We start from the raw sequence: 57,671 nt of genomic DNA, 5'->3' as shown, positions 1-57,671 counted from the left end.
CATTAAGATTATTTCATCCGGTAAGGTAGCTTCTGGGTTTGATTTGGTAAAGAATATAGCATTGGGTGCAGATTTGTGTAATTCTGCAAGGGGAATGATGTTTGCACTGGGATGCATACAGGCGTTAGAGTGTAACAGCAATACTTGTCCGACCGGCGTAGCTACTCAGGATCCTAGCTTAATGAAAGGTTTGGTGGTCGAAGACAAAACTGTCAGGGTATTTAACTTTCACAGGCTAACTGTTGCGAGTGCAGTTGAATTGCTAGGGGCTGCAGGCTTACATCATACACACCAGTTAACGAGAGCCTACGTGAATAGGAGAGTGGCTCCAAACATTATGCAGTCTTACATGGAAACCTACCCATATATTCCGGAGGGCAGTTTGTTACAGACGCCGTATCCTTTAAGATTTGAACTTGGAATGGCATTGAGTACTTCGGCAAGCTTTGTGCCTACAGACTATAACGTTTCATTTGTAGATTATGCCCATGCAAACTCTTTTAGTGACTCAATTGATGTGGTAGGTAAGTCTTCAGACAATTAATCTGAAGACTTAAATATATCTGTTAAAATTCAGCATTTTTTGGGAAACGAGGGAAGGCGATCACGTCTCTGATATTCGTCATTCCAGTCACAAACAAGACCAGGCGCTCAAAGCCGAGTCCAAAGCCGGCATGTGGTGCAGAACCGAATTTCCTGGTATCCAGGTACCACCAGAGTTCATCTTGAGGTATATCCAGTTGCTCCATACGATTCGTTAACCTGTCGAGGCGTTCTTCACGTTGTGAGCCACCAATAATCTCTCCAATTCCCGGGAAAAGAATATCCATTGCGGCAACGGTATTCCTGCCTTGCGCATCCGGCTCATTCTGACGCATATAGAACGATTTGATGTCGGCAGGGTAATCCGTCAGTATCACTGGTTTTTTAAAGTGTTTCTCTACCAGAAAGCGCTCATGTTCAGACTGGAGATCAGCTCCCCATTCATCAATAATATATTTAAATTGTTTCTTTTGGTTAGGCTTTGAAGACTTTAGAATCGCGATAGCTTTCGTGTAGGTCAAACGCTCAAAATCATTATTTAAACAAAAGTTTAACTTATCCAAAAGAGAAAGCTCAGAACGTTCAATCTGAGGTTTAGACTTTTCTTCTTCTAATAACCGGCCATTTAAAAATTCCAATTCATCTATACAGTTTTCTAAGGCATAATGAATAACATATTTCAACATGTCCTCTGCTAGTTGCATGTTGTCTTCCAGATCTGCGAAGGCGACCTCTGGTTCAATCATCCAGAACTCTGCAAGGTGACGTGTAGTATTAGAATTTTCGGCCCTAAAAGTAGGTCCAAATGTGTAAATCTGCCCAAAAGCCATAGCTGCCAGTTCACCTTCAAGTTGCCCTGATACGGTCAGGTTACTGGAGCGCGCGAAGAAGTCCTCTGAATAATCAACCTTTCCTTCTGGAGTACGAGGAACGTTGTCAAAGTCTAGTGTAGTTACCTTGAACATTTCTCCGGCGCCTTCCGCATCCGAGGCTGTAATGATAGGGGTATGCATGTATACAAAGCCTCTTTCATTATAAAACTGATGAATGGCGAAAGCGAGTGCGTGACGAACTTTGAATACTGCATTAAAAGTATTGGTACGGAAACGCAGGTGAGCAATCTCCCTAAGGAATTCCAAACTGTGCTTCTTGGGTTGCAAGGGAAATTTCTCAGGATCACTGTCGCCAAGAATTTTTATTGTCGCCGCTTTAATATCTACTCGCTGACCTTTTCCAAGAGATTCTACAATTGTACCTGTTACGGAAATAGCAGCGCCTGTAGTAATCCTTTTAAGAAGATTTTCGTCAGTATTATTGAAGTCTACCACTATTTGAATGTTTCCCATGCAGGAGCCATCGTTCAATGCGATGAACTGATTGTTTCTGAAAGTTCTTACCCAACCCATTACGGTTACTTCTTTGTCGAATTCTGTGGTCTCTAAAAGACGCTGTATTTTTTCTCTTTTAATCATGTTATTTTCTGGAGCGGGGCAAAAATAATGAAATCCTTCAAGAATCAGGCGCAAATATTTAGATAGGTTTATTGAGCATTTTTTTGAATATAATAGCAAAAATTCACTTATTTTAATGTGTATTTTTGTTTAATCAATAAAAAATGAATAATAAAATGTTTTTTTATAAGAATTATGGCTGTTATAATGGTATTTATCGGTTTATTTGGTATAATTATTATTATATAAATCTATTTAATTTGATTTATATAAGTTTACATAAAGAATTTTAAAGTATAAATGTGTTTTAAATCGAAAAATTAGAATTATTTAAGTATTTTAATTAAAATGTATAAAAATATTTTAGAAATGTAGTGTTTTTAAATAAAAGTTCCTATGTTTGTATTGCTCGTTTAATTTATATTTGGTTAGAGAGGCCTACAATTGGATAATTGTAGGCCTTTTCTTTTTTAGAGAAAATTAATCGGTGTAATAGTTTAAATTTATCATCTATGACAAACCTCTGAGCTTTCTAAGAGCTTACATATATATGCCTCGAATTAACCAGCTAATGTCCTTTGATTGAGCTTGTCTTGAAGTCGGCCTTAGCTCATGCTTAGCTTACTATCTCCAAGGTTTCCAAACGCTTTCTCTACGCTTGCTACTCGTGTTCCAGTCGGTTCGAACCGACCAGGGAAGGACGAGATACCGAAGAGGGGCCGGTGAGGTGCAAAGCTCAATTCGAGCTAAGGCTGAGTACATGGCTTCGTCAGTAGGAACGCTATGACACTTAAATAGTTACCCAACTTCTTTATAAACAAAAAAAGAGCTACGAATGCAGCTCTTTAAATGAAAAAAACTGCTAATTCACGAGCAGCGCAATAAATTATGCTAAGACTTGAGTAACTAAAGCCGCTGCGTCTTTCAATGCGATAGCTGAGTACACTTTTAGTCCGGATTCATCAATTAATTTCTTTGCTTCCACAGCATTTGTGCCTTGCAGGCGACAAATGATTGGTACTGGAACATCACCAATCTCTTTGTAAGCATCGATAACACCTTGAGCAACTCTATCGCAACGTACTATACCGCCAAAGATGTTAATTAAAATAGCCTTGACGTTAGGATCTTTAAGGATGATGTTAAAACCAGCTTTCACGGTTTGTGCGTTTGCAGTTCCACCTACGTCAAGGAAGTTAGCAGGCTCACCACCAGCGATTTTAATAATATCCATAGTAGCCATTGCCAAGCCAGCACCATTAACCATACAACCAACGTTTCCGTCTAATTTTACATAGTTAAGGTTAGATTCACTTGCTTCAACGTCAGTTGGATCTTCTTCTAGCTTATCACGCATTGCTGCATAATCAGGATGACGGAACAAAGCGTTTTCATCCAGGTCAACCTTCGCATCCACAGCAATAATTTTATCATCAGAAGTTTTAAGAACAGGGTTGATCTCAAACATAGCCGAATCAGTATTGTCATATGCTTTGTAAAGAGCCGTAACGAATTTCACCATTTCTTTATGAGCTCCACCACTCAAACCTAAGTTAAAAGCAATCTTGCGGGCTTGAAATGCTTGAAGACCAACTTTAGGGTCGATCTCTTCTTTGAATATTAAATGTGGAGTGTGTTCTGCAACTTCTTCGATATCCATACCGCCTTCAGTAGAATACATAATAATGTTTCTGCCACTTGCGCGGTTAAGAAGTACACTTACGTAGAATTCTTTAGTTTCAGAAGCTCCAGGATAGTAAACATCCTGTGCAACCAATATCTTGTTTACTTTCTTTCCTTCCGGACCGGTTTGAGGAGTTACCAATTGCATACCCAAAATTGCAGTAGCTCTTTCTTTGACCTCATCAAGGTTTTTAGCAAGTTTAACACCTCCGCCTTTACCTCTTCCTCCTGCGTGGATTTGTGCTTTGATTACAACCCAATCAGAATTATAATCAGTTTTCATTTTTTTAGCAGCGTCTATGGCTTGTTCAACCGTGACTGCAACTACGCCTTCCTGTACGGCGACACCAAAACTTTTGAGGATTTCTTTACCTTGATATTCGTGGATATTCATTTGCTGAAAAATTTGCTCAAATCTACAATTTCAGATTGGTTTTAAAAACACTAAGTTTGCATTTATGCTAAAAGCAACGGGTATTAGGAAAGCTTATGGGAACTTACCCATATTGAAAGGAGTAGACTTTAATGTCGGAACAGGGGAGATAGTTAGCATAATCGGTGCCTCAGGAGCGGGCAAAAGTACGCTTCTTCATATCCTTGGAACTTTGGATAAACCTGATGAAGGAGAAGTGGAATTAAATGGAACAAAAATCAATAAGCTGAGCGGGGAATTACTGAGTATTTTTCGAAATAAGAATATCGGTTTCGTTTTTCAGTTTCATCATCTCTTGCCGGAGTTCTCTGCCTTAGAAAATATTTGCATTCCTGCCTTCATAGCGAAGGTTTCGAAAAAAGAGGCAGAGCAACAAGCTTTTGAATTGCTGGAATTGCTTGGTCTTAAAGATAGAGCCCATCACAAGCCAAACCAATTGTCTGGTGGTGAGCAACAACGGGTAGCTGTTGCACGTGCATTAGTTAATCGTCCTTCAATCGTGTTGGCCGACGAGCCATCAGGAAACCTGGACTCCGCAAACGCAAATGCTTTGCATCAGTTTTTTATAACGCTTAGGGACAATTTTAAGCAAACATTTGTTATTGTAACTCACAATGAAGACCTCGCCAAAATTAGCGACCGGGTGGTTACAATGAAGGACGGACTAATCATATAGATCTTGAAAATATTAATTACCGGAGGCAAATCAATACAGGCTCTGAAGCTTGTCAAAGCGTATTATGATGACAAGGTGATTCTTGCCGATTACGGCGAAATGCCTTCATTCCCCTCAACTACTTACAGTTTCATATCCCTTGGTATTCAAAACAATGAGGTGGTTGCACATAACCTATTAACAATATGTTTAGATGAAGCAGTTGACGCAATAATCCCGCTATACAAATTTGAAGTCGATGAGGTTTTGAAAACAAGTGTGCTGTTCGATGAGTTTAAAATTACCGTTATCCTACCATTGCCTGATTACGTAATCATCTAGGCAGTATGGAAGCGGAGTATTATCTTCAAAAATATAAGTCTTTCTTATTTGAATTCGACGATGTTTTATACCCTCAAAAGGATTACTTGCTTCAGGTGTATTACCTGTTTTCACAGTTCATTGAATATGCTGAACAAAAAGATTCTTTAAAGATTCTAGAATTTATGAAGGTAAGTTTTGCCAGTGATGGCCATGTTGGAATTTTTGACCGGACAATGGAGCATTTTAGCCTTGACGAAAAGTATAAGGTAAATTTTGAGTTATTGATGCAGAATGTTAAGTTACCGCTTAAACTCCTGCTGTTTAATGAACTTCTACGCTTTCTGCAGTCGATCGTTGATTCAGGCAAGGAAATTTTTCTTATGCTGAGCGGGGATCCGGTTATACAGTTAAATAAAATCAGACAAACGGAATGGAATGGCATTGAAACCAGCTTAACTGTGTATTTTACCGAGGAGTTTGGGGAGCAATCTATCGAGGCCAATATTTTAACGGTCCTTGAGAAGCATGGAATCATACCACAAAAGACATTGTTTATCGGACATTCGAGCCATGCAAATCTCATAAGTCCATCTAGCCGAATAAATTATATGGATGCTACTAAACTATTGGATTGATATTTACGTTTATACGTGTTTAAAGTTGTAAATTGCATATTATACTTATATAAAAAAACTAAATAAATCATCCCATCTAACTACAATTTAAAGAAAACTTTTAATACGAATGAAAAACAAAAACTTTAAACAATGGGCGCTTTTTTCAGCTGTGTTAATAAGCTTAACAATTTCAGCTTGTAAAAAGAACAAAAATGAACCGGCCCCCGTTACTCCCCCTGTAGCAACAAATTCAAATGTTAAGCAAACGATAACTACCAACAGATTAGAGTTGAGTAATGACTCGTTGTTTTTGTACGCAAAAGAAATTTACTTCTGGAATGAGTCATTGCCTAGCTATGATACTTACGAACCTAGAAAGTATAATATATTGAGTGCAGCACCTACAAAGTCTATAACCCAAGTTAATTTGGAAAACAATCTTTTTAATCTGGTTAAATCCTCTGGTAGTGCTGATTTCGTTAGCGGTTCTTCATTTCCTAAGTATTCTTATATTCAGGATATCAATAACGCAAATCCAACTCCAACATCCGCATCACCAAATGATCAGGCTTCTGTGGATCTGGAAGGAAACGGAAATGATATTGGCATTTACAGGATATCTGCCGTTGGGCAAAGTGCGACTGAGTATAGATTGTATATCTCCGCTGTATTTGAAAACGGACCTGCAGCTAAGCAAGGATTGACACGGGGTGCCTATATTACGCATATTAATGGAACCCCTATTGGTACAGTGGATAATGGATCTATCGCAGCGTCTGAGGTTACTTTGATCAATTCGACCATCTATGGTAATCCGGCTTCAATTCAGCTATTGGGAGTTAAAACGGACGGTAATTCTTTCGATGTTACTTTGAATAAAACATCTTACAAAAGTAGTCCGATATACAAAAGCAATGTTTTAACTGCTGGAAGCAAGAAAATAGGATATTTGGCCTATGCCCGTTTTTCAAACAGCAGTAATTCAATAGCTGCATTGAATGCGATTTTTGAGGATTTTGCTTCAAAAGGTGTTACAGATCTTATTGTGGACTTAAGATACAATGGTGGCGGATACGTTAGTACTGCTGAACATTTAGTTAACTTAATTGCTCCATCGACCGCGTCTGGTGTAATGTACATCGAACACTACAATAACAATCTGAAGAATAGAAAGACTACCGATGCGAGTATCCTGAAAAATCAACCCTTATTGGACGCAAATGATAAAGTTCAGTTGAAAGCGAATGGAACCTTGATTACCTATGCGGATATTGACTATTCCATAGCTAATAACACCAATAACTTCGCCAAAAAAGGTGGTCTTGGTAATGTTAAAAATATTGTTTTCCTAGTTTCTGGTGGAACTGCTTCTGCAAGCGAATTGGTAATCAATAGCTTAAGGCCTCAAATGACGGTGACTTTGGTAGGTAAGACCACCTACGGCAAACCAGTAGGATTTTTCCCAATCAAGTTGGAAAATAGGTATGATGTTTACCTCTCTTTATTTGAAACTAAAAACGCTCTGGGAGTAGGCGGTTATTATAATGGTATGCCTGCTGACATTGATGGTGGTAGTGACTTAGGTAATTATGACTTTGGCAACCCTCTAGATGGTTATTTAGCAAAAGCCCTAACGGTTCTAGCTCCCGGCGTAAATGTAACTGCTATAGCTTCTACAAACCGATTATCGAGTTCAAGTGGCTTGAAAACCAATCAAGTTAAACTTAACGGCAACTTTGATGACGAAGACAAAGACTTCGTAGGTATGATAGAAACAAGACATAGTATAAAAAAATAATACCCTAAACTTTCAAAAGCCTGCTTCGTCTGAAGCAGGCTTTTGAATGAAATAGCTTTTTTATTACACCCTAAATCATTTTTTTGTCATGCTTAATTTATGTATTGATATTTAAATGAATTAAATGGATATTTAGTTAAAAGAAAAGCCAATTATAATTTATGTTAGGGGAAGTAATAGCCAAAGAATCTATCGAAATCAGCCAAATAATACCTGCTGAAGAAAATCATACAGAAGAACTTAGAATTAAATTAAATTCAGCTCAAAGATTAGGGAACGAATTCAAAGCAAAAGCAGATATTACCTTTAATACAAAACAAGGTTTTAAGACAGTGAGTGCTACCGTATGGTCAGTAACTGAAAAATACATTCAATTGAAAAGCGGAGTGCATATTCCATTGAGTAGTGTAATTGATATCGACTACTGATCTACTGCTTCTTCATTTGTAGTTTCTCTTTGAAAATTTGCTGAATGTCGCGTTCCTTATCGATGTTATTAGCTACCTCTAATATTGTTGCTACTGCGTTTGTATAAAATTCTTTGTTGATGTTTTGGAATTCATCAGTGGCTTTATGATAATCCTTGTGGTCTTCTACGCCGAAGTATAAAAATGGAATATTTTTAGCATTAAAAGCACCTTGATCACTTTGATCGGTCCAGTCATCATTGCGACCAAGCTTAGGATCGTCATGTCCGAACAATATCTTTATATCGCTACTCTTAATCGTAAAATACTTTTTAAGTTCGGGGTATTTAAAGGTGCCACAGGCATATAATTCACCTTTGTCATTATGAGCAATCATATCCATATTGATGTTGAGCTTAATTTTTTCTACTGCAACAGTTGGATTGGCAACAAATGCTTTTGCTCCCTGTAGGCCCATTTCTTCTGCGTCGAATGCAGCAAAAATGATCGTGTTATTAGGTTTGTTTTTAGCAAAATAGGTTGCAATTTTCAACAGGCCTCCTACGCCCGATGCGTTATCGTCTGCACCATTAAACACTTCATCCTTTACTATTCCCAAGTGATCATAGTGTGCTGAAATCACGATGACATTGGCAGTCTTACCCTGTAAATAGCCAATCATGTTTATTCCTTTGACATCTGCAGCAGTTCCTCTTTTAAAACTGAAGGGTTGCTCGAAACCTGGAGTGGAGCTAAATGCCTTTAATCCTATTTCTTTAAACCTTTCTGAAATATATACCCTTGACATTTCAGCACCTTTAGTTCCTGTTTTGCGTCCTTGGTATAAGTCTGAAGATAATACTTCGATATCTTTTAAAAGCTGAGTGTCGCTATGTTGGGCATCTATCTTTTTGACCGTGCTACAGCTTAATAATATTGCAAGAGATAGTAATAGGAGTGATTTCATGATAAAGATTTTGATTAAAGATAGTTATATAAACAAAAAAGATCGAGCGGTAGGCTCAATCTTTTTTATAATGTTCCTTTTGAGGATGAACTTAATATTATCCCAAATAAGATTTAAGAATCTTGCTCCTAGAGGTGTGGCGCAAACGTTGTAAAGCTTTGTCCTTAATTTGACGAACACGTTCACGAGTAAGGTTGAACTTTTCACCGATCTCTTCAAGAGAAAGTGGGTGGTTGGTACTTAATCCGAAAAAAAGCACGATGATTTCACGTTCTCTCTCTGTAAGAGTAGATAATGATCTTTTAATTTCTTCAGACAAAGATTCGTTGATTAGGCTGCTATCTGTGTTAGGTTCATGGTTTTCCAATACATCAAGTAAGGTGTTTTCTTCACCCTGTACAAATGGAGCATCCATCGATACGTGTCTTCCTGAATTACTTAGTGTATCAGAAATCTTATCAACTGTAGTTTCAAGCATCTCAGCAAGTTCCTCAGGAGAAGGCTCGCGTTCGAATTCCTGTTCTAATTTAGAGAAAGCTTTACTTATTTTACTTAATGATCCAACCTGGTTCAAAGGTAAACGAACAATACGACTTTGCTCAGCGATAGCCTGCAAGATTGACTGACGAATCCACCAAACTGCATAAGAGATAAATTTGAAACCTTTTGTTTCATCAAAACGCTTTGCTGCTTTAATTAGTCCCAGATTTCCTTCGTTGATCAAATCACCAAGAGTTAAGCCTTGATTTTGATATTGTTTTGCAACTGAAACTACGAAACGCAAATTAGTCTTTGTTAAACGTTCTAATGCCGCCTGGTCACCCTCACGTATTTTTCTTGCTAATATTACTTCTTCTTCGGCTGTAATTAAATCTACCTTACCAATTTCGTGAAGGTACTTATCCAACGACTGACTTTCGCGATTGGTAATCGACTGCGTGATTTTGAGTTGTCTCATTTATTTGCTTTGGTACTCTTTTATGTATTTGAAAGTGCAAAAGTAATAATTTATAGGTTATTTGAGATATAAAATCCTGAAAACCTTACACTTTACACGAGTTATTTGTATGATGAATTACTAGCAAAAATTATTCCAAAATACTTTTGTCAGTGTGAATGTCATTTGCCTATTAACGATTAATACTTATTGAATTACAATAAATATATTTTGATTATTAATAATAAGTCTTTATGTTTGACTGCATTAAAATTATAGCATTCTGGAATGGATAAGCAGATAGTCATATTGAATATTTGATCTGATTGAGCAACTATTTTCCCAATGCTAAAAAAATAGCGTGGAATGAGTATTCCTTTAACTATTTAGTAGTCAGTAAAATGAAAGATGAATTAAGATTTATCAAGGCGACCAGTATCTAAAGTATAAATTATGCCTATCATTATTAACCTTGATGTTATGCTTGCTAAACGCAAAATATCGTTAACAGAATTAAGTGACCGGGTAGGCATTACCATATCTAATCTTTCGATCTTAAAAACAGGTAAAGCTAAGGCCATAAGATTAGAGACACTCGAAGCAATTTGTAGGGCGCTGGAATGTCAGCCAGGTGATATTTTTGAATATCGTGCAAAAGGATAGGAGCTAAACACTAGAGAGTATAAAGGTTGCATCTAGTCTAATTCCTTTCTCAGTCTCTTTTACCGTACAGCATTCATTCTCCGAATCATGCTCAAGGAATAAAATGTAGTTGTTAGCTGCCGCTTCCTGCAAAAAGACTTTTTTTTCCATTAATGTTTTCAATGGAAACATATCATACGCCATAACATAGGGCAGGGGGATATGTCCGACAGATGGCAGCAAGTCCGCCATATAGACGAGCGTCCTGCCTTTGTACTGTATTTGTGGAAGCATCATAGCATCCGTATGGCCGTAAGCAAACCTGACATTTATTCCTTGTTTAAATTCGACGCCATCCACACTCTCAATAAACCGAAGCTGACCACTTTCCTGAATGGGCAGGATATTATCCTTCAAAAATGAAGCTTTTTCACGGTCGTTCGGATCAACGGCCCAGTCCCAATGTTTTTCATTGCTCCAGTAGAACGCATTTTTAAATGCAGGACGTAGTTTATCGCCTTCGCGAACAATCGATCCGCCACAATGATCAAAATGTAGATGCGTTAAAAACACATCTGTGATGTCGTCTTTATGAAAGCCTTTTGTAGCGAGAGATCTATCAAGGCTATCATCACAATGAAGATAGTAATGCTTCAAAAACTTTTCGTCTTGTTTGTTCCCGATGCCATTGTCGATCAGGATCAACCTGTCGCCGTCTTCAATCAACAGACAGCGCATTGCCCAGGGACATAGATTATTCTCATCGGCGGGGTTAGTTTTATTCCAAATAGATTTTGGAACGACGCCAAACATGGCTCCGCCATCTAATTTAAAACGGCCGGTTTCTATAACATGTAACTTCATAGCAGGGAATCAATTCAAAAAGGAAAGGCCGCGACATGCGGCCTTATATTATATGTTTAACAATAATTATAAATGGATTACCTCTCCATATGCATCGGCGGCAGCCTCCATAATTGCTTCGCTCATGGTAGGGTGTGGGTGTATAGATTTGATGATCTCATGACCTGTAGTCTCTAACTTGCGTGCGACAACTATCTCTGCAATCATTTCTGTAACATTGTTGCCGATCATGTGCGCGCCTAATAATTCACCGTATTTTGCATCGAAGATTAACTTCACAAAACCATCTTTTGCACCTGAAGCACTGGCTTTACCAGATGCGGAAAAAGGGAACTTTCCAATTTTTAACTCATAGCCGGCAGCTTTAGCCGCTTTTTCAGTATATCCTACAGAAGCAATCTCAGGACTGCAGTACGTACATCCAGGGATGTTGTTGTAGTCTAAAGGCTCTGGTTTATGTCCTGCGATTTTTTCTACGCATATAATTCCTTCTGCTGAAGCTACGTGAGCCAGTGACTGTCCGCTCACGATATCACCGATAGCATAATAACCCCTTACGGAAGTATTGTAGAATTCATCAACTACTACCTTGCCTTTTTCAGTTTTGATTCCAGTTTCTTCAAGACCAATGTTTTCAATATTAGAAACGACTCCTGCGGCAGAAAGCACGATGTCACATTCTAAAGTTTGCATGCCTGAAGCAGTTTTTACCTGAACCTTACATCCAGTGCCGCTGGTATCAATAGATTCCACACTTGATGAAACCATTACATCGATTCCAACCTTTTTGAAGCTGCGAAGTAATTGTTTAGATACGTCCTCGTCTTCTACCGGAACTACTGTATCCATAAACTCTACGATAGTAACCTTAGTGCCCATTGTTGCATAAAAATAGGCAAACTCTACACCTATAGCTCCAGAGCCTATAACCACTATCGATTTTGGTTGCTCTGGCAGAACCATTGCTTGTCTGTATCCTATAACTTTCTTACCGTCCTGTTTGAGGTTTGGCAACTCTCTCGATCTGCCACCTGTTGCAACGATAATATTGGTTGCTGTATATTCTTTTGAAGCACCATCAGCATCTTTAACTTCCACTTTATTTCCAGGCTTTACCTTACCTGTACCCATGATCACCTCAATCTTGTTCTTTTTCATCAAAAATTGAACACCCTTGCTCATGCCATCCGCAATACCACGACTACGCTTAATTACGGCCGCGAAATCAGCTTCAGCACCGGCGACTTTGATTCCGTAATCTGATGCGTGGTTGATGTATTCGAAAACCTGGGCACTTTTTAATAAAGCTTTAGTAGGTATACAGCCCCAGTTCAGACAGATGCCACCTAAAGATTCGCGTTCAATAATAGCAGTTTTTAAGCCGAGTTGAGAAGCCCTGATAGCGGCTACGTATCCACCCGGACCGCTACCTAATACAATTAAATCGTAGTTCATATCTTTAAATAAAGGAATTTTAACTTTAGTAAAAGCCAAAATTAGGAAAAATGTTCATTATTAGTATGGATAAGTTCTTTGCGGCTCGTCATATTTAAAGATTGATATAAACATAATATGGAAGTATTTCGCTTTTTAACCGAGCGATTTGAAGGAGAATGGAGAGATGTCATAGACACTTGGCATTTAAATGTTTACAATGTGTGCATAATGTTGAAAAATAGACTGTTTCTTAATAATAAATTAACATTGAAATAAAATAACGTGTCAATTAATATTTACCTTTGTGCCACTTTACTAATTTTTATTTAAAACAAACAAAACAAGTATGATTAAATCTTTACTAACTAAGATTGTAGTGCCGTTATTCATTTTTGTAGGTTCAATCGCGGCAGTAAATGCTCAGGTTACCACGTCAACGTTAACGGGAACTATAAAAGACGCCAAAGGCGCGTTACCTGGTGCAGGAATCAAGGCAACCCATACGCCTACAGGAACTGTTTACAGTTTCACTACAAACGCAGAAGGTCGTTTTAACATTACCAATATGCGTGTTGGTGGACCGTACACAATTGAATTGTCATATGTTGGTTATCAGGCAGAAAAAGTGACAGATATATTCTTGAAGCTGGGTGAGCCTTATGTTTTAAATGTTGTTCTAACCGATAACAGCAGTCAATTGACTGAAGTTGTGGTGAACGCAAAAAGGGATGGTACATTCAGCAGTAAGAAAACTGGAGCTTCGACCAATATTTCTAAAGAGCAATTACAAAATCTTCCATCGCTATCCCGATCATTGCAAGATTTTACTCGTTTGACTCCACAAGCAAATGGGAACAATTTTGGCGGTATTAACAACCGTTTCAATGGGTTAACTATAGATGGTGCTGTTAATAACGATGCATTCGGTTTAGGGAGTACAGGTGCGCCAGGTGGTCAGGCTGCTACCAATCCAATATCTTTGGATGCAATCCAGGAAATTCAGGTTGTTTTGGCACCATTTGATGTGACCAATGCCAACGCAGTAGGTGGTGGTATAAATGCGGTAACCCGTTCAGGTACAAACAAAGTTGAAGGATCTGCGTACGTTTTTAATAGGAACGAGAACATTACTGGTAAGAGTATCGAAGGATTAAATGCAAAAGCTTTACCTTTTCACAATACCACATATGGTTTTAGATTGGGAGCTCCAATCATTAAAAATAAGTTGTTCTTTTTTGTTAATGCAGAAAGACAAAATATCGTACAGCCGACTATCAATAATGCTGGAGATAACAATGCTATATCTTTAGATGAAGTTCAGAGAATTGCAAAAGTAGCCTCTGATCGCTATGGTTATAATGTTGGTGGTACAGGTCCGTTTGATACTGAAACACAAAACACAAAAATATTTGCTCGTTTAGATTGGAACATTAATTCGAAAAACCAATTGACTATTCGTCACAACTATATCAAAGCATATGATGATAAGCTAACCAGAAATACCAATGCATTCAGCTTTACAAGTAACCTTTACCGTTTCAATGACGTTCAGAACAATTCCGTTCTAGAATTAAGAAGTGCTATTACTCCGAATATTTCAAATAATTTAATTGTAGGTTATTCAAGAATTAGAGATGACCGCTCTGCGGAAGGAACATTGTTTCCGCAAATCAGAATTGGTGGTTTAACAGGTAATCGTACAGCTACTTTTGGCTCAGAAGCTGCTTCAACAGCAAATGAGTTAGATCAGGATATATTTGAATTTACGGATAACGTTAAAATATTTGCCAATAAACATACGTTTACCTTTGGTACTCATAATGAATTTTACAAAATCCGTAACCTGTTTATCAATAACCTTGCAGGAGCTTACACTTGGGGTAGTCTAGATAAATTTGAGACAAATACTAAACCTCAAGCAAATACATCAACATCCAAAATTCCTGGTGATTTAAGGCCGGCAGCGAGGTTCTCTGCTGCTCAATTAGGATTCTATTTCCAAGATGAAATTGATGCTTTCCCTGGCTTCAAATTGATTGCAGGATTAAAAGCAGACGTTCCTTTAATCTTTGATAAACCGTTAACTAATCCGAAAGTAAGTACTTCGTTCCCTGGATATAGAACGGATCAAGTTCCAAGTGGACAGATCCTAATCTCTCCCCGCTTGAGTTTTAACTGGGATTTAACAGGAGATCGTTCTATCCAACTAAGAGGTGGTTCGGGTATATTATCTAGTCGCGCACCTTTTGTGTGGATTTCAAACCAGTTTAGTAACACTGGTCTATTAACCTCTGCAGTGAATGCTGCGGAAGGTACAGGAACTTTTATTCCTGACGTTAACAACCAAACTGCTGCAGGTGGTGTTCCTTTTACAACTTCAGAAATCAACTTGATCTCTCAAAATTTCAAATTACCCCAGGTTTTCAGAAGTAATTTGGCTGTAGATTTCAAACTTCCAGGCGGTGTTCAAGCTACTTTGGAAGCATTGTATACGCAGACCATCAACAATATCAATTATAGAAACTTAAACATCAAGCAGTCGGTAGCTTCAATAAACCCTGCGCTTACAGGTGGCGCCGATAAACGTCCGTTGTATACTAACACCAGCGTTGCGGGTAGAGTTAACGGTACAGATTTTACCAACGTTTACTTGATCGAAAACACGAGACAAGGTTCTGCCTACAGCTTGACTGCACAATTGCAAAAATCCTTTAATATGGGACTGTTTGTTTCTGGTGCTTACACTTATGGTGAGGCAGAAGATACGAATTCTGGATTTAGCAGTACAGCTAGTTCCGGCTTCGGTGGTGTATTCATTTCTGGTAATCCAGCCAATCCTCCTTTGACTTATTCAAACTATGATTTGCGTCATAGGGTAATTGGATCATTGAACTATGCAGTTAGATATGGCAAAAACAAAGCTTCTGCAACTACGCTATCATTATTCTATGTAGGTAAATCGGGTAGTCCATTCTCCTATTATTATAACGGAGACTTAAACGGTGATAACTCTCAATCATCTGGAAATACAGGTAACGATTTGATTTATATACCAAGAAGTTCATCGGAAATTAAGTTAGTAACTATTCCAGCAGTAACAACGGGCAATACTCCTTCACCTGCTATATCTCCTGCAGATCAATGGACTGCGTTAGATAAATATATCAATAATGATCCTTATTTGAGTTCAAGAAGAGGCCAGTATGCCCGAAGAAATGCAGCGAGAATGCCTTGGGAACATCAATTTGATGCTCGTATTATGCAAGATCTTGGTGTGCTTTTCAAGGGTTCGAAAAACACACTTCAATTGTCTTTCGACATCATCAATGTTGGTAATTTATTGAACAAAGATTGGGGAAGACAGTATAGTATCTTCAACAGTGCTTATGCATTGATTAATTACTCTACAGCTAATGGTGGAGGTTATACTTTCAGAGCACCGGCTACAGGTGTCGCTTATGGTGAATCTCCATTTGCATCTAGATGGCAAGGTCAAGTTGGATTACGTTACAATTTCAACTAGTACTCAAAAACAATATTTTTAAAGGGTGGCCATTTTCGGCCACCCTTTTTTTGTGATCATATTTTTGTATCTTCATAGTAAGCCAAACCCAAATGAAGCAACAATTTCTACTTCTATTATCTAAGAGTTTTCTTTTTCTGTGCCTACTGTTATCCTCAGATGCCTCAGCTCAAAGTATAAAACCCAAATTTAAGGTGATTGCCTTCTATACGGGCAAGAACGATCAGGCACACATAAGCTACGTCCATGAAGCTAACAAATGGTTTCCGAAGATGGGCTTAAAATATGATTTCAATTATGATTCAACCAGCAACTGGAATAATTTAAATGCAACGTTTTTATTGAAATATCAGGTGGTTCTCTTTCTTGACACCAGGCCAGAAAAACCTGCTCAGCGCAAAGCATTTGAGGAGTACATGAATAAAGGTGGGGCATGGATGGGATTTCACTTTGCAGCTTTCGCTCTTACATCTTCATCCTATCCCCAAAATTGGAATTGGTACCATCAGACTTTTCTAGGGTCAGGAGAGTATGCAAGCAACACTTGGCGCCCAACATCAGCTGTGTTAAAGGTTGAAGATTTAAAGCATCCAGTAACTAGTAAACTAGCAAACACGTTTAAGTCAGCGCCCAATGAATGGTATCGCTGGGAGAAAGATTTAAGGAAAAATGCAGACATCAAGATTTTATTGTCCATCGACAGCACTAGTTTTCCTTTAGGTACTGGTCCAAAGCAATACGAGATTTGGCATACCGGTTATTATCCCGTTGCCTGGACTAATAAAAAATACAAAATGATATATGTGAACATGGGACATAATGATATGGACTATGAAGACCCACCTTATAACAAAGAGCTATCTCACACATTTGACAATGAGGAACAAAGCAAATTTATCCTCTCCAGTTTGTTGTGGTTGGGGCAGTCAAAAAAATAATTTTATTACTTTTATAATATGATCAAATTTTCTAAAAGCTATCAAGCCATGTTAGTTGTTTTTATGGCTTGCTCAACTTCGACTTCCGCATTTGCACAACTGCAGTTCCCTGGGGAGGGAAATCTTAAATATGTCGATCCAAGGATAGGTAATGTAGGTGCAATTCTAGAACCAACCAGACCAACAATACAACTTCCTAACCAGGTCATCAGAATGACGCCGCAAAGGGCGGATTATATCGATGATCAGATCAGTAACTTTCCTTTAACGGTTGTCTCTCACCGTAACGGGCAGGTGTTCTCGGTTAAACCAGCTTTATCCGCCACCGATAAAAAACGTATGACTTATGACCATGATCTGGAAGTTAACAGGCCTTGGTACTATTCGACTTATTTAGTTGACAATGACATTAAAGTCGAATTTACGCCCGGCAAGAAAGTAGGAATTTTTAAGTTTAGTTTCCCTGAAAAAGGCGGAAAAGCTTTAATATTCGATCGCTATAACGGCGGAGCAAGTGAATATAAATTTGCTTCAGATAAAGAGCTAACTGGTATGGAAACATGGGACGGAGTTAAGATTTACCTATATGGCGTATTCAACGCTAGTTCTAGCTCAGAAAAAGACGGCAATAGGCTTCTTGTGACTTTCTACACTAAAGCTCCTAAAATCATTGAGTTTAGATACGCCTTATCTTTCATCAGTGCTGATCAGGCGAAGAAGAACTACGCTAATGAATTGAAGTCAGCGACTTTTGATCAACAGACCAAGTTGGGTGAAGCTGCCTGGTCGAAGGTGATCAATCAAATTCAGTCGACTGGCGGTACTGAAGCGCAAAAGCGTTCATTTTATACTGCGCTCTACCGTTGTTATGAACGCATGGTTGATATCACTGAGGATGGTCAATACTACAGTGGTTACGACAAAAAGATTCATACTACAAACCGTCCTTTCTTTGTGGATGACTGGGTTTGGGACACCTATTTAGCACAACACCCATTAAGGACAATTCTTAATCCTGCCATGGAAGGTGATATGTTAAATTCCTATGTTGACATGTACAAACAGAGCGGATGGGTACCTACATTCCCTCTTCTGTATGGTGATAATCCATGTATGAATGGTTTTCACTCTACCATAACCTTTCTTGATGGCTACCGTAAAGGCATTAGGAATTATGACGTTATGGCCGCTTACGAAGGCATGTACAAAAATGCGACTCAAGCAACAATGCTTCCATGGAAAAACGGTCCGAAAACTGATCTGGAAGATTTCTACTACGATAAAGGGTATTTTCCTGCGTTAAAGCCAGGAGAGAAAGAAACCAACACTACCGTTCATGACTTTGAAAAACGGCAGGCTGTCGCCATTACTTTAGGTCACAGTTATGACGATTGGGCATTGGGACAGATGGCAAAAGAGCTGAACAAACCAGCAGACTTTGCAAAATTCTCTGCAAGAGCAGATTATTATAAAAATCTTTGGGATCCAAAAACACAAATGTTCCTTCCTAAAGATAAAGATGGTAACTGGATTGATATTGATCCAAAGTTTGCTGGTGGTATGGGTGGCCGTGACTTCTATGATGAAAACAATGGATGGACGTACCTATGGCAGGTACAGCACGATGTAAAAGGTTTAATAAACCTTTTTGGCGGTGTACCGAGTTTTGAAGCTAAACTTGATCAATTGTTTCGTGAGCCCCTTGGTAGAAGTAAATATGAACTTTGGGCAAAATTTCCTGACTTTACCGGTATCAACGGGCAATTTTCTATGGGTAATGAGCCAAGTTTCCATATTCCTTACCTTTTCAATTTTACTTCTTCCCCATGGAAAACACAAAAGAAAATACGCTTCTTGTTAGATACCTGGTATAAAGACAACGTTTTCGGGATTCCAGGCGATGAAGATGGTGGCGGTATGTCTGCCTTTGTGGTATTTTCGTCTATGGGTTTCTATCCAGTAACTCCTGGGACGCCTGTATATACAATCGGTAGTCCGGTATTTGAGAAAGTAGCCATTGACCTGGCAAACGGCAAACAATTCCAAATGATTGCGAACAAATGCTCTGTAATAAACAAGTACATTCAAAGTGCGAAGTTGAACGGAAAAGTTTTAGATACACCTTGGTTTACGCATGAGCAGTTGGTGTCTGGTGGTAAACTGGAGTTGGAAATGGGACCACTTCCCAACAAAATGTGGGGGGCTAAAATAGCTGAATAGATTGCTATTATTGTTTAGTATACATGTATCTGATTCTTTAGATATATGTATACCTTCATATTAACTGAATATGAACCAATAACACCAATTGATTAATGAAAAGGAAGTTCCTAATCTGTATTATCGGGGTGTCTATGCTGGTATATACCTGCAAAGTAGCACAAAAGTCATTACCTCGCGATGCAAATGGTAAAGTCATTGTAAACCTCAACCCATCACATGCATATTTATCTCCTGAAGAGAGTCTTAAAACCATACATCTTCCTAAAGGGTACCATTTAGAGCTTGTTGCAAGTGAACCCATGATCCATGAACCCGTGGCAATTGCCTGGGACGGGAACGGTCGACTGTTCGTGGCTGAGATGAATACCTACATGCAGGATGCAAATGGTACAGGTGAGTCTAATCGGATATGTACAATCAAGCGCCTGGAGGACACAAATGGAGACGGAAAAATGGATAAATCTGTAGTTTTTCTAGATAGCCTTCTTTTACCAAGGATGATTTTGGCACTCGATGACAGACTTTTGGTAGCAGAAACTTATGACAACAGCATCTACAGTTATCGCGATACTAATGGCGATGGCATTGCTGATGAGAAGAAGAAAGTATTTAGCAATGAAAAAGAAAATTACAGCAACTTAGAACACCAAAGAAGCGGCCTCGTATGGAACCTGGACAATAAGATCTATGTTACTGTAGAAAATGTACGCTATAGGTATGAAAACGGATTACTTACCCCTGAGTACCTTCATGAAGGTCCCGGCGGACAATGGGGCCTTGCAAACGACAACTTCGGTAGGCTTTATTTCTCTGCAGCAGGAGGGGAGGCACCAGCCCTAAATTTTCAGCAGAATCCATATTTCGGAAGTCTGGATTTTGGCGATCAATATGATAATGAATTTCAAGCTGTTTGGCCAATCATTTCTACTCCAGATGTGCAGGGAGGATTTAAAAGGTTACGTCCGGATAGTACTTTAAATCATTTTACAGCATGTACCGGTCAATCAATTTTCAGAGGTAACTCATTACCTTCAGATCTAAGTGGCGACCTTTTAATTTGTGAGCCAGTAGGCCGCTTAATCAGACGAGCAAAAGTGATCAATAAAAGTGGGAAGATCACACTGAAGAATGCTTATGAAAAGGAAGAGTTCATTGCCTCGACAGACATGAACTTCAGGCCTGTAAACACGGCAACCGGCCCAGATGGCTGTCTTTATATTGTAGATATGTACAGAGGAATTATTCAGGAAAGTGCATGGACCAAACCTGGAAGTTACCTTCGCCCGGAAATTGTAAAAAGAGGATTAGATAAAAACACGAGTCGCGGGCGTATTTACCGCTTGGTTCATGACGGGATCAAACCAGATAAAACTTTACCTAGAATGCTAAGTGTGCCAAGTGCCCAATTGGTTCCTTACCTGGCACATGCAAATGGTTGGTGGAGAGATAATGCGCAGAAAATCATTGTTGTTAGGGGAGACAAGACTTTAGTTCCAGCTTTGACAACTATGGCCTTAACCTCAAGTTCATCTCTTGGAAGAATCCATTCGTTATGGACCCTTGATGGTCTTAATGCAATGGACAGGGAGACTTTGCTTAAAGCTTTAAAAGATAAAGATCCGGAAGTTCGGAGAACTGCGGTATGGATTGCTGAAAAGGATGTACGAAACGGTGATGCGAATTTAATAAATGCTCTTGAACCATTAAAATATGACCAAAGTGCAGACGTGCGTTATCAACTTGCTCTCACTTTGCGGTTCAATGATTCTGAAAAATCAGGAAGCATCAAAGCAGATTTGGTCGCGAACCATGCAGAAGATGTGGCTATGGCTGCTTCTCAAAAGAAGTTTCAAAACCAGATGAATGAGCGTTTGGCAAGGGAGCAGCAAAATAAAAAGCTCGAAGAAGCGGATCAAAAACTAGTATTAGAGGGTGCTATCATCTTCAAGCAGTTATGTGCAACCTGTCATGGAGCCGATGGAAAGGGAGTGATCAGTGGGGGTAAAGGCCTTCCAGCACCCGTTCTTTCCGGTGCTAAAGATGTAAACGGGGATCCCGAAAAATTGATCAAAATCTTGCTACATGGCCTTTCAGGACCTGTAGATGGTAAGTCATACACCGATATAATGCCCGCCTTAGGATTCAATAGCGATGTGTATATTGCTTCTGTACTCAGCTACATTAGAAGCAATATGGGAAATAAAGCTTCATTAGTAAAAACTACTGATGTTAAAATGGTGAGGGAAGCAACTTCTGGAAGAAGAGAGTCATGGACGATCGCAGAGCTTGATGCTTTGAAAAAATAATCGGATATTTAAAATTATTACTACCCCTGTAACCACGTAACCAAATATATGCTTAACATTCAAACTTCTAAATTATTCTGGGCAAGCTGTCTCGCTCTATTAGTAACCTCACTTTCATTCGGTATCCGTGCGGGTATGATGAACCAGTTGGGGATTGATTTCCAACTCAATGCTACGCAATTAGGTACCATTACCGCGACGGCTTTCTGGGGCTTTCCATTGGCGATCGTTGTTGGCGGGTTCATTGTCGACATTATCGGAATGAAACGTCTGCTGGTGATGGCCTTCATTTTTCATCTAGCAGGTATCGCTTTAACTATTTTCGCACAAGGATACTGGACTTTGTTTTTCTCCACCCTATTAATTGGGATCGCTAACGGAACGGTTGAAGCGGCATGTAATCCATTGGTTGCCACTTTATATCCAGAAAACAAAACCACACGACTAAATTATTTCCACCTTTGGTTCCCTGGAGGAATCGTTATCGGAACATTATTGGTAACCCTCTTTGTACATTTGGGAATAGGATGGCAGGTACAAGTTGCCATGATGCTAATCCCAACTTTGATCTATGGTTACCTGTTTTCTAAATTAGAGTTCCCGGTTACCGAACGTGTATCATCAGGTTATTCAAGTTCTGATATGTATAAAGCAGTGCTGTCTCCATTATTTATCTTTATGTTTATCTGCATGTTCGGTACCGCCATTACGGAGCTGTTCACCGGTCAATGGATAGGGTTATTGCTTAAAAACGTCACCGATAATGCGATTTTGCTTTTGACGTTAACTACCGGCATCATGGTAATCGGTCGTGCCTTCGCGAAACCTATAGTAAAACAACTGTCTCCACAGGGTGTATTGCTTATGTCTGCAATTTTAGCGGCGACAGGATTATACATGTTGAGTACTTTCAACGGAAACTCCATCTTTTTTGCAGCGGTGGTTTTCGGTATTGGTGTATGTTACTTCTGGCCAACAATGATTGGTTTTGTTGCAGAGAACATTCCAAAATCGGGTGCACTGGGCTTAAATCTAATCGGTGGAGCCGGGATGTTTGCAGTATCGATTTATACAATATTTATGGGTAGTTTCTATGACGGATTAATTATTAACCGTTTACCAAAAGGAGCTGTTTTAGATACTTACGTGAAAGCTCCTGAGGGCTCCATCGAGGCAGGTGCTTTGGGTGCAGCAAAAAATCTAGCCGGTCCGGAGGTTTTACAGGTAACCTTAATTATTCCTATTGTTTTAATCATCGCCTTTACTGGATTAGTGCTTTATATGAGATCACGAAAAGCTAAATTAGCAATAGCCTAAACATTTAAATTTATATACATGCTGCTACTAGGAATTGATGTAGGTACATCATCCATTAAAGTTTCCGTTGTTGATGCCGCGAATTGCAGCATTCTTGCAACAGCCCAATATCCCGATACAGAATCAGAAATCCTTACCTTAAAACATGGCTGGGCAGAGCAAAGTCCAGATATGTGGTGGGAACACGTCCAAAAGGCCGTCGCAAGGTGTAACGTAAATAATAATTATAATCCAAAAGATATCGCTGCGATAGGTATTGCTTATCAAATGCATGGGCTTGTCATTATTGACGAAGATGGAAACAGTTTGAGAAATAGCATCATCTGGTGCGATAGTCGCGCTGTTGAAACTGGTGATGCTGCATTGGCAGCTATTGGTACGGAACATGCGCTGGAGCATTTGTTGAATTCTCCTGGAAACTTTACGGCCTCTAAGCTTGCTTGGGTCAAAGCCAATGAGCCTGAAGTGTATGCTAAGATTGCAAAAGTTATGCTACCTGGTGATTACATTGCGTTTAAGCTTACAGGCGAAGTTACAACTAGTATTTCTGCATTATCTGAAGGGATCTTTTGGGATTTTAAGGAGAACGAGCTTTCAAAAGATGTTATGAATCATTATGGTTTTGATGAGCGGGTAATACCAACTATTAATCCTGTATTCTCGACTCACGGACATCTTTCTAATCCTGTGGCTACCTTGCTCGGACTGAAAGCAGGAATTCCCGTGTCGTATAAGTCCGGCGATCAGCCCAATAATGCACTATCTTTGAATGTAACAGAACCCGGCGAAGTTGCTGCCACCGCAGGAACGTCTGGAGTGATTTACGGAGTAACTGACAAGCTATTTTGCGATCCGCAATCACGTGTAAATACCTTTGCACATGTGAACCACAGCATTGAAAAGCAACGTCTTGGCGTTTTGCTTTGTATCAATGGGACAGGGAGTATGAACAGGTGGACTAAGACACTTGCTGGTTCTGATTTAAGTTATCCTCAAATGAATCAAGCTGCGGCAGTAGTCCCGCCCGGCAGTGAAGGCTTGAGCGTATTGCCTTTTGGTAATGGGGCAGAGCGAATGCTAAATAATAGAATCGCTGGAGCCCACTTACGCAACATAGATCTTAATTTGCATACCAGTGGGCATATCTTCAGGGCTGTTCAAGAGGGTATTGCATTCTCCTTTAGATACGGTTTAGATATCTTAAGAGAGAACGGCATGCAGCCATCTATAATAAGAGCTGGATTGTCAAACCTGTTTTTGAGTGAAGTTTTCACGCAGTCCTTTGTAGACATTACCGGAGTGCCTGTAGAACTTCATGAAAGCGATGGAAGTTATGGAGCAGCCATCGGCGCCGGCATTGGCGCAGGGATTTATGCCTCCGCAGGTGATGCCTTTAGTTATAAGAAACCGTTAAAGACGGTTGAGCCGTCATCCGTGTCCTTGGAAGATTATTATCAAGACTGGAAAAAACTTCTGGTTGTCCAGTTAGCAAATTAATATAAATAAATAACACCAATAAATCATTGTAATATGTCAGCACTTAATTCAGAGAACAAGTTTTTTAAAGGAATTCAGCAGGTAAAGTTTGAAGGACCTGAAAGCGATAACCCATTAGCCTTCCGATATTACGATCCTGAAAGGGTCATTGCAGGTAAAACATTAAAAGATCATTTGCGTTTCGCAGGTGCGTACTGGCATTCTTTCTGTGGCAATGGAGCAGATCCATTTGGTGCACCGACACATAATTTCGCCTGGGATGTAAAATCTGATCCCGTAGAGCGTGCTAAAGATAAAATGGACGCAGCATTTGAGTTCTTAACTAAAATGAGCCTTCCTTATTATTGTTTCCACGATCTAGATATGGTTGATTACGGAACTGATATTAAAGAAAACGACCGTAGGTTACAAACATTAGTGGATTATGCCAAAGAGAAGCAGGCGGCCACTGGAGTTAAACTATTATGGGGTACTGCCAATTTGTTTTCGAACCCTCGATATATGAATGGTGCGGCTACCAATCCGGATTTCCATGTACTTGCTCATGGTGCTGCACAAGTAAAAGCTGCTATTGATGCAACAATTGCACTTGGCGGTGAAAACTATGTATTCTGGGGCGGAAGAGAGGGTTATATGTCGCTATTGAACACCAATATGAAGCGTGAACAGGAGAATTTTGCAAAGTTTCTTCATGCATCTAAAGACTATGCGCGCAAAAATGGATTTAAAGGGACCTTCTTTATAGAGCCAAAGCCATGTGAGCCAACTAAACATCAATATGACTACGATGCTGCTACGGTTTTAGGATTTCTTCAGAAATATGATTTAATGGATGATTTCAAGCTTAACCTTGAAGTAAACCACGCAACACTGGCTGGCCATACCTTCCAACATGAGTTACAAGTTGCGGCGGATGCTGGTTTACTTGGTTCGATCGATGCAAACCGTGGCGATACTCAAAACGGATGGGATACTGATCAGTTTCCTAACAATATCAATGAACTTGTTGAATCTATGATGATCATTATAGAAGCCGGTGGATTGCAAGGTGGGGGTATCAATTTTGATGCTAAAATTCGAAGAAACTCTACTGACCCGGCTGATCTTTTCTATGCGCATGTTGGTGGTATGGATCTTTTTGCACGTGCATTAATCATCGCTCATGAAGTATTGGATAAATCTGAATACAAGAAAATCAGAACAGACAGATATGCTTCTTTTGATTCTGGAAAAGGTAAAGAATTTACAGATGGTAGCTTAACATTAGAGCAATTGCGCGAGTATGCAATTGAAAAAGGTGAACCAGCGAAAATTAGTGGTCGCCAGGAATATTTGGAGAACTTGATCAACAGATACATATAATATATTAAATGAAAAGGATCCTTTCCTTAATAGCCCTCTCTTTTTTTTTCTTAAACTGTTATTCCCAGTCCAAGTCTCCTCTCCATGGAGACTTGAAACTGTGGTATGATAAGCCGGCTGATAAGGTTTGGGAAGCCGCGTTACCAATCGGCAACGGCCGGATAGCGGCTATGGTGTTTGGAAACCCTGCTTCGGAACTAATTAAGCTCAACGAGGCAACGATCTGGTCTGGGGGACCAAATAGGAATGATAATCCAAAAGCGCTCGCTGCGCTCCCAGAAATAAGGAAATTGATTTTTGCCGGTGAATATGCCAAAGCAAGTGATTTGGCAGCACCCAATTTGGAGTCTCGAATCAATGGGATGAATTATCAATTACTTGGCAATCTTAAAATTGCTTTTCCTGGCCATGAAGCTTATAGTAGCTATTATCGTGATCTTGATCTGGATAGAGCTGTTGCGAAGACTAGCTATATTGTAAATGGGGTTACGTTTACCAGAGAAATCTTTGCCTCCCTTACTGATCAGGTAATCGCATTACGAATCACAGCAAGTAAGCCGGGACAATTGAACTTTTCAGTAGGAATGGAAAGTAATCAGAAGGTTGAGCTTGGTACTCGAAATGGAAATCAGTTGATTCTTAATGGGATTTCGGGAGATAAAGATGGTGTCAAAGGAGCAGTAAAGTTCAATTCAATTGTCCAGGTGAACACCGAGGGTGGAAAGATCAACGCTATTGGTAATGCTTTACAGATAGTTGGTGCCAATTCAGCTAACTTGCTTATTTCCATCGCTACAAACTTCAATAACTACAAAGATCTTACAGGGGATGAAAATAAGAGAGCAGCAGATTACCTGGCAAGGGTTGGGTCTAAAAGTTATGATATTTTAAAGAAGGATCATATTGCAGCTTATCAAAAGTTATTTCATCGAGTTAGTTTAGACCTTGGTACAAGTGCTGCCGCAAAAGAACCTACCGATGTTAGGATTGCGAACTTTGCAAAAGGTGGAGATCCTGCATTGGCAAATCTATACTTCCAATTCGGTAGGTATCTATTGATTTCATCTTCACAGCCAGGTGGACAACCGGCTAACCTTCAGGGAATATGGAATGACAAAATGAATCCGCCCTGGGGCAGTAAGTATACCATCAATATCAATACAGAGATGAATTACTGGCCCGCAGAATCAACAAATCTGACAGAAATGCACGAGCCACTGGTAAAAATGGTGCAAGAGCTTTCTGAAACAGGTAGGGAAACAGCAAAAGTAATGTATGGCTCGAATGGCTGGGTAACCCACCACAATACGGATTTATGGCGCATCACAGGTCACGTGGATGGCGTATATTCAGGCATGTGGCCAATGGGTGGTGCTTGGCTAAGCCGCCATCTTTGGGACAAATATCTGTACAGTGGTGATAAGAAATATCTAGCTTCTGTTTATGAGGACATAAAAGGCTCGGCGGAATTTTACAGTGATTTCCTTACGGAAGAACCAACACATAAATGGTTAGTGGTTGCCCCCTCAAACTCACCCGAAAACGCCCCGGCAGTTGCCAAAGGCAAATCCATTCAGGCTGGCACAACGATGGACAATCAGATCTTATTTGAACTATTTTCGAATGTGATACGTGCCTCAGAAATACTGGGTAAAGATAAGGAATTTGCGGAAAGGTTGAAGGACCTCAGAAAACGTCTTCCTCCAATGCAGATCGGTCAGCATAGCCAGCTTCAGGAATGGATGATTGATCTTGACAATCCGGGAGATAAACACAGGCATGTGTCTCATTTATTTGGTGTATTTCCTGCCGGAGAAATATCTCCATACCGCACGCCAGAGTTATTTGATGCTGCAAGGACTTCGTTATTATATAGAGGAGATGTATCTACAGGCTGGTCTATGGGCTGGAAAGTCAACTTATGGGCACGTTTCCTGGATGGAAACCATGCCTATAAATTACTCACCGATCAATTAAGTCCCGCTACAAATCGTTCAGAATCAGGTGGAACATATCCTAATCTGTTTGATGCGCATCCGCCATTCCAAATTGATGGTAACTTCGGCTGCACAGCCGGTATTGCTGAAATGCTCGTACAAAGTTATGATGGAAACATCCATTTGTTGCCTGCTTTACCAGATGTTTGGTTGAAGGGCAGCGTAATTGGTTTAAGAGCAAGGGGTGGTTTTGAAATTGTAAACCTCAGTTGGAATAATGGTAAGGTGATGAAAGTGGAAATCAAATCTACGTTAGGTGGCAAATGCAGGTTAAGGGTTCCTAGTCCGCTAAAAGGTAAGTTAAGGTTGGCACAAGGAGAGAACACGAACCCATTTTATCAGGTCAATAAAACGCCAAAGCCTTTAATATCAGACAAAGCGAAGCTAAATCCTACTGGTGTAAAAGTAACACTACTTTATGATTTTGATACAAAACCGGGACAAACGGTTATATTTACGATGTAGTTTTTTTAAACCAACCAAATATTTATAAATAAACATGAACGATTTAATCGCTAAGCCAGCTTTCACTGACAAAAAATTCCTTGTTACCATCATTTTCGTCACCTCCCTATTTATGTTTTGGGGGATTGCCATTACGATGGCGGACTCTTTAAATAAACATTTTCAGTCAGTATTAAGCCTTTCCAAAACACAATCTGCTTTTGTACAGTTTGCCATCTTTGGAGCTTATGGAGTAATGGGAATCCCTGCAGGGTTGTTTATGAAACGGTTTGGTTATAAAAGCGGCGTCTTACTAGGACTCTCACTTTTTGCCGTCGGTGCGTTTCTTTTCGTCCCTGCAGCAAATTTGTCATCTTTCACCTTTTTCGGACTAGCATTATTTATTCTTGGATGTGGTCTTTCCACGCTGGAAACAGTGGCCCATCCATTCGTTGCCGCTCTTGGTGACCAGAGAACAAGTGATCAGCGCATAAACTTCGCCCAAGCATTTAATGCAGTGGGCGCAATGTTAGGCCCGGCGATTGGTGCTCATTTTTTATTCGGAAAACATATTGAAGGTAGCACAGATCTAACCTCTGTTAAAATGCTTTATTTGGCCATAGGCGGAGTAATTGCAGTGATTGCAATTATATTCTCTTTTGTAAAAGTTCCGCCTACAACCGATCCACATGCAGTTTCAGTAGCTGATGCTGATGCAGTTAACGTAGATGTTGAGCCTGAAAGGAACCTGTTTAGTCACAGACATTTTAGATGGGCGGTAATTGCGCAGTTTTTTAACGTAGCCGCGCAGGCTGGTACCTGGGCTTTCTTTATAAATTATGGTCATGAGATCATGGGCTTCACCGAGTTAAAGGCTGGCAACTACATGGTTATTTTTATGGGAATGATGTTGGCAGGTCGTTTTATCGGCACTTTCTTAATGCGCATCATTGCACCCAATAGCTTACTTGCAGTCTTTGCGGTAGGAAGTATCATAAGCTGCATAATTGTTGCACAGAATCTAGGATGGACTTCATACACCGCCTTATTTGCTATTAATTTCTTTTTTAGCATCATGTTCCCAACGATTTTTAGTCTTGGACTCAAGAACCTTGGAAAACATACCCAGCAAGCCGCATCATTTATTTCGATGGGTGTAGTAGGAGGTGCTTTCTTCCCATTTGTAATGGGCTTTATAGCAGATAAACATGGAATAGGAGAAGCCTACTATGCACCGATCATTTGTTATATTGTCATTTTCTTATTTGCATCGAAATATTACAAAGTAAAACACCACTAATAACCAATTTATCAATACTTAATAAGAACACACACAAATGAAAATAATTATTAATAAATTGATACTAGGCGCCGTGCTATGCCTGAGCAGTCAACTTGTAAACGCTCAAGATTGGGCAAACTTGAAACGTTTTCAAGAAGAAAACGGAAAGCTCGTTGCACCTGCTCCTAATGAAAATCGCGTTGTCTTCATGGGTAATTCCATAACTGAAGGCTGGAAAAATACTTCCCCTGAATTCTTTAACGGCAGGCCATACATTAACAGGGGAATAAGCGGACAAACTACGCCACAAATGTTGATTCGTTTCCATCAGGATGTAGTAAACATCAAGCCTAAGGTTGTGGTGATGCTTTGCGGTATTAATGACATCGCTGGCAATACCGGTCCTTCTACCCTTGAAATGATCGAAGACAATATTGCTGCGATGGCTGAGATAGCTAGAGCCAATAAAATCAGTGTTGTGTTATCCTCAGTACTTCCTGCCTTTGACTTTCCATGGAAACCAGGAATGGAACCTGCTAATAAGGTTATTGCCTTAAATAAATGGATAAAAGAATATGCTGCAATACATAAACTGATCTATCTTGATTACTTTTCTGCCATGAAAGATGAAAGAAATGGTTTATCTAAGGAGCTTGCCAAGGATGGTATTCATCCAACTAAAGCAGGCTATGCAATTATGGAGCCCTTGGCAGAAAAGGCTATCGCACAAGCGCTAAAAAAGAAAATTAAATAAGAAACTTAATTATAAACGAACTCACCGTTTTCTGTTATAATGGTGACCTGTTTTTTGTCTGAAGCTTCAACCTTACCAATAATTTGTGCATCAATGTTGAAGCTTCTTGAGATCTCAATAATTGAATCAGCTAGCTCTGCTGGAATATAGAGTTCCATACGGTGACCCATATTGAATACTTTGTACATCTCTTTCCAATCGGTGCCAGACTGTTCCTGAATCAATTTAAAGAGCGGAGGTATAGGAAACAAGTTATCTTTTATGATATGGACATCATCATTTACAAAGTGAAGCACCTTTGTTTGCGCACCACCACTGCAATGAACAATACCATGTATTTCGGAGCGGAAACCTTCTAAAACTTTCTTTATCACAGGAGCATAAGTGCGGGTAGGAGACAATACAAGCTTACCAGCTGTTACTGTTGTTCCTTTTGCATCCACAACTACAGGATCTGTAAGTTTCTTACCACCGGAAAAAACCAAATCATAAGGAACCGCGGGATCAAAACTTTCAGGGAAAGCATCCGCCACTGATTTATCGAAAACATCATGTCGTGCAGAGGTCAACCCATTCGAACCCATACCGCCATTATATTCGCTTTCATAGCTGGCCTGTCCGCTTGATGACAAGCCTACAATCAAGTCACCAGCCTGAATTTTATCGTTACTAATGATCTTATCGCGTTCAATGCGACAAGTTACGGTAGAATCCACAATGATAGTTCTAACTAGATCACCTACATCAGCAGTTTCACCGCCTGTAGAGTAAATTGAAATTCCTTGTAAACGCAGTTCAGCAAGAATCTCTTCCGTACCGTTTATGATCGCAGCAATCACCTCTCCCGGAATCAGGTTCTTGTTTCTTCCAATTGTAGAGGATAAAAGGATGTTATCAATAGCGCCAACACAGATTAGATCATCAATGTTCATGATAATTGCGTCCTGAGCAATGCCTCTCCATACAGAGATGTCGCCAGTCTCTTTCCAGTAAACGTAAGCCAAAGAAGACTTAGTACCAGCTCCGTCAGCATGCATAATATTACAGAATGCATCATCACCACCTAATATATCAGGAATGATTTTACAAAAAGCCTGAGGAAAAATACCCTTATCAATATTCTTAATAGCCTGGTGTACATCCTCTTTTGATGCAGAAACTCCGCGTTGGTTATACCTGTTATCACTCATGTGTTGCAAAGATAGGGAAACACCTGAATTCTACAATTCCGAGGGTGTTTTTGGAACAAAAAATAACCTCGGCCATGACAGCTGAGGTTATAAAAACTAAAAAATAGTTCAGTATTTAGGTGGTCGGTTTATTTCAAGAACAACAACTCTCTAAATTTGGGCAGAGGCCAAAGGCTATCGTCAACAATTTGCTCTAATTTATCTGTATGGTAGCGGATGGTGTCGAAGTAAGACTTGACTTCCAAATCGTAGCTGATTGCTTTATCACGGGTATCTTCAATGTGGTTGGTCACTTTACGTGCCTCTAACATGCTATCGATACTAGTTTTAACAATACCTAAATGCTCAGATATCTTTCCTATGATGGCTAAAGGAGTTTCTAAAGCCTCTTTGCTAAGTCCAAGTTCTTTCAATCCTTTGGCGTTTTCGATCAATGTATTTTGGTAAGCAATCGCAGCAGGGATGATCATGCTGTGTGTTACTTCACCCATTACTCTTGCTTCGATCTGAAGTTTTTTGTAATAATTCTCTAACAATATCTCATGGCGGGCATGAAGCTCACGTTTGCTGAAGATGTTAGTTTTGGTAAACAACTCAGTAGATTTCTCACTTACATAAGCATCTAAGGCTACTGGAGTAGTTTTGATGTTAGACAAGCCACGTTTTTCAGCTTCATCCGCCCATTCCTGGCTATAACCATTTCCTTCAAAACGGATATCTTTAGATTCTTTGATATATTTTTTGATCACTGTTAAAAGCGCAACATCTTTCTTCTCGCCTTTTTTAATCAGTTTATCAACGTCAACTTTAAATTTAACCAATTGATCAGCAACGATTGCATTTAAAACAGTCATTGGTGCAGATGAGTTCGCAGAAGAACCTACCGCTCTCAACTCAAATTTGTTACCAGTGAAGGCAAACGGAGAAGTACGGTTACGGTCAGTATTGTCTAACAAGATTTGTGGAATCTTAGGAATACCTAACCACAATGCATTGTCTTCTTTCACTTTTTTGCTGATGCGTGAGTGCTCGATCTCATCCAACACTTCGTTCAATTGCTGACCGAGGAAGATAGAGATAATTGCAGGTGGAGCTTCGTTAGCACCTAAACGGTGATCGTTGCTTACAGAAGCAATAGAAGCTCTCAATAAATCAGCATGCTCATGAACAGCTTTTACAGTATTCACAAAGAATGCTAAGAACATTAAGTTGTTTTTAGGCGTTTTACCTGGAGCCAAAAGGTTTTTACCAGTATCAGTAATTAATGACCAGTTGTTGTGCTTTCCTGATCCGTTAATTCCAGCATATGGTTTTTCGTGTAATAACACTTTGAATTTATGTCTTAAAGCAACTTTCTCCATCAAATCCATTAACAATTGGTTATGATCGATAGCTAAGTTGATTTCTTCGTAAATAGGAGCACACTCAAATTGCATAGGAGCAACTTCATTGTGTCTTGTTTTCAAAGGGATACCTAATTTTAAAGCTTCATTTTCAAAGTCAACCATATAACTAAAAACACGCTCAGGAATAGATCCGAAATAGTGATCTTCCAATTGTTGACCTTTAGCAGACATGTGTCCAAATAGCGTACGTCCAGTCATTACTAAATCTGGACGAGCGTTATATAAAGCAAGATCCACAAGGAAGTATTCTTGCTCAATACCTAAAGAGGCATTTACTTTAGTAATACTTTTATCGAAATACTGACAAACATCAACAGCAGCTTTATCCATAGCATTTAACGCTTTCAATAAAGGAGCTTTGTAATCTAATGCTTCACCAGTGTAAGAAACAAAAACTGTAGGAATACAAAGTGTTTTACCAGCTGCGCTTTCCATTATGAATGCCGGAGAAGAAGGATCCCATGCAGTATAACCACGTGCCTCGAAAGTATTACGGATGCCACCATTAGGGAAACTTGAAGCATCTGGCTCTTGCTGAACTAAAGCGCTTCCTGCAAATATTTCAATCGGACCATCGCTGCTAGGTTCAAAAAATGAATCATGTTTCTCAGCAGTAGTACCCGTTAACGGTTGGAACCAGTGCGTGTAGTGCGTTGCACCTTTTCCCATAGCCCAGCTTTTGATCGCAGTTGCGATGTGATTAGCATCTTCCTGGTTGATCAATTCACCGTTGTCGATGGCTGAAACAAGTTTATTGTAAACCTCTTTTGATAAGAAATCTTTCATTTTTTTCTTATCAAAAACATTAGCGCCAAAAAAATCTGAGATTTTAGTCGATGGCGACTTAACCTCAGGTGAAATCCTTGATTGCGCTTCTTTTAATGCAATTGTCCTTAAGCTTTTCATTTATTTGTTTGAATATTTATTGAAAATAAAGTTTTTGTTCAGTTTTCCTATGGAAATTGATGTAAAAATACGAATGTGAATATATATTCAAAGGATTTTTAATTATTTGTTAGTAATTATTTAACAAATAAACATTATTTCGACAAACAACATGTGTGATTGGCTGTTTATGTCCTGCTTCAGCAAGTTACGGTTATTGGGCTTATTATTTATCTTGTATATACAAGTGCTTTTAGTTATGTTTGAAATACACTGTATTGTACACCTAACCAAATAACTCTTGAAAAAACCACTATTAAGCTTATTCACCGCTTTAGCTATGATGAGCGCCGTTTGTGGGCAAAACCATAAGCCTGCGCCAGGCAAGTCAAACCTTTCTTTTGTCGACCCATCAATAGGTGGAGTCGGACTTATCCTCGAGCCTACCCGCCCAACTGTTCAGCTTCCTAACCATATGATCCGAGTGTTCCCGGTTAGAAAGGATGCCCTGGATGATCAGGTCAGTTTTTTCCCCTTAACTATTGCATCACATCGAATTGTATCTCTTTTTCAATTTATGCCGATCAGTGGGAAGGTCGAAAATACCATATGGGATAAAAAGTTGGTATATAACCACGAATTCCTTAGTCCTTACTACTATAAATCCGAATTAGGGGAGGAGAATACCGTGATTGAGTTCGTTCCATCGCAAAAATCTGGAATGTTTAAGCTGAAGTTCCAAAATGATCAGCCGCATTATCTTAGAATGGGAATTTTTAATGAGGATGGAACAATACAGCAAACAGGCAAAAGATCAATCAGCGGAATTGAAGTATTTAGGGGTATGAAGGCTTATTTTTATGCCGAAACCAACAACGATATTCAGGAGTCAATATATCGAACAAAGGATAACAAAAAGCAGGTACTTCTTAAAACAGGTAAAGAGCTAAGCTTCAAATACGGAATTTCCTATATCAGCATTGAACAAGCGAAATTAAACCTTAAAAAAGAGATACCTGACTGGGACTTTCAAATACTAAAGGCCTCAGCATATGATGCCTGGGAGAAAGTGATGTCTCAAATTAACGTGGAGGGAGGAACAGTAGCGCAGAAACGTGTTTTTTATACTTCGCTGTACAGGAGCTACGAGCGAATGGTAGACATTAATGAGTATGGGCAATATTACAGCGCATATGATCACCAGGTTCACAAGAGTGAGAAGCCGTTCTTTGTAGACAATTGGATCTGGGATACTTATATTGCTCTTGAGCCTTTGCACATGATTCTAAATCCTACAAGGGAAGCTGATAAAATTAATTCATATATCACGATGTACCAGCAAGGCGGTTACATTCCCGCCTTCGCCACAATATTTGGAGATTGGCCTGCAATGACAGGAAACCATGCGGCCTCCTGGTTTGCCGATGCTTACTATAAAGGAATCCGCAACTTTGATCTAAATACCGCATACGAAGGGCTTAAAAAGAACTCCGTAGAGGCAACTTTACTTCCCTGGAATAATGGTCCGGCAACTGTGCTCGATTCTTTTTATAACGCAAAAGGCTACATGCCAGGACTTCCATACGGAGAAGCGGAAACCGTTCCCCAAGTGGAGAATGTTTGGGAGAAGCGCCAATCGGTATCTGTGACGTTAGAGAACAGTTTTAGCGACTGGAACATCTCGCAACTAGCGGGGGTATTAGGTAAAAAGGAGGATGAAAGGCTATTTCTCCGCAGGGCGAAAAATTATGAAAATGTCTACAGGAAAGACAAAGGTTTCATGTGGGCGAAAGACAAGAATGGCAATTGGATAGATAATATGGATCCAAAAGCTGCTGGTCGTGAGTTCTTTACTGAAAATAATGCCTATACGTATAATTGGGTGGTTAAGCATGACCTCAAAGGTCTGTTCAGCCTTATGGGAGGAAGAGAGAAAGCGGAAGAGAAGCTGGATCAGTTGTTTAGGGAAGATCTTGGAACGGCTAAATTTATATTCTGGAAGACTCAACCAGACGCATCGGGATTAGTCGGACAGTTTGTGATGGGTAACGAGCCCAGTTTCCATATCCCATATCTTTATAACTACACTGGTGCTCCATGGAAGACTCAGAAGCGGATAAGAATGCTGTTAGACACTTGGTATACGGATAATTTATTTGGTATTCCTGGCGATGAAGATGGAGGTGGAATGACCGCTTTTGTGGTGTTTTCTATGATGGGATTCTTCCCTGTTACGCCTGGAATTCCTGTTTATAATATTGGCAGTCCGGTGTTTACCAAAATCAGCATCAATCTGCCCAACGGAAAAGTTTTTAAAATCAATGCCAAGGGCAATTCGAAGGAGAATAGATTTATTCAGCGTGCAGCCATTAATGGAAAGCCCTTAAACAAAGCTTGGTTTAAGCACTCAGATTTAGTTTCAGGCGCAACCATCGATTTTCAAATGGGTCCGCGACCAAACAAATCCTGGGCTAGCTCAATAGAAAGTGCAGCACCATCTGGCAATATGTTGCCTGGAGCTAAAATAGATTGGTTACAAAACGACAAATAACGCGGTTATGAAAATATTGAAACCCTATATATTCTACAGCCTGTTGTTGTACTCAAACGTGCTTTTCGCACAGCCTAAACAAGAAAAAACTCTGAATGAGGCATCTGTAATCGATTATGTTGATCCTGGAATTGGAGGATCTGGTATCGTGCTTCAGCCCACACGCGAATTGGTGCACCTGCCAAATTCAATACTTAGGGTGTTTCCAATGAAACAAGATCAGCTCGATGATCAAATCAGTTTCTTCCCTTTAACAACAGTCTCGCACCGTACAGAATTTGCATTTTCTTTTTTACCATTGAAGGGTAAAATGAATGATACTTTTTGGGTCAAGAGGCTCACGATATTAACTGAAAAAGCAACACCTTATTATTATCAGGTGGAAGAAGAAGATACCGGGTTCACAGTCGAGTTCAGCCCTTCAGCAAAGAGTGGTATCTTCCAGATCGACTTCAAGGATGCAAAAGATAATTATCTGCGTCTTGGTCTAAATGGGGGGAGCGGGAATGTACAGTCTGACGGAAAAAGAACGATCACTGGTACGGAAAACATTACTGGTATGAAAGCCTTTTTTTATGCCGAGACCGATCAGGACATGGATGGTTTGAGCTACCAAAACAACAAGGAGAAAAATCGACTACTTGCAAGATTTAATAATTCGACCCTTGTAAAACTTAAATATGGCATTTCTTATATCAGTATTGCACAGGCGAAAATTAATCTGCACACAGAAATACCCGAATGGGATTTCGATAACATCAAAATTAAAGCGAAAAATATCTGGAATAAAAAGCTTTCACAAATTACTGTCAAGGGTGGAACATTTGCTCAGAAAAGAACCTTTTATACATCGCTTTATAGAACGTACGAGCGAATGGTTGACATCAATGAATATGGTCAATACTACAGCGCCTATGACCATCAGATACATAAGAGCGACAAGCCTTTCTATGTTGACAATTGGATCTGGGATCTTTACATCGCGCAAGAGCCGCTACATACCATTCTTGATCCAGCAATGGAGCTGGAGAAGATTAACTCCTACATCGCGATGTACAAACAGAGTGGATGGATGCCTGCATTTGCATTAGCAACGGGAGATTGGCCAGCAATGACAGGCAATCACGCAGCATCGTGGTTTGCAGATGCATGGTCTAAAGGAATCAAGGGCTTTGATGTCAAAACTGCTTATGAAGGGTTGAAAAAGAATTCGTTACAGGGCACCCTGCTTCCATGGAGAAACGGGCCCGCTACAGCTATCGATTCTTTTTACAATGCCAAAGGATATCTATACTCATCAAGACCAGAAGAGCGTGGAAGTAAAGACGGTGTTGATATGGATAAATGGTGGGAAGGCAGAGGCAATGAAGGGGTTTCAATCACACTTGAGTGGAGTATTTGTGACTGGTCAATTGCTCAGCTTGCAACAGCAGCAGGGTATCCGGAGGATAAACCGCTGTTTTTAAAAAGAGCGGCTTGGTGGTCTAATGTTTTCAACGAAGAAGAAGGAATGGTTTGGCCGAAAGATAAGAATGGGAACTGGATAAAACCATATAATCCAAAGTTGTTGGGCAGGGAATACGTCACTGAAAATAATTCGTACACCTATAACTGGACGCCTAAACATGATTTAAAAGGGTTATTTAAAAAGATGGGCGGACTACAGAGAACTGAGGCCAAATTAGATCAACTTTATAGAGAAGACCTCAGTTTGCCAAAGTTCTTGTTCTGGCTAAATCAACCGGATGCATCCGGTTTAGTAGGCCAGTTTGTAATGGGAAATGAACCGAGTTATCACATACCTTATCTCTATAACTACACAGGCTCACCCTGGAAGACTCAGAAGCGCATAAGAATGTTAATGGATACCTGGTTTCCGGACAACGTTTTTGGCATCCCCGGAGATGAAGATGGCGGCGGCACTTGTGCATTCGTAGTATTATCTATGATGGGCTTTTTTCCTGTTACACCAGGAATTCCAGTTTATAACATAGGGAGCCCCTCCTTTACTGAGGTAAGTATAAATCTACCGTCTGGTAAAAAATTCATCCTAAAAGCCTCAAACAATTCTAAAGAAAATGTTTACATTCAACGAGCTACGCTAAATGGCAAGCTGTTGCCAAAGCCATGGTTTACCCACAGCGATATTATCAAAGGCGGGGTTATAGAGCTGGTAATGGGCAGTAGACCCAACAAAGTATGGGGAAGCAATGTTGCCGCCGCTGCACCACCTTCGGCTATTGATTTTGACCCTGCGCTTATGAAGTAACTATTGGGAAGTATGTTGATGCTCCACCCAAACCCTAGCGTTTACAAAAGCCTCCATCCAAGGGGAAACCTGATCTTTACGTCCTTTTGGATAGTTAGCCCAATGCCACTGGAATAAAGAACGCTCAATATGAGGCATCATAACCAGGTGGCGACCGCTTTCATCACACATCATCGCCGTGTTGTAATCAGAACCGTTCGGACTGGCAGGGTAGCTCTCGTAAGCATATTTGGCAACAATGCGGTACTGGTCTTCTGCATATGGCAGTTGGAAACGACCTTCGCCATGTGATACCCAAACACCCAGGGTACTGCCTGCCAACGTAGAGAGCATCACGGAGTTGTTTTCCTCAATTGTTAACGAGGTGAAAATGCTTTCGTGCTTGTGACTTTCATTGTGAAGCATTTTGGGCTTCTCTGCATGGTCTTTATTGATCAATCCAAGCTCCACAAAAAGCTGACAGCCATTACAAACACCGACAGAAAGCGTATCAGGACGTGCAAAGAAGTTTTCTAAAGCTACTCTTGCTTTTTCATTGTACAGGAATGCTCCAGCCCAACCTTTTGCTGAACCCAATACGTCGGAGTTGGAGAAACCACCAACTGTACCAATAAACTTAATATCCTGTAGTGTTTCTCTGCCTGAGATTAAGTCTGTCATGTGCACATCCTTAACGTCAAAGCCAGCTAAATACATCGCATTTGCAAGCTCTCTTTCTGAGTTACTTCCTTTCTCACGTATGATCGCCGCTTTCGGCCGAGGTTTAGTCTCATCTATCACAGGTTTTTGTCCGTCAAACTGGCTTGGGAAAGAATATTTTAGCGGTTGGTTTTTATAGTTCTCAAAGCGTTCTTTTGCTTTAACCCGACCACTTTGTTTTTTATCTAATAAGTAAGACGTTTTGAACCAAACATCACGTAAATGATCAATGTCAAGATTCAAGGTATCTGCGTCGCCGTTTTTGATTGTCAAAGTAGGAGTGGATGTCACCTGACCAATTTTATAAAACTTTACTTGTTTGGCTGTTAAAATTTCTTCTACTTCTGTTGAAGCCTGAAAAACAAGGCCGACGTTTTCTGAAAACAACAATTTGATGTCATCGTCTTCGTTCAATGAGGTAAGATCTATTTCTGCACCGAGGTCACGATCCGCAAAACACAATTCTAATAAAGTAGTAATTAAACCACCAGAGCCAATATCATGACCTGCTTCAATCTTCTCGTCTTTTATTAGTTGTTGAATGGTATCAAAAACTGTTTTCAATTGAGCAGCATCTTTTACATCAGGAGTTTCGGTACCAATTCTGTTTAGGATCTGTGCGAAAGAAGAGCCCCCAAGTTTATATTCATCGTTTGATAGATTGATATAATAAATTGAGCCACTATCTCTTTGCAATACCGGCTCAACCACTTTCGTAACGTCATCGCAGTTACCTGCTGCAGAAATGATTACCGTTCCGGGAGCGATTACCTGATCATTTTTATATTTCTGCTTCATTGAAAGCGAATCCTTACCTGTTGGGATGTTGATTCCTAAACTGATAGCGAAGTCTGAACATGCTTTTACCGCATTGTATAACCTGGCGTCTTCACCTTCGTTTTTACATGCCCACATCCAGTTTGCAGATAGTGACACACTTTTTAGACCGTCCTTAAGAGGTGCCCAAATTAGGTTAGATAGCGATTCTGCAATTGCAATGCGACTTCCTGCTGCGGCGTCAATCAATGCTGATATTGGCGCATGGCCAATAGATGTAGCAATACCTTCTTTACCCTGGAAATCCAAAGCCATTACACCACAGTTATTTAAAGGCAATTGAAGCGGACCAGCACATTGTTGTTTCGCTACGCGACCACCTACACAACGGTCAACTTTGTTGGTTAACCAATCTTTCGAACCAACCGCTTCTAATTGTAGAACTTGTTCCAGATAAGTATTGAATAAGGCCGCATCGTAAGTAATTGGCTGATACTTTCTGTCAATCGTTATATCTTCCATGACCACTTTAGGCGAGCTTCCAAACATATCTTTTAATTCCAGATCCATAGGTTTAACACCAGTGGATTTAGACTTGAAAGTAAAGCGATGGTCGCCGCTAACTGTACCAACGGTGTACATTGGAGAGCGCTCACGGTCAGCTATCTTTTGTAAAGTTTCTATATCTTTTTGGCCAATCACCAAACCCATACGCTCTTGTGATTCATTGCCAATAATCTCTTTTGAAGATAAGGTAGGATCGCCGACAGGTAATTTATCGAGGTCAATTAAGCCGCCAGTCTCTTCAACAAGTTCCGACAGACAGTTCAAATGACCACCTGCGCCGTGGTCGTGTATAGAAACGATACTGTTGTGCTCGCTTTCCACCATTCCACGAACTGCATTTGCAACACGTTTCTGCATTTCAGGATTAGATCTTTGAACTGCATTCAATTCAATTCCAGTACCCAATTGTCCGGTGTCAGCAGAAGAAACTGCCGCTCCGCCCATACCAATTCTATAATTTTCACCACCAAGGATGACAATTTTGTCGCCTTCAGTAGGTTTCTTCTTTTGCGCCTGACTTGCTTTACCATAACCCACACCACCTGCAAGCATGATTACTTTGTCGAATCCAAGTTTCCTTGAATCTTCTTCATGCTCAAAAGTCAATACAGAACCTGTGATCAGCGGCTGTCCGAATTTGTTACCGAAATCAGTTGCTCCATTGGAAGCCTTAATCAGGATATCCATAGGTGTTTGATACAACCATTGTCTTTCTTCAACGGCTTTTTCCCAGGGACGATCATCTTCGAGACGAGAAAGAGCAGTCATGTAAACGGCTGTTCCTGCAAGTGGTAATGAGCCTTGTCCGCCAGCTAGCCTATCTCTGATCTCGCCACCAGAACCGGTAGCAGCGCCATTGAATGGTTCTACTGTTGTAGGGAAATTATGAGTCTCTGCTTTAATTGAGATTACCGATTCGAAGTTGCTTAAAGTATAGTAATCTGGAATATCGGCACGTTTTGGAGCAAATTGTTGAACAGTTGGTCCTTTAATGAAAGCGACATTGTCTTTATATGCAGATACAATGTCATTGGGATGAGTCTCAGAAGTCTTTCTGATTAGCTTAAAAAGCGAGCTAGGTTTTTCGACGCCATCAATTACAAATTTGCCATTGAAAATCTTATGGCGACAATGCTCTGAGTTAACCTGAGAAAAGCCAAATACCTCAGAATCTGTTAGTGGTCTTTCTAATCTGTTAGCCAGGGCTTCCAGGTAATTAACCTCTTCATCGCTTAAAGAAAGACCTTCTTGCTTGTTGTAAGCTGCAATATCTGTGATCTGAAGAATTGGTTCAGGCTTTACGTTAATAGTATATAGGTCTTGATTAAGCTCCTCATACTTCTGAGATAGCATGGGATCATAGTTTGCAGTGTCTTGGTCGACTTCTCTGAATTCTTCAATTCTGATGACCCCTTTGATGTCCATATTCTGAGTGATCTCTACAGCATTGGTACTCCATGGAGTGATCATTGCAGCACGTGGTCCTACAAAAAAGCTTTTCAAAGTTGTTTCTTGTTGAAGTTTTGCGCCACCAAAGAGCCATTCTAGTTTTGTGATATCTGTAGTGGAAATGTTTTCTGCTGTTTGCAATGCGAAAACCGTCTTTGTAGGGCTAGAGAAGAAATAAATCATGTTTATTTTTTGAAGATGCAAATTTAGCGTTAAAATTTTAAAACCCCGAGGATCGCTGCTAATATCTCATGCTTTTTTACCTTTGTGGCAACTACTGATAGCATGGGGAACATTTTTTAAAAGCATGGGGAGCATTTTTAAATTTAAACATTTTCAGGTTGACCAGCAAAGTTGTGCGATGAAAATCAACACTGATGGCGTTATTTTAGGTGCTATTGTTGGGTTTTCTTCGGCTGCTTCAGGTTATCGTGCTTTAGATATTGGTACAGGCACAGGGGTGATAGCGATGATGCTGGCTCAGCGTTTTAATGCTGCCCTGATTGACGCAGTAGAAATAGATGAATCTGCGGCTCAGGCTGCTCGACTTAACTTTTTTAATTCCCCTTTTGTTGATCGGTTATCTGTTTTTAATCAAGATATAGCTTCTTTTGAGCCTGAGTTTCATTATGATCTTATCGTGTCTAATCCTCCTTATTTTGTAAACGATTTGAAGAGTTTAGAAAAGAGGAAAAGCATTGCACGTCACGCTGCGGATAGCTTCTTTGAAAGCTTGATTAGTAAGTCTTCAAATCTGCTGACTGATGATGGTCTTTTCTGGCTAATACTGCCAGTCAAGCAGGCAGATCTGGTACTGAATATGGCTGGCGGTTATGGGCTTTATTTAAAAAGCGTGGTCAGCATTCAATCGGATTTCAGTAAGCCTGTTATTAGGAAAGTAATTTGTTTGAGTAAGCATAATGAAAAATTTAAAGAAGAAACCTTTTATATTTATGAATCAGAAAAGGTGTATACTGAGGTATACAGACAGTTATTAAAGGATTTCTTTTTGGCATTTTAAGCTTTAATTACCAATATGTTGCTCGCTTTTTGTTTTCATGATTGCTTCTGCCGTAAGTGTTTTCATCCCACAGATTAGGTGGTATTTTTTAAGGTCAGGGCCCAGAGGTATGGTAATCAAATTATAAGTAATTCCAACGATAAAAATAATACAAATGACTAAGATAGGTTTGATTTCTGATACGCACAGCTTCCTCGATGCCGCTGTACTCAAGCATTTTGCTGACTGCGATGAGATCTGGCATGCTGGCGATTTTGGATCTGGTGTTGCGGAACCTTTAAGAGCCTTTAAGCCTCTGCGTGGGGTTTATGGCAATATTGACGATCAGGTCATCCGACAAGAATTCCCGGAACATCTGCGCTTTACAGTGGAAGGTCTTGATGTCTGGATGACCCATATTGGCGGCTATCCCGGTAGGTACAGCTTAGAAGTAAAAAAAGAAATCCTTTCCAATCCCCCAAAACTGTTCATCACGGGGCATTCTCACATCCTGAAAGTAATGTTTGATAAAAAAATAGAATGTTTGCACATAAACCCGGGTGCAGCAGGCAATTCAGGTTGGCATCGTGTAAAAACGCTGGTAAAGTTTGCTGTTTCTGAAGGCAAAATACAAGATTTTCAGGTAATAGAGATCGGCAACCGCTAAGTTTAAATAATCAAATTTTTTGTGTAACTATGTATGTACATTCTAACTGCAGCTTAAAGAACTGTATGTTAAACTAACCAAAGCACAATGAAAATTTATCCCCGCTATTTCTTATTACTATTCTTATTTACATCATTTTCCACTAAAGGCAACGTGCTTAAATCCACTAAAGATTCTCTCACAACAAAAGCCAACCTAGTTAAGCAGATGGCAGAAGATTTGATCAAGAAGGGCTTTACCGCTGGTGACGGATATGGTGAGGTTTGGATCAGAGATTTCAATACTTTCATCAATGTCTCTTCTACCGTTAATGATAAGGCTATCGTCAAAAAATACCTCATTACATTCTTGAAATTTCAGCAACCCGATGGCAGTATCCTAGACGGCTATATCCCGTCAAGCAATACCAGTGTAGGGTACAATTATTATAAATCCGCTTTGGCTCCTGAATATATTGGCCATAAGAATACAGTGGAGACTGACCAGGAATCTTCACTTATTCAGGCAGTATCAAAATATATAAAAGTCACAGGTGATAAAAGTATTTTGAAAGATATGGTAGCGGGTGGTACCGTTCAAAAGCAGTTGGAAAGGGCAATGAAGTTCTTGTTGAAGGATCGCTTCGAAACAAAATATGGTTTGATCTGGGGTGCAACAACTGCGGACTGGGGAGATGTTCAACCGGAACACGACTGGGGAATAGAAATCAATGCTGATACGCACAAGGCGATTGACATCTATGATAACGCGATGTTCGTCATCGCCATTAACAACTACCTTGAATTCGCAGAACTGTCAAATGAGGACCGTAAGTATTGGAGCAAAGTAGCTCTAGACCTTAAAGCTAATGTCAGGAAATATTTATGGGATCAAAAAAGACAGAAGTTTAAGCCGCATATTTATTTGAACGGCTCCCCATTTCCAAATTCATTTGATGAGGAAGAAATTTACTACCATGGCGGGACTACTATTGCCATCGAGGCAAATTTTCTAACAAAAAAGGAGGTAAAGCAGGCATACTTGAAGATGCAAGAAAATGTGAAAAATGCGAAGGCTTCTACTATTGGCTTAACGCTATACCCCGTATATCCTGCTGGAACGTTTAAAAATACTGGAATGGGACCATATTCCTATCAGAATGGCGGCGACTGGACATGGTTTGGTGGTCGGATGATCTCTGAATTAATCAGATATGGTTACCTCGCAGAAGCGAAGGAAGCGCTAAATCCAATGTTGGATAGGGTAATTAAAAACAAGGGATTTTTTGAATGGTATACTCCTGACAACCGTCCACAGGGATCCTCTAGTTTTAAAGGTGAGGCCGGTGTACTCTGGACCGCCATCAATCAACTTAAATTTGCAGAATTAAAGAACAAATAGCACTTAAAAATATGTTAGGTAGAATACTCGAATCCATAGTAATCTTAGTGCTCATCCTTTTTAGCTCCAGTATTTCAAAGGGGCAGTCAAAGGTCATCTGGGAGATCGGTAAAGCAGACAATAAAAGTGAGGACATGGCTCTTGCCCCAGCTGGATATGCTAAGTTTTTAGATCAGGATTTTGGATGGGAGGATCGTTACTTTCTAATCGGTTACTCTAAAGTTAACACCGATTTTGCTTACGTACTGCCTGGCCCCGATGATAGTTGGGGCGGTACCGGACCAACGTCAGGACTAAGGTCACACAATGTAAACATCCTGTTTGGCCTTAAAAATAATCCTGTAGAAGGGAATTATAAACTAATTATTGATCTTGTTGGTTATCAGTCTATCACACCCCCTTTATTTAAAGTAAGCATTAACGGGAAAAGCTACGTTAAACAACTTTCGAAACATAAGCCAGACAATTCTATAACAGGTGATCTCAAAGCTGCACAGGAATTCGTTTGGGAGATACCCCTAGCGGTAAATCAACTGAAAAAGGGCGGTAATGAAGTTTCGCTAACGATACTAGCCGGCTCATGGATGGTATTTGATCAGATCAAACTTACCGGACCTCAGACCGCGAAGCTTGCTCTTAATACAAATGCTTTTTTAAGGAATGTTGCTGCGGCTAAGTACGAAATAAAGTTAGATGGAAAGCGCTATCAACCATTGCTAACCGATATTCAACACTTGTCGGGCAAACCAGTAATCACTGTCAAACTGGATGGAAAGCAAATTTTTAAAGAAAGCTTAGACAGCGCCAGGTATCAGTTTGAAGTGCCGATGCCGGCGGTCAAAAGGAAGGTTAACAGCAAATATGAGATCTACTGTAACGGTGTGCTTTTGGAACAGGGGGTTGTTGCCAGATCATCGTTTAATGAGTTTAGCCCTGCGGATTATGTGGATACTAAAATGGGAACCGCGCATTCCCGCTGGATGATTGCACCAGGACCATGGATGCCATTTAGTATGGTCAAACTTAGTCCGGACAATCAAAATCCAGGCTGGCAAAGTGGGTATGATCCTACGTTTGAAAGTGTAGGCGTATTTAGCCATATCCATGAGTGGACTATGGCAGGACTTGGAACGCTTCCGGTAAATGGAGCATTAAAGATTAAGGGCGGAGATGAACGCAAAGAAGACGATGGATACCGATCAGAAATAGATAAATCTTCTGAAGAAGCACCACTGGGTTATTATAAGGTCCTATTAAAGAAATACAACATAAAGGCTGAGCTCACTGCAACGACCCGATGTGGTTTCCAACGCTACACCTATCCGAAAGCGGTAGACTCAAGAGTGATGATAGATCTGCAGATTCCTGCAGAATATGGTTACGTCCTGAAAAATGTGACCCTTAAGAAAGTAAGTGATTATAGAATAGAGGGGTCCAGTAGACAATTTACCGCCAACGCATGGTCGGGCGATGTAAACCAAGATTATACCATACACTTCGTAATTGAGTTTGACCAGCCGATCAAGAAGTTTGGTACTTGGATTAATGATGAAATAGGCGCTCAAGATTTGATTGAGACCGGTGAGGTCAAAGATGCAGGTGCGTTTGTAGAATTCGACACGCGTAAGAATCAGGTAGTGCAAATGCGCACAGGAATCTCGCTCGTTAGCATAGATGGCGCTTCTCAAAATCTTAAGGAAGAAGTAGAAAAACCATTTGGATGGAGTTTCGATCAAGTTAGAAATGTTCAGCGTGACACTTGGAACAAGCTAATTGGCAGGGTAAAGATCAGTTCTAACGACCGCCGTGAAAAGATCCGTTTCTACAGCAATATGTATAGGGGTTTGGCTAGTCGCAACACTTGGAGTGACGTCGACGGGCATTGGGTAGACGCTACCAAAAAGATTCAGCAATTAAAAGACCCTAATGCATTGGCATTGGGTTGTGACGCTTTTTGGAATACCTTTTGGAACCTAAATCAGTTTTGGAATCTGATTACACCAGAATGGTCCTCTAAATGGGTTAAATCCCAGCTTGCAATGTACGATGCGAATGGATGGCTGGCAAAAGGACCAGCGGGGATGAATTATGTTCCGGTGATGGTGGCTGAACATGAAATTCCCTTGATCGTTGGGACTTATCAGATGGGAATCCGGGATTTTGATGCAGAGAATGCTTTTAATGCTGTTTATAAGATGCAAACTACGCCAGCGCAGAAGGTGGGACTTGGTTTTGCAGGAAACAGAGACTTGGAGGCGTACTTAAAATACAAATATGTACCCTATGATAAAGGGCGTTTCTCCAATACACTAGAATACGCTTACGATGATTGGACAGTGGCTCAGTTTGCTAAATCGCTCGGCAAAAAGCAGCCTGAAGCAGAATTTACTTTACGGTCTGAATACTGGAAAAATGTAATAGATAAGGAATCCGGATACGCCAAACTTAAGAAATCTGATGGCACTTGGTTCCCTGATTTCGATCCTTTCAAATCTGGTGCGAATGAGCACTATGTGGAAGGAAACGCTTGGCAGCTGACCTATTTTGTTCCACAAGATGTTCCGGGGCTGGCAAAACAAATAGGGAAAGATAGATTTGTTGAAAGGTTATCCTGGGGATTTGGAGAAAGCAATAGGTTAAGATTTAACGCGCCAGGAGACCAGTATTGGGATTATCCTGTCATTCAGGGGAACCAGCAATCTATGCATTTTGCTTTCCTTTTCAATTGGGTCAATAAGCCTTGGTTGACCCAGAGATGGACTCGTGCGATTATTGACAGGTACTATGGTTACGATCTGGCCAACGCGTACTTGGGTGATGAAGATCAGGGTCAAATGAGCGCTTGGTTTGTGATGGCTTCCTTAGGTTTATTTCAAACGGATGGCGGTTGCAGTGTGGAACCTATTTATGAGATCGGAAGTCCGATCTTTCCCAAAGTTGTAATTGACCTTGGCAGTCAGTATGGAAGAGGTAAATCTTTTACCATTGAAGCAAGAAATGTGTCAAGAGCTAATAAATACATTCAAGGTGCTACGCTTAACGGCAAGGTGTTGAACTCCTTTAAATTTCCTGCTTCGGAGCTTTTAAAAGGCGGATCATTAAAGTTGACTATGGGTGCAAAGCCGAATGAGGCCTGGGGAGTTTTGTAATTAAGCTCTCCTGCTTTCGACTGAATAAATGAAACTATCGGCTTTATAATACCCGAGGTTATATTCAATTGGCCGCTCAGCATTGTCGTAGACATAACGTTTTCGGAAAAGTATAGGGCTGCCGACCTCAGTCTCTAATTTCCCTGCGATAAACTTATCGGCTGATTTAGCGCTAATCTCTTCTTTGGAGAGTGCTGTGACTACATTGTAATCTTTTTCCAAGATGTCGTAGAGCGGACGTTTGAAATCTTCTTCTCCCGTGAGGCCTGTATTGGGATGGAAATAAGAGACAAAATATACAAAAGGACCTTCAATCCGACCTCTTAGCCTTTCCAGCTTCAGTATTTTCTCATCTGTCTTAATGTTAAAAAACTGAGCGATCTTTTCTTCCGGGTAAACCCAGCTTACATGTAATTCAAAATTCTTAATTGGAATGCCTCTGGCTTTCATTTCCTGCGAAAAGCTGAGCCAGTTAATTGATTTCGAGCTGATCTTGGCATCGGCTACCTTTGTACCCACACCTTTTTTCCTGATGACTAATCCTTCATAGACTAGCTTATTGAGCGCTTGTCGCAAAGTAGTTCTTGATATGTTTAGCTGATGGGCAAGTTCGACTTCATTGGGTAGGAGACTACCATTCTGGTACTGAGGATCTTTAATCATTTTGCGCAACAGTTCCTCTGCCTGTAAGTGAAGAGGAACGGAGCTTTTATGATTAAGTGCAATTTTCATGGTCCGAAGGGCTGTAATACGGTGGCAATATAAAGAAAATTAGGTATAGTCTTAGCTTGGTTATGTATGTACAATATGTTTGACTTAAACTTTTCTATGTTGATACATATGGCTATATTTGAGTTAATGATATTCTAAATGACAGATCCTATTTCAGATACCTCCTGGAGAGCAAGTTCCCAGCCATTGATACCTGCAAAACTTAACAATGAAGCTGTAAACAGAAATACATACAATCATTTGCCGGTTCATAAACTAGGCGGCGGTAAAATATTTGAAGGGTATGACAGCCTCGTAGAATGGATTATCGCGCAGAAAACAGTGATCATAGATGGATACGCTGGGGTATTTTTTGATGCTATCCAGCAGCAGATCGACTCAAGATTGAGTGAAAAGGGAATTACTCTGAAATGGCATTGTACTGCAGATTATTTAAAAGCAGAGGAAGAAGTTGAGTTGTTAGTTGAACCATATCTGGGCACCAAAGAAAGTGTTTGGGGTACAAAGGCAGACTTAAGCCTATCGGACTTTTTCAGCAAGCAACTTGTCGCTATTCAGCAGGATCCAGATTGCCAGATAAATATTGTGATCGGTTTGGGCGCTTCATTAAGCGGATGGGATGCTCCGATAGTCTATTTTGATATCCCTAAAAATGAGATCCAATACCGCATGCGTGCGGGATCAGTGAATAATATTGGATGTTCTGAAGCCCAGGCAGCTACATCGCTTTACAAAAGGTTCTATTTTGTAGATTGGGTTGTTGCCGATCTGCATAGAAAAAATATCTTGTCAAATATAGAGATCGTAGCCGATGGGCAATGGCAGAAGAACGTTACCTGGATGTTCAAAGAGTACCTGGAAGTGGGCTTAGCTGAGATGGCAAGAACAGTTTTTAGGGTGCGACCATGGTTTGAAAAGGGCTCATGGGGCGGACAATGGATGAAGGAACATGTAAAAGGTTTGAATAATGAGGAGGTCAATTATGCCTGGTCGTTCGAATTAATTACACCAGAAAATGGGTTAATCTTTGAGAGCGATAATTTTCTATTGGAAGTTTCTTTTGATTTCCTATTGTTGCTTCAATATAAAGCGGTAATAGGGAAACATGCGGCGCTTTTTGGACCTTACTTTCCGATACGTTTCGACTTCCTAGATACTTTTAATGGAGGAAACCTATCTATCCAATGTCACCCATCTAAAGAATATATTTCCAATAATTTTGGTGAGCACATCACTCAGGATGAAACCTATTACATTCTGGATTCCAAACCAGGATCCAAGGTTTATTTGGGTTTCCAAGAAGACATCGATCCAAAGGAGTTTCGCAAAGTTCTTGAAGCCAGTGAGGCAAATAACGAGAAAATAGAGGTGGAGCGCTTTGTACAGGCATTCCCATCCAACAAACATGATCTATTTTTAATTCCGAATGGAACGGTACACAGTTCTGGAGTTAATAATATGGTGCTGGAAATCAGTGCTACGCCCTATATCTTTACTTTTAAAATGTATGATTGGTTGTCGCTGGACCTAAATGGCAATCCACGACCAATCAATATTGACCATGCTTTTAATAACCTGAATTTTGAAAGAAAGGGAGATGTTGTTACGTCTGAGCTGATTGCGCACCCTAACATTCTAGCCAAGGGAGAGGATTGGGAGTTAATTCATTTGCCAACGCATAAAGAACATTTCTACGATGTGCACAGAATTGAATTCCAAACTAATATAGAAGTAGACACTGAGGATTCCTGCCAGGTGTTAATGCTTGTGGAAGGTGACTACATCGAATTAGAGATTGAAGGTAAGTTTTCTGGGACCTTCGCTTATGCCGAAACGTTCGTGATCCCTGCAGCTGCAAAACACTATAAACTAATTAACGGAGGTAATAAAATTGCCAAAGTGATCAAAGCCTTTATCAAAGAAGAAACCAAATTATAAACCATAATAATGAACACATCTTATAAATTTTACCTCGGTTTGATCACCGTAGTTGCGTCGCTAGGCGGCCTGCTTTTTGGCTTTGATATGGCCGTCATTTCTGGAGTACTGCCGTTTGTGAGGAAACAATTCGACCTTTCAGCGCTTCAAGAAGGCTGGTTTGTATCCTCAGCATTGGTTGGTTGCATTGTAGGAGTTGCTTTCTCGGGAGACCTGAGCGACAGGCTCGGACGTAAGAAACTGCTTTTCCTGTCTGCCTTTTTGTTCTTGATCTCTGCAGTCGGTTGCGCTTTAGTACATTCTTTAACCTGGCTAATTATATTCCGGTTAATAGGTGGCGTAGGCGTGGGGATTGCTTCGATCGTTGTGCCTTTGTACCTGTCGGAAATTGCACCTGCACATGTTAGAGGCCGATTGGTGACTTGTTACCAATTGGCAATCACCGTTGGTATTTTGCTTGCATACATTACTAATTCAGTTTTATTGAGCCATTCGGAAGCAAATATCACCAGTGTATCTTCCTCACTATTCAACCTGGTTTACGTTACTGAAGTTTGGAGAGGGATGTTCAGTATAGGTACTATTCTGGCTTTATTGTTCTTAGTAGGATTATTTTTTGTACCGGAAAGTCCGAGGTGGCTGATGAGAAAAGGTCTGGTTTCAGAAGGTATGCTCATTTTACAAAAGATAAATAATGATCAGGAAGTTCCAGCAAGCTCCGCTATTGTGGTGGCAGATGATCTTGAGTCAGGAACATATAGGGAACTGTTTAGTCCGCGTTTAAGGAAGGCATTACTCTTGGGCATTTTACTCCCTTTATTCTCGCAGCTCAGTGGAATTAATGCAATAATTTACTACGGCCCCTCGATTTTGAATGATGCGGGCATAGCTTTGAGTAACTCTTTTCTCGGTCAGATCATTTTTGGTGTAGCCAACCTGGTGTTTACATTTGTCGCAATCTGGAAAGTCGACGATTGGGGAAGGAGGCCACTTTACCTTGTCGGAACGCTTGGCGCTACGATAAGCCTTGTGATCACAGGAGTCTTTTTCTACCTGGGCATGACTACCAGTGTATTTCTGATCATCAGCATGACACTCTTTCTAGCTTGCTTTGCGTTCTCTATCGGACCGTTGAAGTTCGTTGTTGCTTCAGAAATCTTTCCAACTAACATTAGGGGAAAGGCAATGGGACTGAGCATCATGGTGATGTGGGTGGCGGATACCATAATGGGTCAGCTTACCCCAGTTCTATTGAGAGAAGCAGGATCTGCGGCTACATTCTGGGTATTTGGATTTTTCTGTTTCATTGCATTTATTACGGTATACAAATTACTACCTGAAACAAAAGGCAAGTCTTTAGAAGAGATAGAAAAGTTTTGGGTCGATAAATAAACTTATTGCGTCGAAGGGGGAGGGACTGCCACTCCCCAATTCACGTTCGGTTGATTGCCCATTTGAAATTCAAGTTTGCCGCCTTTCATCAATTCATCTCTGTACAACCAGCAGTTTTTCAGTTTTTTATCGTTAAAGGTGGCAGATTGAATATATATGTTCTCTGCTGAATTTCCTTGTGCCGAGATCTTAAGTTTGTTTCCGTTACCTAATGCGATCGCAATATCCTTAAATACTGGGCTACCCAGTTCAATGATCGGTCTTAAGTCCGTCAGGCCTTTAACGTCGAACAAACCCATAGACGCCATAACATACCAGGAACCTAGTTGTCCCTGATCTTCGTCCTGCCCATACCCATACCCATGGATACTTTCCGTTCCGTAGAATTCGTCACAAATTGCACGTACCCATTTCTGGGTAAGCCATGGCCTACCTGAGAAATTGAATAGCCAACTTACGTGTAGGTTTGGCTGATTTCCATGGTTATAGTTGGCTTTGATACCGGCAAATGCGTCGATCTCTTTTCCCCCACTGAAACCGTTCATTTGTGCAATATTGAATATATTATCCAGTCGCTCGTTGAATTCATCTTTGCCGATCTTATTGATCAGGCCTTCGGGATTCTGGGGTACATAGAAAGTATACTGCACGGCGTTTCCCTCCTGAAAGCCACGCCAAGGTTGGAGCGAGTCGAATTTATCGATAAATGAACCATCTGCATTTTTGGGTTGTATTAACTTGTTTTGAGGATTGAAAAGAAGTTTCCAGCCTTCAGATTTATCGATAAACATTTTGTAGTCTTCCATTTTACCCAGTGATTTCGCCATTTGCGCAGCGGCAAATGCACTGTAGCTGTATTCCATAGTGTGTGAAGCAGAGAATTGAGATCCGTTGGAATTTGTTGTGTTTTCATTGAGGAAAGGAACATAACCTCGTTTCATAAACGCTTCCACATCAAGCTTACCCGAACCGACCGGCCTGTCTTTTCCGTTAACTTCATTGGCTCTGATTGCCTGGTAAGCAAGATTTACATCATAGTCCCTTATGCCAGAATTATAGGCGCCAACGATAGCTAATCCCACGAAGTTTGTCCCTACACCAGAAGTAAATTGCCCATTAGAAATCCCGTCGCCAAACCAACCCCTGTTCTTATAAACCTCCAGGTGTGTTTGTACAAAGTCTTTATAACGATCTGGGTAAGACAATGCCCAGAGCTGTGTTAGATTCCAAAAGGCACCCCAAATTGCATCTGTATTATAGAAGTTATAATTTGGCTTACCATTCTTATCAATGGGTAACCTACCTATAGAATCCTTTCCAAATTTAGGAAAATAGCCATTTACATCACTGGCGATGCCTCTACCCAGAAGCGCATGATAGAGTCCGGTATAGAACTTTATCTTATTATTTTGATTGGTATCACTTACTGCAATCTTTCCTAATTCTTTGCGCCAAATCTGCTGAGCGTTATCTTTCGCCTGCTGGAAGCTTAGGTCCTTTGCTTCTGTTTCCAGGTTTATTTTTGCATTGTCTTCTGAGGTATAGGAGAGCCCAATTTTCATCTCGATTGTTTCGCTTGCTGCGGTGGCATATTGCAGATATAGACCCGCTCCTTTACCTTTGATACTTCTGGTGTTTTCAAAGGCTTGCTTTGCATCAAAAGCGCCCACACTTTTTGGTGCTTTACTGAGTTCGCCATAGAAATACATGGCTATTTTACCTTTTGAATCATACTGCTGAATATATTTAGGGTAGGAGACGACATAGCCTTTAAAATGAGTTTGGTCGACCATTGTGATGGAAGCCTCAGTAACCTCGGAGCTTTCCCCTTGTTTATTACCGATGTCGAGGATAATCCTTGCCTGCTCATTTTGTGGAAAGGTGTAGCGATGAAATCCCACCCTTTCCGTAGCGGTAAGTTCTGCGGTAATGTTATAATCATTGAGAAGTACTTTGTAATAACCAGGCTCAGCAACTTCATTCTTTCTATCAAATGTTGACCTATAACCAGATCCAGGTTTGTCAAGCTCACCTGGACGAACCTTTAATGGGCCTGTAGCTGGCATTACGGAAACGCCACCAATTTGCCATTCATGAAAATGAACGAAACCTTCGATAGAATTGTGTCTCGTATCGTACCCTACTGCTTCCCAACCTGAGGGATTTCCATAGTGTCCATTGGTTGATGGAGCAAGCTTTGCCATTCCATGTGGAAGTGCGGCAGGGGTATAAAAGAACCACCTGCTGTGTGCGGTACCGATATTTGGATTTACGTATTTGAGTACATCATCTTGTTTAAGCGTTTTACAAGATGTTAAAGTGAAAAGGAGGAAGAAGGTTAAAAGGAATTTATGTTTGTACATAAACGGTTGTTTTTACAATGTTATTTTTGGTATGTACAAACATATATAATATTTATGTCTCCATTTTTACTTTTTTGAGGACTTTCTTAAAAATGGCGGTGTGGTCAATTAATTTTATGACTACGCGAATTTTTTAACTGGCAAGGAGCTGGGTGCGTGATAGCGTAGCAACCATTTTCTTTATTCAGATGACTGATCCACAGTTTGGATCTTTCAATGCCAACAAAGATTTTTCAATACCAACAAAGATTTTGTAAAGGAAACTGAGAATTTTGAAAAGGCAATAGAGGAGGCTAACCGCAGAGTAAACGCATCATATTTTGATTCAATGAAGGTATAAAAAAGTATGATTAAAGCTTGCTTTTTACTGTAAATAATTAGTTATTATATTGACAATCATTATTTAAATTAAATTTTTATGGCGGGTAAATTCTAAATATTTTAAGCAGATAGAAGACAACATAAGGGGTCTGAGCAAGCTTCACGATTTTAAGTGTACACTTAAGGATTTATGTGCACACTTACCAGTTTAAGTGTGCAGTTAACCCATTTTAGGTGTAAAATCTGCTTTTTTTAAACAGCAGTATTGTAGGTTCGTTTAAGCAATCAACCAATGCTGCTTCTAATCATGGTACGCTATATTACTACATTTCCCTATTTAAGGACTACAAAGAAGAGCCTCACTGGTTTATTACTAGTTGCCTCTTCTACGTCCTGGCTTCGAGTCTGCTTCGAGTCTGCTATGTGTCTGCTTCGGCTCGGCCCGAAGAAAACAGCCATAAAACACATAGCAAAGCGGTATCCGAAAAGTTTCAGTACAAACCCCATATCAACCAGAACGTTTCATCAAAAGACAAAGTGGGAAAGGTCTAAAATTAAAATGTCGGAATGCCAGATCAATTCCGAGAATGCTACATCCAATGTCCAGTGCAGTTTGTTGTCTATGCTCCAATGCGAGCAGACAACAGGTCCGGCCATTTATCACGGTTTCCGGGTTTTATCTTTTCGTGTCTTCAATCAAACAATAGATATGAATTTACTTCAAATGATTCTACCCGTAATTCATTATATTTGGAATACCCCAACTTTAACTCGTTGGAAAATAGTAACTAAGTGTATAGAGATTCATAATAAAGTAGACTAAGTCAAATAAAAAGTTAGATAAATAAGTGCTACATAACTTGGAAGTACATCTTAAATTCTTTAAGTTGAGAAAAATATACCATATGGACACAATGACGACCGTTTCTGAAGTTTTAAATAAGCTTAAAAAAGATGGATATACAGTGGACTTCAATCTCAGTGACAATTGCCTGATCTGTCAGGAGAATTCCCTGAAAGTTCATCCGGATGAGTTCGTAGTGGACAAACATTACCGTTTTGAAGGTCTTTCAGATCCGGCAGACGAGGCAATAGTTTATGCGATTTCTTCCGTTAAACATAATATAAAAGGCACTTTGGTTAACGGCTATGGTATTTATAGTGATGAAATGACAGATAGCCTTGTGAAGGCACTGTCGGAAAACATACCGTCGCAGGTTAGTGAAGACCCAGGAACCGCCATCAAGGAGAAATCTAATCAGGCCACACCACTGCGACCTGAAGGTGATCGTCTGCTAGATGCGTCGATGGTAACAATGGACCTGGCCTTGTTAAGGGCACAGATTAAGCAGGAACAAACCTGGAAGGACAGTGAGCGGAATTCAATTACCCTTTTTAAATCAGAGGGTATGCGCATAGTCATGATTGCCTTGCATAAGGGCGCTGAGATGAAAGCGCATACTGCACCTGGTGTGATCAGTGTACAGGTACTCGAGGGACATATTTCATTCCACACGCAAAACCAGTCTATAGAATTAATGCAGGGACAAATGTTGGCGCTTCATGCTGGAATTTCACACAGCGTGTTTGCTGTGGAAGAATCAGTTTTTCTCCTGACGCTTTCTATGCATGTAGCTAGTAAATAAGATTAAATCTTATCCTCATCATGTTTTTCAGGCTTAATGTCAGACTGGTTTGCCTCTTTCTCGAATTTCTTTTCGTCCTTTAGATTTCGTTTAATTAGCCAACCTATAAAAAGAATGATAATTAGCACAAACGGGATTACAATCCAATAATTTATCTCCATGATTTTTTTATTAAATATTTGCAGCGAAAAGGATTCGATCCTGATATCGCCTGCTGTGAAAAAATAACTGTTACCAGACGAAATTATAACTACCTATTGTTCACTTCAAACCCTCCATAGCTAAGCATCTCGGCGTGGTGAGAAACAACCAAATTAAGTTCTAGTCTTTCAATCAGATCTTTAGCCTGTACAATGTTTCTGTGCATATCATTGATGCCCCTGATTTCTATACCCTTGGCCATAAGCTTAAATTTATTTGGTTCAAATTTATCGATAAAAATCTGTAGGTCAGGGCTAATTTCTATTTCTTTTCTCTTCATAGCAGGAGGCTCATTTACTCCTGCAAAGGAAGTAAGTTGCCTCAAACAAAAAGGGGTAAAGATGTTATCTTGTTGTTAACCTTTGCAACATGATTTCATATCTGCAGCTAAAGGGCTTGTAACAAGTTTAGTACACTAAAACCAATGTCTGTTGATGTTGTATTTTTATAGCACACACAAATTAATATGAAGCTTTTTACAAAAACAGCTTTGTTGATCTTGCTGCTTTCTGGCAGTATTTTGAGCAGCAAAGGGCAAAATTATACAGTTAAAGGGACAGTGGTAGATACCGCCGGACTTCCTCTGCCTGGTGCCATAGTCAGAGTTAAATGGGGAGCCGATAGCCTTGGTATTTCTGCAAACAACGATGGAACATTTATTTTAAGCAAAGTCAAATCGAGACAATTC

40 protein-coding genes (2 of these 40 running past the window's edge) are annotated in these 57,671 nt (G+C 40.1%); 27 read left to right on the top strand and 13 right to left on the bottom strand.

The features are described from left to right. A protein-coding gene (locus tag ACHFIZ_RS11655) for an FMN-binding glutamate synthase family protein (RefSeq protein ID WP_410885992.1) crosses the window boundary here: on the top strand, positions 1–544 show its final stretch. Its footprint begins 653 nt before the window's first position; the window shows 544 of its 1,197 coding nt (coding positions 654–1,197); its start codon lies off the left edge, out of view; it ends in the stop codon at positions 542–544. A gap of 22 nt (positions 545–566) precedes the next feature. On the opposite strand, the gene asnS is transcribed toward ACHFIZ_RS11655, so the two are convergent. Together asnS and sucC are read right to left on the bottom strand one after the other, a co-directional pair. Then, positions 567–2,015, bottom strand: coding sequence for an asparagine--tRNA ligase (gene asnS / locus ACHFIZ_RS11650; RefSeq protein ID WP_410885990.1), 1,449 nt, complete (start codon positions 2,013–2,015; stop codon positions 567–569). An 865-nt stretch (positions 2,016–2,880) separates the two neighbouring features. Then, the gene (gene sucC, locus ACHFIZ_RS11645; protein ID WP_410885988.1) at positions 2,881–4,071 is read right to left on the bottom strand and encodes an ADP-forming succinate--CoA ligase subunit beta; all 1,191 of its coding nucleotides are present in this window, start codon (positions 4,069–4,071) and stop codon (positions 2,881–2,883) included. A 64-nt stretch (positions 4,072–4,135) separates the two neighbouring features. On the opposite strand from sucC, the gene ACHFIZ_RS11640 reads away from it, so the two are divergent. The 5 genes from ACHFIZ_RS11640 to ACHFIZ_RS11620 all read left to right on the top strand — a co-directional run bounded on the left by ACHFIZ_RS11640 (position 4,136) and on the right by ACHFIZ_RS11620 (position 7,932). Then, positions 4,136–4,786 (top strand): ABC transporter ATP-binding protein, encoded by a 651-nt coding sequence (locus ACHFIZ_RS11640; RefSeq protein WP_410885986.1) that lies wholly within the window; start codon positions 4,136–4,138, stop codon positions 4,784–4,786. A 3-nt stretch (positions 4,787–4,789) separates the two neighbouring features. Then, positions 4,790–5,107, top strand: coding sequence for a hypothetical protein (locus tag ACHFIZ_RS11635; RefSeq protein ID WP_410885984.1), 318 nt, complete (start codon positions 4,790–4,792; stop codon positions 5,105–5,107). Between the two features lie 5 nt (positions 5,108–5,112). Continuing rightward, positions 5,113–5,724 (top strand): haloacid dehalogenase, encoded by a 612-nt coding sequence (locus tag ACHFIZ_RS11630; protein ID WP_410885982.1) that lies wholly within the window; start codon positions 5,113–5,115, stop codon positions 5,722–5,724. A gap of 109 nt (positions 5,725–5,833) precedes the next feature. After that, a complete protein-coding gene (locus ACHFIZ_RS11625; protein WP_410885980.1) occupies positions 5,834–7,504 on the top strand; it encodes a S41 family peptidase in 1,671 nt (556 codons plus the stop codon). A gap of 161 nt (positions 7,505–7,665) precedes the next feature. Continuing rightward, positions 7,666–7,932: a hypothetical protein gene (locus ACHFIZ_RS11620; protein WP_410885978.1), complete on the top strand. Its 267-nt coding sequence runs from the start codon at positions 7,666–7,668 to the stop codon at positions 7,930–7,932. A gap of 1 nt (position 7,933) precedes the next feature. Here the strand turns inward: ACHFIZ_RS11620 and ACHFIZ_RS11615 are convergent, their stop codons facing one another. Together ACHFIZ_RS11615 and ACHFIZ_RS11610 are read right to left on the bottom strand one after the other, a co-directional pair. Beyond that, positions 7,934–8,878, bottom strand: a complete 945-nt coding sequence (locus ACHFIZ_RS11615) for a M28 family peptidase (protein WP_410885976.1) — start codon at positions 8,876–8,878, stop codon at positions 7,934–7,936. A 97-nt stretch (positions 8,879–8,975) separates the two neighbouring features. Beyond that, positions 8,976–9,836: an RNA polymerase sigma factor RpoD/SigA gene (locus tag ACHFIZ_RS11610; protein WP_410885974.1), complete on the bottom strand. Its 861-nt coding sequence runs from the start codon at positions 9,834–9,836 to the stop codon at positions 8,976–8,978. 432 nt (positions 9,837–10,268) lie between these two features. On the opposite strand from ACHFIZ_RS11610, the gene ACHFIZ_RS11605 reads away from it, so the two are divergent. Next, positions 10,269–10,478 (top strand): helix-turn-helix domain-containing protein, encoded by a 210-nt coding sequence (locus ACHFIZ_RS11605; protein ID WP_410885972.1) that lies wholly within the window; start codon positions 10,269–10,271, stop codon positions 10,476–10,478. A 3-nt stretch (positions 10,479–10,481) separates the two neighbouring features. Here ACHFIZ_RS11605 and ACHFIZ_RS11600 read toward each other — a convergent pair whose 3' ends face one another. Further along, complete coding sequence (locus tag ACHFIZ_RS11600; protein ID WP_410885970.1) at positions 10,482–11,321, bottom strand: MBL fold metallo-hydrolase; 840 nt, start codon at positions 11,319–11,321, stop codon at positions 10,482–10,484. A gap of 66 nt (positions 11,322–11,387) precedes the next feature. Then, a complete protein-coding gene (lpdA, locus tag ACHFIZ_RS11595; RefSeq protein WP_410885968.1) occupies positions 11,388–12,776 on the bottom strand; it encodes a dihydrolipoyl dehydrogenase in 1,389 nt (462 codons plus the stop codon). Positions 12,777–13,104: 328 nt separating this feature from the next. Here lpdA and ACHFIZ_RS11590 point away from each other — a divergent pair, with 328 nt between their 5' ends. From ACHFIZ_RS11590 to ACHFIZ_RS11545, 10 genes are all read left to right on the top strand, one after another. After that, a complete protein-coding gene (locus tag ACHFIZ_RS11590) occupies positions 13,105–16,281 on the top strand; it encodes a carboxypeptidase regulatory-like domain-containing protein (protein WP_410885966.1) in 3,177 nt (1,058 codons plus the stop codon). Between the two features lie 92 nt (positions 16,282–16,373). After that, the gene (locus tag ACHFIZ_RS11585) at positions 16,374–17,219 is read left to right on the top strand and encodes a ThuA domain-containing protein (RefSeq protein WP_410885964.1); all 846 of its coding nucleotides are present in this window, start codon (positions 16,374–16,376) and stop codon (positions 17,217–17,219) included. An 18-nt stretch (positions 17,220–17,237) separates the two neighbouring features. Then, positions 17,238–19,439: a GH92 family glycosyl hydrolase gene (locus ACHFIZ_RS11580; protein WP_410885962.1), complete on the top strand. Its 2,202-nt coding sequence runs from the start codon at positions 17,238–17,240 to the stop codon at positions 19,437–19,439. A 95-nt stretch (positions 19,440–19,534) separates the two neighbouring features. Further along, positions 19,535–21,748, top strand: a complete 2,214-nt coding sequence (locus tag ACHFIZ_RS11575; protein WP_410885960.1) for a c-type cytochrome — start codon at positions 19,535–19,537, stop codon at positions 21,746–21,748. A gap of 48 nt (positions 21,749–21,796) precedes the next feature. Next, on the top strand, positions 21,797–23,065 hold the full coding sequence (locus ACHFIZ_RS11570; protein ID WP_410885958.1) for an MFS transporter: 1,269 nt from the start codon (positions 21,797–21,799) through the stop codon (positions 23,063–23,065). An 18-nt stretch (positions 23,066–23,083) separates the two neighbouring features. Then, positions 23,084–24,562 (top strand): xylulokinase, encoded by a 1,479-nt coding sequence (locus tag ACHFIZ_RS11565; protein WP_410885956.1) that lies wholly within the window; start codon positions 23,084–23,086, stop codon positions 24,560–24,562. A gap of 33 nt (positions 24,563–24,595) precedes the next feature. After that, positions 24,596–25,924 carry a xylose isomerase gene (xylA, locus tag ACHFIZ_RS11560; RefSeq protein ID WP_410885954.1) on the top strand — a complete coding sequence of 443 codons (1,329 nt, stop codon included), beginning with the start codon at positions 24,596–24,598 and terminating at the stop codon, positions 25,922–25,924. An 8-nt stretch (positions 25,925–25,932) separates the two neighbouring features. After that, positions 25,933–28,386: a glycosyl hydrolase family 95 catalytic domain-containing protein gene (locus tag ACHFIZ_RS11555; protein WP_410885952.1), complete on the top strand. Its 2,454-nt coding sequence runs from the start codon at positions 25,933–25,935 to the stop codon at positions 28,384–28,386. Between the two features lie 34 nt (positions 28,387–28,420). Beyond that, positions 28,421–29,665, top strand: coding sequence for an L-fucose:H+ symporter permease (gene fucP / locus ACHFIZ_RS11550; RefSeq protein WP_410885950.1), 1,245 nt, complete (start codon positions 28,421–28,423; stop codon positions 29,663–29,665). Between the two features lie 37 nt (positions 29,666–29,702). Then, positions 29,703–30,401: an SGNH/GDSL hydrolase family protein gene (locus tag ACHFIZ_RS11545; RefSeq protein ID WP_410885948.1), complete on the top strand. Its 699-nt coding sequence runs from the start codon at positions 29,703–29,705 to the stop codon at positions 30,399–30,401. Between the two features lie 5 nt (positions 30,402–30,406). Here the strand turns inward: ACHFIZ_RS11545 and ACHFIZ_RS11540 are convergent, their stop codons facing one another. Continuing rightward, on the bottom strand, positions 30,407–31,591 hold the full coding sequence (locus ACHFIZ_RS11540) for an AIR synthase related protein (RefSeq protein ID WP_410885947.1): 1,185 nt from the start codon (positions 31,589–31,591) through the stop codon (positions 30,407–30,409). 128 nt (positions 31,592–31,719) lie between these two features. After that, complete coding sequence (locus ACHFIZ_RS11535; RefSeq protein ID WP_410885945.1) at positions 31,720–33,903, bottom strand: glutamine synthetase III; 2,184 nt, start codon at positions 33,901–33,903, stop codon at positions 31,720–31,722. A 280-nt stretch (positions 33,904–34,183) separates the two neighbouring features. Here ACHFIZ_RS11535 and ACHFIZ_RS11530 point away from each other — a divergent pair, with 280 nt between their 5' ends. Further along, the gene (locus ACHFIZ_RS11530) at positions 34,184–36,433 is read left to right on the top strand and encodes a GH92 family glycosyl hydrolase (protein WP_410885944.1); all 2,250 of its coding nucleotides are present in this window, start codon (positions 34,184–34,186) and stop codon (positions 36,431–36,433) included. A 7-nt stretch (positions 36,434–36,440) separates the two neighbouring features. Then, positions 36,441–38,702: a GH92 family glycosyl hydrolase gene (locus ACHFIZ_RS11525; RefSeq protein WP_410885942.1), complete on the top strand. Its 2,262-nt coding sequence runs from the start codon at positions 36,441–36,443 to the stop codon at positions 38,700–38,702. On the opposite strand, the gene purL is transcribed toward ACHFIZ_RS11525, so the two are convergent. Next, positions 38,703–42,377 carry a phosphoribosylformylglycinamidine synthase gene (gene purL, locus ACHFIZ_RS11520; RefSeq protein ID WP_410885940.1) on the bottom strand — a complete coding sequence of 1,225 codons (3,675 nt, stop codon included), beginning with the start codon at positions 42,375–42,377 and terminating at the stop codon, positions 38,703–38,705. It lies immediately after the preceding gene. 178 nt (positions 42,378–42,555) lie between these two features. On the opposite strand from purL, the gene ACHFIZ_RS11515 reads away from it, so the two are divergent. From ACHFIZ_RS11515 to ACHFIZ_RS11500, 4 genes are all read left to right on the top strand, one after another. Next, positions 42,556–43,215 (top strand): tRNA1(Val) (adenine(37)-N6)-methyltransferase, encoded by a 660-nt coding sequence (locus ACHFIZ_RS11515; protein WP_410885938.1) that lies wholly within the window; start codon positions 42,556–42,558, stop codon positions 43,213–43,215. Positions 43,216–43,369: 154 nt separating this feature from the next. After that, entirely contained in the window at positions 43,370–43,861 is a 492-nt protein-coding gene (locus ACHFIZ_RS11510; protein ID WP_410885936.1) for a metallophosphoesterase family protein, read from the top strand. An 87-nt stretch (positions 43,862–43,948) separates the two neighbouring features. Continuing rightward, complete coding sequence (locus ACHFIZ_RS11505) at positions 43,949–45,241, top strand: GH36-type glycosyl hydrolase domain-containing protein (protein ID WP_410885934.1); 1,293 nt, start codon at positions 43,949–43,951, stop codon at positions 45,239–45,241. An 11-nt stretch (positions 45,242–45,252) separates the two neighbouring features. Beyond that, the gene (locus ACHFIZ_RS11500) at positions 45,253–48,390 is read left to right on the top strand and encodes a GH92 family glycosyl hydrolase (RefSeq protein WP_410885932.1); all 3,138 of its coding nucleotides are present in this window, start codon (positions 45,253–45,255) and stop codon (positions 48,388–48,390) included. Here ACHFIZ_RS11500 and ACHFIZ_RS11495 read toward each other — a convergent pair whose 3' ends face one another. Then, positions 48,391–49,122 carry a GntR family transcriptional regulator gene (locus ACHFIZ_RS11495; RefSeq protein ID WP_410885930.1) on the bottom strand — a complete coding sequence of 244 codons (732 nt, stop codon included), beginning with the start codon at positions 49,120–49,122 and terminating at the stop codon, positions 48,391–48,393. A gap of 138 nt (positions 49,123–49,260) precedes the next feature. On the opposite strand from ACHFIZ_RS11495, the gene ACHFIZ_RS11490 reads away from it, so the two are divergent. Beyond that, entirely contained in the window at positions 49,261–51,060 is a 1,800-nt protein-coding gene (locus tag ACHFIZ_RS11490) for a class I mannose-6-phosphate isomerase (RefSeq protein ID WP_410885928.1), read from the top strand. Between the two features lie 9 nt (positions 51,061–51,069). Continuing rightward, positions 51,070–52,452 carry a sugar porter family MFS transporter gene (locus ACHFIZ_RS11485; protein WP_410885926.1) on the top strand — a complete coding sequence of 461 codons (1,383 nt, stop codon included), beginning with the start codon at positions 51,070–51,072 and terminating at the stop codon, positions 52,450–52,452. Between the two features lie 2 nt (positions 52,453–52,454). Here the strand turns inward: ACHFIZ_RS11485 and ACHFIZ_RS11480 are convergent, their stop codons facing one another. Further along, on the bottom strand, positions 52,455–54,815 hold the full coding sequence (locus ACHFIZ_RS11480) for a GH92 family glycosyl hydrolase (RefSeq protein WP_410885924.1): 2,361 nt from the start codon (positions 54,813–54,815) through the stop codon (positions 52,455–52,457). 1,208 nt (positions 54,816–56,023) lie between these two features. On the opposite strand from ACHFIZ_RS11480, the gene ACHFIZ_RS11475 reads away from it, so the two are divergent. Continuing rightward, the gene (locus ACHFIZ_RS11475; protein ID WP_410885923.1) at positions 56,024–56,782 is read left to right on the top strand and encodes a cupin domain-containing protein; all 759 of its coding nucleotides are present in this window, start codon (positions 56,024–56,026) and stop codon (positions 56,780–56,782) included. 2 nt (positions 56,783–56,784) lie between these two features. On the opposite strand, the gene ACHFIZ_RS11470 is transcribed toward ACHFIZ_RS11475, so the two are convergent. Continuing rightward, on the bottom strand, positions 56,785–56,943 hold the full coding sequence (locus ACHFIZ_RS11470) for a hypothetical protein (protein WP_410885921.1): 159 nt from the start codon (positions 56,941–56,943) through the stop codon (positions 56,785–56,787). Between the two features lie 89 nt (positions 56,944–57,032). After that, positions 57,033–57,263: a hypothetical protein gene (locus ACHFIZ_RS11465; RefSeq protein ID WP_410885919.1), complete on the bottom strand. Its 231-nt coding sequence runs from the start codon at positions 57,261–57,263 to the stop codon at positions 57,033–57,035. A gap of 186 nt (positions 57,264–57,449) precedes the next feature. Between ACHFIZ_RS11465 and ACHFIZ_RS11460 the strand changes: the two genes are divergently transcribed. Continuing rightward, positions 57,450–57,671: the 5' end (the start) of an outer membrane beta-barrel protein gene (locus ACHFIZ_RS11460; RefSeq protein WP_410885917.1), read on the top strand. Its footprint extends 2,412 nt past the window's final position; only the first 222 of its 2,634 coding nucleotides appear in the window; it begins with the start codon at positions 57,450–57,452; its stop codon lies beyond the right edge, outside the window.

This window comes from Pedobacter sp. JCM 36344, from assembly GCF_046546555.1.
Taxonomy (GTDB): domain Bacteria; phylum Bacteroidota; class Bacteroidia; order Sphingobacteriales; family Sphingobacteriaceae; genus Pedobacter.
Note: the sequence above shows the minus strand (reverse complement) of the source record. Positions and strands in the feature narration are given on the sequence as shown.

Bases quoted from the DNA above. Each gene is read 5' to 3' on its own strand.
- asnS (WP_410885990.1), bottom strand. From the start codon at position 2,015: ATGATTAAAAGAGAAAAAATACAGCGTCTTTTAGAGACCACAGAATTC.
- sucC (WP_410885988.1), bottom strand. From the start codon at position 4,071: ATGAATATCCACGAATATCAAGGTAAAGAAATCCTCAAAAGTTTTGGT.
- ACHFIZ_RS11640 (WP_410885986.1), top strand. From the start codon at position 4,136: ATGCTAAAAGCAACGGGTATTAGGAAAGCTTATGGGAACTTACCCATA.
- ACHFIZ_RS11630 (WP_410885982.1), top strand. From the start codon at position 5,113: ATGGAAGCGGAGTATTATCTTCAAAAATATAAGTCTTTCTTATTTGAA.
- ACHFIZ_RS11625 (WP_410885980.1), top strand. From the start codon at position 5,834: ATGAAAAACAAAAACTTTAAACAATGGGCGCTTTTTTCAGCTGTGTTA.
- ACHFIZ_RS11620 (WP_410885978.1), top strand. From the start codon at position 7,666: ATGTTAGGGGAAGTAATAGCCAAAGAATCTATCGAAATCAGCCAAATA.
- ACHFIZ_RS11615 (WP_410885976.1), bottom strand. From the start codon at position 8,878: ATGAAATCACTCCTATTACTATCTCTTGCAATATTATTAAGCTGTAGC.
- ACHFIZ_RS11610 (WP_410885974.1), bottom strand. From the start codon at position 9,836: ATGAGACAACTCAAAATCACGCAGTCGATTACCAATCGCGAAAGTCAG.
- ACHFIZ_RS11605 (WP_410885972.1), top strand. From the start codon at position 10,269: ATGCCTATCATTATTAACCTTGATGTTATGCTTGCTAAACGCAAAATA.
- ACHFIZ_RS11600 (WP_410885970.1), bottom strand. From the start codon at position 11,321: ATGAAGTTACATGTTATAGAAACCGGCCGTTTTAAATTAGATGGCGGA.
- lpdA (WP_410885968.1), bottom strand. From the start codon at position 12,776: ATGAACTACGATTTAATTGTATTAGGTAGCGGTCCGGGTGGATACGTA.
- ACHFIZ_RS11590 (WP_410885966.1), top strand. From the start codon at position 13,105: ATGATTAAATCTTTACTAACTAAGATTGTAGTGCCGTTATTCATTTTT.
- ACHFIZ_RS11585 (WP_410885964.1), top strand. From the start codon at position 16,374: ATGAAGCAACAATTTCTACTTCTATTATCTAAGAGTTTTCTTTTTCTG.
- ACHFIZ_RS11580 (WP_410885962.1), top strand. From the start codon at position 17,238: ATGATCAAATTTTCTAAAAGCTATCAAGCCATGTTAGTTGTTTTTATG.
- ACHFIZ_RS11575 (WP_410885960.1), top strand. From the start codon at position 19,535: ATGAAAAGGAAGTTCCTAATCTGTATTATCGGGGTGTCTATGCTGGTA.
- ACHFIZ_RS11570 (WP_410885958.1), top strand. From the start codon at position 21,797: ATGCTTAACATTCAAACTTCTAAATTATTCTGGGCAAGCTGTCTCGCT.
- ACHFIZ_RS11565 (WP_410885956.1), top strand. From the start codon at position 23,084: ATGCTGCTACTAGGAATTGATGTAGGTACATCATCCATTAAAGTTTCC.
- xylA (WP_410885954.1), top strand. From the start codon at position 24,596: ATGTCAGCACTTAATTCAGAGAACAAGTTTTTTAAAGGAATTCAGCAG.
- ACHFIZ_RS11555 (WP_410885952.1), top strand. From the start codon at position 25,933: ATGAAAAGGATCCTTTCCTTAATAGCCCTCTCTTTTTTTTTCTTAAAC.
- fucP (WP_410885950.1), top strand. From the start codon at position 28,421: ATGAACGATTTAATCGCTAAGCCAGCTTTCACTGACAAAAAATTCCTT.
- ACHFIZ_RS11545 (WP_410885948.1), top strand. From the start codon at position 29,703: ATGAAAATAATTATTAATAAATTGATACTAGGCGCCGTGCTATGCCTG.
- ACHFIZ_RS11540 (WP_410885947.1), bottom strand. From the start codon at position 31,591: ATGAGTGATAACAGGTATAACCAACGCGGAGTTTCTGCATCAAAAGAG.
- ACHFIZ_RS11535 (WP_410885945.1), bottom strand. From the start codon at position 33,903: ATGAAAAGCTTAAGGACAATTGCATTAAAAGAAGCGCAATCAAGGATT.
- ACHFIZ_RS11525 (WP_410885942.1), top strand. From the start codon at position 36,441: ATGAAAATATTGAAACCCTATATATTCTACAGCCTGTTGTTGTACTCA.
- purL (WP_410885940.1), bottom strand. From the start codon at position 42,377: ATGATTTATTTCTTCTCTAGCCCTACAAAGACGGTTTTCGCATTGCAA.
- ACHFIZ_RS11515 (WP_410885938.1), top strand. From the start codon at position 42,556: ATGAAAATCAACACTGATGGCGTTATTTTAGGTGCTATTGTTGGGTTT.
- ACHFIZ_RS11510 (WP_410885936.1), top strand. From the start codon at position 43,370: ATGACTAAGATAGGTTTGATTTCTGATACGCACAGCTTCCTCGATGCC.
- ACHFIZ_RS11505 (WP_410885934.1), top strand. From the start codon at position 43,949: ATGAAAATTTATCCCCGCTATTTCTTATTACTATTCTTATTTACATCA.
- ACHFIZ_RS11500 (WP_410885932.1), top strand. From the start codon at position 45,253: ATGTTAGGTAGAATACTCGAATCCATAGTAATCTTAGTGCTCATCCTT.
- ACHFIZ_RS11495 (WP_410885930.1), bottom strand. From the start codon at position 49,122: ATGAAAATTGCACTTAATCATAAAAGCTCCGTTCCTCTTCACTTACAG.
- ACHFIZ_RS11490 (WP_410885928.1), top strand. From the start codon at position 49,261: ATGACAGATCCTATTTCAGATACCTCCTGGAGAGCAAGTTCCCAGCCA.
- ACHFIZ_RS11485 (WP_410885926.1), top strand. From the start codon at position 51,070: ATGAACACATCTTATAAATTTTACCTCGGTTTGATCACCGTAGTTGCG.
- ACHFIZ_RS11480 (WP_410885924.1), bottom strand. From the start codon at position 54,815: ATGTACAAACATAAATTCCTTTTAACCTTCTTCCTCCTTTTCACTTTA.
- ACHFIZ_RS11470 (WP_410885921.1), bottom strand. From the start codon at position 56,943: ATGGAGATAAATTATTGGATTGTAATCCCGTTTGTGCTAATTATCATT.
- ACHFIZ_RS11465 (WP_410885919.1), bottom strand. From the start codon at position 57,263: ATGAAGAGAAAAGAAATAGAAATTAGCCCTGACCTACAGATTTTTATC.